Origin of the sequence: Pseudooceanicola sediminis, from assembly GCF_003575965.1 — a bacterium.
GTDB classification, from domain to species: domain Bacteria; phylum Pseudomonadota; class Alphaproteobacteria; order Rhodobacterales; family Rhodobacteraceae; genus Pseudooceanicola; species Pseudooceanicola sediminis.
The window spans coordinates 115,343-162,985 of sequence record NZ_QWJJ01000011.1 but is presented as its reverse complement, the minus strand read 5'-3'; the positions used below and the strand labels follow the sequence as shown (position 1 = coordinate 162,985).

General features: G+C 64.9%; 48 protein-coding genes (1 of these 48 running past the window's edge). 16 read left to right on the top strand and 32 right to left on the bottom strand.

Annotated elements, in window-relative coordinates:
• Nucleotides 1-84: 84 nt before the first annotated feature.
• From DL237_RS13715 to DL237_RS13645, 15 genes are all read right to left on the bottom strand, one after another.
• Nucleotides 85-768, bottom strand: a complete 684-nt coding sequence (locus tag DL237_RS13715) for an SDR family NAD(P)-dependent oxidoreductase (protein WP_119399639.1) — start codon at nt 766-768, stop codon at nt 85-87.
• 235 nt (nt 769-1,003) lie between these two features.
• Nucleotides 1,004-1,264: an amidophosphoribosyltransferase gene (locus DL237_RS13710; protein ID WP_119399638.1), complete on the bottom strand. Its 261-nt coding sequence runs from the start codon at nt 1,262-1,264 to the stop codon at nt 1,004-1,006.
• Nucleotides 1,265-1,479: 215 nt separating this feature from the next.
• Nucleotides 1,480-2,046: a DUF2199 domain-containing protein gene (locus DL237_RS13705; RefSeq protein ID WP_158585644.1), complete on the bottom strand. Its 567-nt coding sequence runs from the start codon at nt 2,044-2,046 to the stop codon at nt 1,480-1,482.
• A 145-nt stretch (nt 2,047-2,191) separates the two neighbouring features.
• Nucleotides 2,192-3,664 carry an amidophosphoribosyltransferase gene (gene purF, locus DL237_RS13700; RefSeq protein ID WP_119399652.1) on the bottom strand — a complete coding sequence of 491 codons (1,473 nt, stop codon included), beginning with the start codon at nt 3,662-3,664 and terminating at the stop codon, nt 2,192-2,194.
• Between the two features lie 368 nt (nt 3,665-4,032).
• Nucleotides 4,033-4,602: a CvpA family protein gene (locus tag DL237_RS13695; protein ID WP_119399636.1), complete on the bottom strand. Its 570-nt coding sequence runs from the start codon at nt 4,600-4,602 to the stop codon at nt 4,033-4,035.
• A gap of 30 nt (nt 4,603-4,632) precedes the next feature.
• Nucleotides 4,633-6,000, bottom strand: a complete 1,368-nt coding sequence (gene radA / locus DL237_RS13690; protein WP_119399635.1) for a DNA repair protein RadA — start codon at nt 5,998-6,000, stop codon at nt 4,633-4,635.
• Nucleotides 6,001-6,092: 92 nt separating this feature from the next.
• On the bottom strand, nt 6,093-6,527 hold the full coding sequence (locus DL237_RS13685; RefSeq protein ID WP_119399634.1) for a paraquat-inducible protein A: 435 nt from the start codon (nt 6,525-6,527) through the stop codon (nt 6,093-6,095).
• Nucleotides 6,527-7,273 carry an ABC transporter ATP-binding protein gene (locus tag DL237_RS13680; RefSeq protein ID WP_119399633.1) on the bottom strand — a complete coding sequence of 249 codons (747 nt, stop codon included), beginning with the start codon at nt 7,271-7,273 and terminating at the stop codon, nt 6,527-6,529. The genes DL237_RS13685 and DL237_RS13680 overlap by 1 nt, the downstream gene beginning before the upstream one ends.
• Entirely contained in the window at nt 7,270-8,055 is a 786-nt protein-coding gene (locus DL237_RS13675) for an MlaE family ABC transporter permease (protein ID WP_119399632.1), read from the bottom strand. The genes DL237_RS13680 and DL237_RS13675 overlap by 4 nt, the downstream gene beginning before the upstream one ends.
• A complete protein-coding gene (alr, locus tag DL237_RS13670; RefSeq protein ID WP_119399631.1) occupies nt 8,056-9,099 on the bottom strand; it encodes an alanine racemase in 1,044 nt (347 codons plus the stop codon).
• 208 nt (nt 9,100-9,307) lie between these two features.
• Nucleotides 9,308-10,141 (bottom strand): DUF1194 domain-containing protein, encoded by an 834-nt coding sequence (locus DL237_RS13665; RefSeq protein WP_119399630.1) that lies wholly within the window; start codon nt 10,139-10,141, stop codon nt 9,308-9,310.
• Nucleotides 10,142-10,588: 447 nt separating this feature from the next.
• Complete coding sequence (locus tag DL237_RS13660) at nt 10,589-12,073, bottom strand: replicative DNA helicase (RefSeq protein ID WP_119399629.1); 1,485 nt, start codon at nt 12,071-12,073, stop codon at nt 10,589-10,591.
• Nucleotides 12,074-12,586: 513 nt separating this feature from the next.
• Nucleotides 12,587-13,264, bottom strand: a complete 678-nt coding sequence (locus DL237_RS13655) for an orotate phosphoribosyltransferase (RefSeq protein WP_119399628.1) — start codon at nt 13,262-13,264, stop codon at nt 12,587-12,589.
• A gap of 127 nt (nt 13,265-13,391) precedes the next feature.
• Entirely contained in the window at nt 13,392-14,429 is a 1,038-nt protein-coding gene (pyrC, locus tag DL237_RS13650) for a dihydroorotase (RefSeq protein ID WP_119399627.1), read from the bottom strand.
• A 105-nt stretch (nt 14,430-14,534) separates the two neighbouring features.
• On the bottom strand, nt 14,535-15,629 hold the full coding sequence (locus tag DL237_RS13645; RefSeq protein WP_119399626.1) for a glycosyltransferase family 2 protein: 1,095 nt from the start codon (nt 15,627-15,629) through the stop codon (nt 14,535-14,537).
• A 201-nt stretch (nt 15,630-15,830) separates the two neighbouring features.
• On the opposite strand from DL237_RS13645, the gene DL237_RS13640 reads away from it, so the two are divergent.
• The 6 genes from DL237_RS13640 to DL237_RS13615 all read left to right on the top strand — a co-directional run bounded on the left by DL237_RS13640 (nt 15,831) and on the right by DL237_RS13615 (nt 22,875).
• Entirely contained in the window at nt 15,831-16,739 is a 909-nt protein-coding gene (locus DL237_RS13640) for an AAA family ATPase (protein WP_119399625.1), read from the top strand.
• A 67-nt stretch (nt 16,740-16,806) separates the two neighbouring features.
• Nucleotides 16,807-18,093 carry a vWA domain-containing protein gene (locus DL237_RS13635; protein WP_119399651.1) on the top strand — a complete coding sequence of 429 codons (1,287 nt, stop codon included), beginning with the start codon at nt 16,807-16,809 and terminating at the stop codon, nt 18,091-18,093.
• A gap of 113 nt (nt 18,094-18,206) precedes the next feature.
• Nucleotides 18,207-20,117 carry an OmpA family protein gene (locus tag DL237_RS13630; protein WP_119399624.1) on the top strand — a complete coding sequence of 637 codons (1,911 nt, stop codon included), beginning with the start codon at nt 18,207-18,209 and terminating at the stop codon, nt 20,115-20,117.
• 221 nt (nt 20,118-20,338) lie between these two features.
• The gene (locus tag DL237_RS13625; protein ID WP_119399623.1) at nt 20,339-21,307 is read left to right on the top strand and encodes an XdhC family protein; all 969 of its coding nucleotides are present in this window, start codon (nt 20,339-20,341) and stop codon (nt 21,305-21,307) included.
• Nucleotides 21,304-22,314, top strand: coding sequence for a molybdopterin-binding protein (locus DL237_RS13620; protein WP_119399622.1), 1,011 nt, complete (start codon nt 21,304-21,306; stop codon nt 22,312-22,314). Before DL237_RS13625 ends, DL237_RS13620 begins: the two co-directional genes overlap by 4 nt.
• 96 nt (nt 22,315-22,410) lie before the next feature.
• The gene (locus DL237_RS13615; protein WP_119399621.1) at nt 22,411-22,875 is read left to right on the top strand and encodes a (2Fe-2S)-binding protein; all 465 of its coding nucleotides are present in this window, start codon (nt 22,411-22,413) and stop codon (nt 22,873-22,875) included.
• A 55-nt stretch (nt 22,876-22,930) separates the two neighbouring features.
• Here DL237_RS13615 and DL237_RS13610 read toward each other — a convergent pair whose 3' ends face one another.
• The 8 genes from DL237_RS13610 to DL237_RS13575 all read right to left on the bottom strand — a co-directional run bounded on the left by DL237_RS13610 (nt 22,931) and on the right by DL237_RS13575 (nt 29,434).
• Nucleotides 22,931-23,458 carry an acyltransferase gene (locus DL237_RS13610; RefSeq protein ID WP_158585643.1) on the bottom strand — a complete coding sequence of 176 codons (528 nt, stop codon included), beginning with the start codon at nt 23,456-23,458 and terminating at the stop codon, nt 22,931-22,933.
• A gap of 253 nt (nt 23,459-23,711) precedes the next feature.
• Entirely contained in the window at nt 23,712-24,257 is a 546-nt protein-coding gene (infC, locus tag DL237_RS13605) for a translation initiation factor IF-3 (protein ID WP_119399619.1), read from the bottom strand.
• Nucleotides 24,258-24,411: 154 nt separating this feature from the next.
• Nucleotides 24,412-25,257, bottom strand: coding sequence for a ferredoxin--NADP reductase (locus DL237_RS13600; RefSeq protein ID WP_119399618.1), 846 nt, complete (start codon nt 25,255-25,257; stop codon nt 24,412-24,414).
• 70 nt (nt 25,258-25,327) lie between these two features.
• Complete coding sequence (locus DL237_RS13595; protein ID WP_119399617.1) at nt 25,328-25,714, bottom strand: DUF934 domain-containing protein; 387 nt, start codon at nt 25,712-25,714, stop codon at nt 25,328-25,330.
• Nucleotides 25,711-26,475, bottom strand: coding sequence for a phosphoadenylyl-sulfate reductase (locus DL237_RS13590; protein WP_119399616.1), 765 nt, complete (start codon nt 26,473-26,475; stop codon nt 25,711-25,713). Before DL237_RS13590 ends, DL237_RS13595 begins: the two co-directional genes overlap by 4 nt.
• Complete coding sequence (locus tag DL237_RS13585; protein ID WP_119399615.1) at nt 26,465-28,138, bottom strand: nitrite/sulfite reductase; 1,674 nt, start codon at nt 28,136-28,138, stop codon at nt 26,465-26,467. The genes DL237_RS13590 and DL237_RS13585 overlap by 11 nt, the downstream gene beginning before the upstream one ends.
• Before the next feature lies 1 nt (nt 28,139).
• Nucleotides 28,140-28,439, bottom strand: coding sequence for a DUF2849 domain-containing protein (locus DL237_RS13580; RefSeq protein ID WP_119399614.1), 300 nt, complete (start codon nt 28,437-28,439; stop codon nt 28,140-28,142).
• Entirely contained in the window at nt 28,439-29,434 is a 996-nt protein-coding gene (locus DL237_RS13575; RefSeq protein WP_119399613.1) for an NAD(P)-dependent oxidoreductase, read from the bottom strand. The genes DL237_RS13580 and DL237_RS13575 overlap by 1 nt, the downstream gene beginning before the upstream one ends.
• Before the next feature lie 147 nt (nt 29,435-29,581).
• Between DL237_RS13575 and DL237_RS13570 the strand changes: the two genes are divergently transcribed.
• From DL237_RS13570 to DL237_RS13560, 3 genes are all read left to right on the top strand, one after another.
• Nucleotides 29,582-30,043 (top strand): Lrp/AsnC family transcriptional regulator, encoded by a 462-nt coding sequence (locus DL237_RS13570; RefSeq protein WP_119399612.1) that lies wholly within the window; start codon nt 29,582-29,584, stop codon nt 30,041-30,043.
• Between the two features lie 257 nt (nt 30,044-30,300).
• Nucleotides 30,301-30,765, top strand: a complete 465-nt coding sequence (locus tag DL237_RS13565; protein ID WP_119399611.1) for a hypothetical protein — start codon at nt 30,301-30,303, stop codon at nt 30,763-30,765.
• Nucleotides 30,766-30,816: 51 nt separating this feature from the next.
• A complete protein-coding gene (locus tag DL237_RS13560; RefSeq protein ID WP_119399610.1) occupies nt 30,817-31,512 on the top strand; it encodes a L,D-transpeptidase in 696 nt (231 codons plus the stop codon).
• 169 nt (nt 31,513-31,681) lie between these two features.
• Here DL237_RS13560 and DL237_RS13555 read toward each other — a convergent pair whose 3' ends face one another.
• The gene (locus DL237_RS13555; RefSeq protein WP_119399609.1) at nt 31,682-32,863 is read right to left on the bottom strand and encodes a cytochrome P450; all 1,182 of its coding nucleotides are present in this window, start codon (nt 32,861-32,863) and stop codon (nt 31,682-31,684) included.
• An 81-nt stretch (nt 32,864-32,944) separates the two neighbouring features.
• Between DL237_RS13555 and DL237_RS13550 the strand changes: the two genes are divergently transcribed.
• Both DL237_RS13550 and DL237_RS13545 read left to right on the top strand, forming a co-directional pair.
• A complete protein-coding gene (locus DL237_RS13550; protein ID WP_119399608.1) occupies nt 32,945-34,744 on the top strand; it encodes a sensor histidine kinase in 1,800 nt (599 codons plus the stop codon).
• Between the two features lie 292 nt (nt 34,745-35,036).
• Nucleotides 35,037-36,266 carry a sigma-54-dependent transcriptional regulator gene (locus DL237_RS13545; protein WP_119399607.1) on the top strand — a complete coding sequence of 410 codons (1,230 nt, stop codon included), beginning with the start codon at nt 35,037-35,039 and terminating at the stop codon, nt 36,264-36,266.
• 124 nt (nt 36,267-36,390) lie between these two features.
• Here the strand turns inward: DL237_RS13545 and DL237_RS13540 are convergent, their stop codons facing one another.
• The gene (locus tag DL237_RS13540; RefSeq protein ID WP_119399606.1) at nt 36,391-36,915 is read right to left on the bottom strand and encodes a hypothetical protein; all 525 of its coding nucleotides are present in this window, start codon (nt 36,913-36,915) and stop codon (nt 36,391-36,393) included.
• Between the two features lie 362 nt (nt 36,916-37,277).
• Between DL237_RS13540 and DL237_RS13535 the strand changes: the two genes are divergently transcribed.
• The 3 genes from DL237_RS13535 (at nt 37,278) to DL237_RS13525 (ending at nt 40,700) form a co-directional block, all read left to right on the top strand.
• The gene (locus tag DL237_RS13535) at nt 37,278-38,279 is read left to right on the top strand and encodes a DctP family TRAP transporter solute-binding subunit (protein WP_119399605.1); all 1,002 of its coding nucleotides are present in this window, start codon (nt 37,278-37,280) and stop codon (nt 38,277-38,279) included.
• A 345-nt stretch (nt 38,280-38,624) separates the two neighbouring features.
• Nucleotides 38,625-39,290, top strand: coding sequence for a TRAP transporter small permease (locus tag DL237_RS13530; RefSeq protein ID WP_119399604.1), 666 nt, complete (start codon nt 38,625-38,627; stop codon nt 39,288-39,290).
• A 3-nt stretch (nt 39,291-39,293) separates the two neighbouring features.
• Nucleotides 39,294-40,700: a TRAP transporter large permease gene (locus DL237_RS13525; protein WP_119399603.1), complete on the top strand. Its 1,407-nt coding sequence runs from the start codon at nt 39,294-39,296 to the stop codon at nt 40,698-40,700.
• A 231-nt stretch (nt 40,701-40,931) separates the two neighbouring features.
• On the opposite strand, the gene tpiA is transcribed toward DL237_RS13525, so the two are convergent.
• From tpiA to tgt, 7 genes are all read right to left on the bottom strand, one after another.
• Nucleotides 40,932-41,681 carry a triose-phosphate isomerase gene (gene tpiA, locus DL237_RS13520; protein WP_119399602.1) on the bottom strand — a complete coding sequence of 250 codons (750 nt, stop codon included), beginning with the start codon at nt 41,679-41,681 and terminating at the stop codon, nt 40,932-40,934.
• A 173-nt stretch (nt 41,682-41,854) separates the two neighbouring features.
• Nucleotides 41,855-42,229, bottom strand: a complete 375-nt coding sequence (locus tag DL237_RS13515) for a TfoX/Sxy family protein (protein ID WP_119399601.1) — start codon at nt 42,227-42,229, stop codon at nt 41,855-41,857.
• Between the two features lie 22 nt (nt 42,230-42,251).
• Nucleotides 42,252-42,602, bottom strand: coding sequence for a HesB/IscA family protein (locus DL237_RS13510; RefSeq protein ID WP_119399600.1), 351 nt, complete (start codon nt 42,600-42,602; stop codon nt 42,252-42,254).
• 24 nt (nt 42,603-42,626) lie between these two features.
• A complete protein-coding gene (locus tag DL237_RS13505) occupies nt 42,627-43,364 on the bottom strand; it encodes a DUF3307 domain-containing protein (protein WP_119399599.1) in 738 nt (245 codons plus the stop codon).
• Nucleotides 43,361-43,972, bottom strand: a complete 612-nt coding sequence (locus tag DL237_RS13500; protein ID WP_119399598.1) for a MarR family transcriptional regulator — start codon at nt 43,970-43,972, stop codon at nt 43,361-43,363. The genes DL237_RS13505 and DL237_RS13500 overlap by 4 nt, the downstream gene beginning before the upstream one ends.
• Before the next feature lie 175 nt (nt 43,973-44,147).
• Nucleotides 44,148-44,510 (bottom strand): SUF system Fe-S cluster assembly protein, encoded by a 363-nt coding sequence (locus DL237_RS13495; RefSeq protein WP_119399597.1) that lies wholly within the window; start codon nt 44,508-44,510, stop codon nt 44,148-44,150.
• Between the two features lie 109 nt (nt 44,511-44,619).
• A complete protein-coding gene (gene tgt, locus DL237_RS13490; RefSeq protein ID WP_119399596.1) occupies nt 44,620-45,750 on the bottom strand; it encodes a tRNA guanosine(34) transglycosylase Tgt in 1,131 nt (376 codons plus the stop codon).
• A gap of 274 nt (nt 45,751-46,024) precedes the next feature.
• On the opposite strand from tgt, the gene DL237_RS13485 reads away from it, so the two are divergent.
• Both DL237_RS13485 and lon read left to right on the top strand, forming a co-directional pair.
• Nucleotides 46,025-47,104, top strand: a complete 1,080-nt coding sequence (locus tag DL237_RS13485; RefSeq protein WP_199672089.1) for an NAD-dependent epimerase/dehydratase family protein — start codon at nt 46,025-46,027, stop codon at nt 47,102-47,104.
• A 288-nt stretch (nt 47,105-47,392) separates the two neighbouring features.
• Nucleotides 47,393-47,643 carry the 5' end (the start) of an endopeptidase La gene (lon, locus tag DL237_RS13480; RefSeq protein ID WP_119399594.1) on the top strand. Its footprint extends 2,161 nt past the window's final position, so only the first 251 of its 2,412 coding nucleotides appear in the window; the start codon lies at nt 47,393-47,395; its stop codon lies beyond the right edge, outside the window.

Here is a 47,643-nt window from a genome sequence, read left to right as displayed (position 1 = left end):
GGGGCTGAGCGGCGGCTCCGCCACCCCCGGGCAGCGGCACGCGAGCGGGCGCGCGCCGCTGGTCGGCGGCACGTCGGCGGCCAGTCAGGTGGCGGGGGTCAGGACCGTCGCCAGCAGGCGCGCGGCCTCGTCAGGGCAGGGGGTGAGGGCGGCGCGGTCTTCGCCGGGATAGAAGCGGGCGCGCACGGCCGTCGGCATCGGGCGGGGCGTCAGGATCTGCACGCGTGGCCCCGTGCGCACCGTTTCCGCCGCCCAGGAGCGGGCCATGGCGATCTGTGCGGCCTTGGTCGCGCCGTAGGAGGCAAAGAACTTGGCCCCCGGCGCGGCAGGGTCATCAAAGAACAACGCGGTGCCGGTCCGGCCCAGCAGCGGCGCGACATAGGGTACGAGGTGACCCATGGCGGTGACGTTGGTCTCAAGCGACTTTGACCAGTCCTTGGCGTCGACATGGCTGGCCGGGGTCAGCGGCGCGGTATGCACGGCGGTATGTGCCCAGAGGGCGATGCCACCCCAGCGATCGTAGATCGACCGGCAAAGTTGCGCCATCGCGTCGGGTTTGGTGACATCCATCGGCGCCAGCGTGGCCGAGCCGCCCGCCGCCTGGATGCGGTCGTCCAGCTCTTCGAGTGCGCCGACGGTCCGGGCCACGGCCACGACGTGATGGCTGTGCGACAGGGCATAGGCAAGCGCCGCGCCAAGGCCGCGCGAGGCCCCGGTGACAAGGGCCACGGGACGGTCTGCGGCGGGGGTCTGGATCTGATCGGTCATGCGGGGGGTCTTGCGTGTTTTCATCGCGCGGGTCAAGCGATCTGAGAGGCTGAGAGGCTGAGAGGCTGAGAGGCTGAGAGGCTGAGAGGCTGAGAGGCTGAGAGGCTGAGAGGCTGAGAGGCTGAGAGGCTGAGAGGCTGAGAGGCTGAGAGGCTGAGAGGCTGAGAGGCTGAGAGGCTGAGAGGCTGAGAGGCTGAGAGGCTGAGACGCTGAGACGCTGGGCTGTCCGGGGCGATCAGGAGCCGGGGATGGTCAGCGTCTGGACCGTGCCGCCGCTGGCAAGCTGGAGCTGGCCGTTGCCGATGGCCAGCACGCGGGTAAAGCCGAGGCCGAGGCGATCACCGGCACTGACCTTGCGGATCCGCCCCGACCCCATGCGCAGCAAGGCCTGGGGGCCGCGCGGACCGACAATGGTGCCGAGAAGCGCGACCTCGGCCAGATCGAGCTGGTCTGCCTGGGTGGCGTTGTTGGCGACGACGCGGGGAATATTGGCCATGGGGCATGTCCTGTCATTGTGCAGTTTGCGCCGTGACATGACAGTGAGCCGCAAGGGCGGAAAGGGGCGCGGCGACGCGATGCCGCCAGTGGCACGGCCTTGCCGAGACCACGGTGCGGCACCGGCAAGGCATCGCCGGACAGAGGGTCGGGCACCCGGTCAGGCGCCGTGTCAGGTAGGCGCAGGGTCAGGCGCCCGGTCAGGCAGGGACAGGGTCAGCCGTTTGCCAGGTGCGGGCGGATGTCATCGCCCGCCGCCGCGTAGAGGTCGAGCAGGGCGTCAAACGAGATCCCTTCGGCCTGCGCTGCGGCCAGCGGGTCGGTCTGGGCCTGTGCGACGGGGCGTTCGCCGGGGCCGCCGGGCACCAGCCGGCAGGCGATATCTTCGTCCTCGAACCCCGGCAGCAGGTTGGCAATCAGCCCTTCGCAGCCTGCAAAGGGCGGGGCGTCCTGATCCAGGCTGTCGAGATAGGCGTAGAAATCGGACGGTGCGACCTGCACCCAGGGGGCGAAAAAGAACACCTCGTCGCTGCCGCGCACGGGGATCGGCAGCACCGCGTGGAGATAGCGGTTTTCGCCAAGGCGGCAGAGTTCGGCCGACAGGCGATCCTCGCCCGCGTCAAGCACCGGCGCGCCGCCGTCGAGGCGCGGGCCGAAGGGCCAGGCGTCGGGGGCGTCGTAGCCCAGGTCGAACACACCCGAGAACTGGCGCCCGTCGATCTGGCTGGTGAAGTCGGGGTCGTTGAAGCGGCGCCACCGGGCATCGAGCGAGAGGAGGTTCATGGATCGGACCTTTGGCATTTGGCCCCACCGTCATGACGCAAGCGGAACGGGGCAGGGCACGTGAAAAGGACGCCGCCATCGGAATGGCCGCGTCCTGGGATCATCTAGGGCGCGGGGCGGCGTCGTGCCACCCCCCGGCTGTGCCTTATTCGGCCGCTGTCTTGAGCTCGAACCCCTTGGCGATCATGTCGGAGGGTTCGACCGGGTATTCGCCACTGAAACAGGCGTCGCAGTATTGCGGGCAGCTGTTCTTGCGCCCGTCAGGTTCGCCCGCGGCACGGTAGAGCCCGTCGAGCGAGACAAAGCGCAGCGAATCGACGTTGAGGTGCTGGCGCATCTCTTCCTCGGACATGGTGGCGGCCAGCAGCTTTTCACGCTGCGGGGTATCGACGCCATAGAAGCAGGGCCACGCGGTCGGCGGAGAGGCGATGCGAAAGTGCACCTCGGCGGCGCCGGCATCCAGGATCATCTCCTTGATCTTGCGCGAGGTGGTGCCGCGCACGACCGAGTCGTCGACCAGAATGACCCGCTTGCCCTTGATCAGCGCGCGGTTGACGTTGAGTTTCAGACGCACGCCCATGTTGCGGATCTGCTCGGTCGGTTCGATGAAGGTGCGGCCCATGTACTGGTTGCGGATGATCCCCATGGCGTAGGGAATGCCGCTTTCCTGGGAAAAGCCGATGGCCGCCGGGGTGCCGCTGTCGGGCACGGGGCAGACCAGGTCGGCCTCGACCGGGGCTTCGCGGGCCAGCTCGACACCGATGCGGCGGCGCGTCTCGTATACGGACTGGCCGCCGATGATGCTGTCGGGCCGCGAAAAGTAGACATGTTCGAAGATGCAGAACTTGGAGGGCTGCGGGCGGAAGGGGTGGCGCGATTCGACGCCCTTGTCGGCGGAAATCACGACCATTTCGCCCGGCTCGATCTCGCGCACGAACTCGGCGCCGATGATGTCGAGCGCGCAGGTTTCCGAGCTGAGGACCCAGCCGTCACCGACCTTGCCCAGCACCAGCGGGCGCACGCCCAGCGGGTCGCGCACACCGATCAGCTTGGTTCGGGTCATGGCGACGACGGAAAACGCGCCCTCGACCCGGCGCAGGGCATCCTCCATCCGTTCGGGGATGCCCTTTTGCAGCGAGCGCGCCATCAGGTGAATGATGCATTCGCTGTCAGAGGAGCTTTGAAAGATCGACCCGCGTTCGATCAGTTCACGCCGCAGGGCAAGGGCGTTGGTGATGTTGCCGTTGTGGGCAATCGCAGCGCCGCCCATGGAAAATTCGCCAAAGAACGGTTGGACATCGCGGATCACGGCGGCCTTGGAGCCGGCTGTGGAATAGCGCACATGGCCGATGGCAAGCGGGCCGGGCAGCGTTTCCATCACGTCCGCAGAGGTGAAGTTGTCGCGCACGTAGCCGAAGCTGCGGATCGAGTTGAAGCCGAATTCGGGGTGATGACAGACGATGCCACCGGCCTCCTGGCCGCGATGCTGAAGCGCATGCAGGCCCAGGGCCACGAAGTTCGACGCGTCGGACACGCCGATCACGCCGAAAATCCCGCATTCCTCTTTCAGTTTATCGTCATCGAAGGGATGCGCGTAGAACCTTGGGGCATCTGCCAGGGATTTGACGGCGCATTGCGGCTGGTGCCGATGCGCCTGGGCAGAAATCTGAGGCTGGGTAGTGTCTTTGGGTGTGGGCAAGGGAGATGCTCCGAATCCGGTCACGTCCGTTGGGCCCCTCTTACGCGGCTTGAACCGGAGTGTCACGAAAGGATCATGACTCTGCGCCGCGCATTTCGGGAACGTGAACTTTGCGCCGCGTGCCGCTGTCGCACGCCCGCTAATGCGGCAGATGGGGCGGGATGGGGGATGGGTTGGCCCCCAAGGGGATCGCGGGGGCGGGGATCGCGGGGGCGGGCATCGGGGGGATGCCCTGCGCAGCTGCGCCCGGGCGTCACGCTGATACCGCCCCCTTGGGCGCTGGTCGGTTACTGTGCCGCGTCGGGCGCGACGCAGAAGCTGGTCAGTTCTTCGTATTGCGTGGTGATCCAGCCGAGGGCGCGCGCGGGGTCTTCGTCTTCGATCTTGCCGGTCAGCTTGGCAAAGACGACGGCAGACCGCGAGTTGTCGACCATCGGCACGTCCTGCGACGTCAGCACGGTTTCATAGACAAAGAACGCCAGCGCGACGAGGAAGATGCCGCGCGCGATGCCGAAGAGGAACCCCGCAGCCTGGTCGATGCCACCGATGACCGAGCGTTGCACAACGGAGGAAAACAGCGGCGTGAACAGCGACGCGATGGCCAGCACAACGGCAAACAGCACACCGAAGGCGGTGATGATCGAGAGTTCGCAGCTGTCGGAGATGAAATCGCCGATCACCGGGATTTCCTTGACCAGAGGCTGGATCTGCGGCGCAAAGATAAAGGCCAGGACGGCGGCGAGGATCCAGCCGATGATGGCCAGCCCTTCGCGTACGAAGCCCCGCGAATAGGCCAGCAGCGCCGACAGCAGGATGACCACGGCCACGATGCCGTCGATAAGTGTAAAACCGTCCATTAAAGTCCGTATCCCGTTTGAAGCGGCGCCTTACCCGGCGCCGAAAATCTCGCCCACGAAGCTGGTCAGATCCGCCATGCGGGTCAGTTTCAGCCCCTCGCTACTCCCCGGCTTGCCACCTTCCGGGGCGATCGCCGATGAAAAACCAAGTTTCTGTGCTTCTTTCAACCTGTTTTCCGTCTGCCCGACGGGACGTAGCGCCCCAGACAGGGAAATCTCTCCGAAAACAACGGTATCTGCCGGCAAAGCCACATCTTCGCGCGCCGAAAGCAGTGCTGCGGCCACCGCCAGATCGGCGGCAGGTTCGCTGATCTTCATGCCGCCGGCGACGTTGAGGTAGACGTCCATCCCCGCAAAGGGGATGCCGCAACGCGATTCCAGCACGGCAAGGATCATCGCCAGGCGGCTGCCATCCCAACCGACAACCGAGCGGCGCGCCTGGCTGTGCGGGGTGGGGGCGACCAGCGCCTGCACCTCGACCAGAACGGGGCGGGTGCCCTCGATCCCGGCAAAGACGACCGAGCCGGGAGAGGGGGTGCCGCGTTCGGACAGAAACAACGCCGAGGGGTTGGCAACCTGCGCCAGCCCGCCGCCGGTCATTTCGAAGACGCCGATTTCATCCGCCGGGCCAAAGCGGTTTTTCACCGCGCGCAGGATGCGGAACTGGTGGCCACGCTCGCCCTCGAAATAGAGCACGGTGTCGACCATGTGTTCGACGACGCGGGGGCCGGCGATCTGGCCTTCCTTGGTGACATGGCCAACCAGCACGACGGATGCACCGCGCGTCTTGGCGAAGGTCGTCAGTTCGTGACAGGCGGCGCGCACCTGGCTGACCGAGCCGGGGGCGCTGTCGACGGTATCGCTCCACATCGTCTGGATCGAGTCGATGATCACGAGGTCGGGGCGCTGTTCATCCAGTGTGGTCAGGATGTTGCGCAGCGAGGTGTCGGCGCCCAGCTTGACGCTGGCATCCTGAAGGCCGAGGCGGGCGGCGCGCATGCGCACCTGCGCCGAGGCTTCCTCGCCCGAGATATAGAAGGTCTTGAGGCCCTTGCCCGCGAAAGCGGCGGCCGCCTGCAACAGCAGGGTGGATTTGCCGATGCCGGGATCGCCGCCGACAAGGATGGCCGAGGCGGGCACGAGGCCACCGCCCAACACGCGGTCCAGTTCATCCATTCCGGACGCGGTGCGCGGCGGCGGGGTTTCGGCATCCGACAGATCCGACAGGGCGACGCGTTTGCCGCGGAGCGCGCCGAGGCTATTGCCCTTTGGCCCGGCCGACAGGGGCACGTCTTCGCTGATCGAATTCCATGCGCCGCAGGCTTCGCAGCGCCCCGACCACTTGGAGGTGATCGCGCCGCATTCGTTGCAGGAAAATGTCGTGACGGGTTTTGCCATGAGGGGGCTTGTGCCCGAGCCGCGCGGGGGGGTCAAAAGCATTCTGTACGCAAACGGGCGAAAGAACGCCGGTGAGGTGCGAAAACGCCGGGTCAGGCGCGTTTGGCGAGGGCCGAGATGGCGAGGGAGGCCAGCACGCAACCGGTGAACAGGTAAAGCCCCCAGGCCGTTTCTACGCGCCCGACGCCGATGCCCTTGGACAGCACGATATAGAGCGCGATCAGAAAGACATCCGCCATGGCGAGGCGACCCAGCCCGCCGGTCAGGCGGAGCCAGCGCGGGTGGGCGCGGCGCGACAGGACAGCCGCAAGGGTCAGGGTCTTGGCGACAGGCGCGATCAGGGCGAACAGCGCCACGATCCCGGCAAGCACAGGGTCGCTGTGCCAGAGCGCGGCGATGCCGGACAGGACCGAGATTTCGGACAGTCCGAACAGCGGCAGCACCCCGGCGCGCGCCAGCGGCGCCGCCCAGGACAGCGGGAACAGGATCAGCAGGGCGAGGTTGGCGAAGACCAGCGCGCGGCGCATCAGCGCACGGATTCGATGGGTCCGTCGGCGCGACCGTTGATGAACTGGTCGAGGTAGGGATCGCCGGAGGTGTCCATCTGTGCGACGGGGCCGGTCCACTGGATGACGCCACCGTGCAGCATCGCGATATTGTCGGCAATGGCGCGCACCGAGGACATGTCGTGCGTGATGGTCATCGCGGTCGCGCCCATTTCCACGACGATTTCGCGGATCAGGTCGTTGATGACACCGGCCATGATCGGATCGAGGCCGGTGGTGGGTTCGTCGAAAAAGATGATCTCGGGATCCGCGGCGATGGCGCGGGCCAGGCCGACGCGCTTTTGCATGCCGCCCGAAAGTTCGGCCGGAAGGCGGTCTGCGACATCGGGTTTCAGGCCGACGCGGCGCAGTTTCTCGATCGCGATCTCGCGCGCCTCGGCGCGGGGGCGTTTCAGGCTGCCACGCATCAGGCGGAAGGCGACGTTTTGCCAGACTGGCAGGCTGTCGAACAGCGCCGCACCCTGGAACAGCATCCCGAAGCGGGCGAGAAAGGCATCGCGGTCGCCCTTGGTGGCATCCGTGCCATCGACCAGGATTTTGCCCGCGTCGGGTGTCACCAGCCCCAGAACGCATTTCAGCAGCACCGATTTACCGGTGCCCGATCCGCCGATGATCACCATCGACGTGCCCTTTGGCACCTCGAGGTCGACACCGCGCAGAACGGGGTTGCTGCCAAAGGTTTTCGTGACCTGTTCAAGGCGTATCATAGCGAGAAGAACACCCCCGTGAGCAGGAAGTTGCAGGCCAGGATCAGGATCGAGGCGGCCTCGACCGACGATTTCGTCGCGGCACCGACGCCCTGTGCGCCGCGCCCGGAGTTGATGCCGAAATAGCACCCCATCAAGGCGGCGATCACGCCGAAGGCCGCGCCTTTGACCAGCGACGAGATGACGTCGAGCGGTTCGAGGAAGTTCACGGTGTTCTGGATGTAGGCGGCGGGGTTGAAGCCCAGCGAATAGGTCGACACGAGATAGCCGCCCATCACGCCGATGATGTCGCCGATGCCGACCAGCACGGGCACCGTGACCAGTGCTGCCAGGACACGCGGCACCGTGAGGTATTTCATCGGGTGGGTCGACAGGGTGATCAGGGCATCGATCTGCTCGGTCACCTTCATCGTGGCGATTTCCGCAGCGATGGAGGACGTGACGCGCGCGGCGATCATCAGACCGACCATGACAGGCCCCAGTTCGCGCACGATACCGATGGCGACGATCTGCGGCACGACGGATTCGACATCGAAACGCGATCCGCCCGCATAGATCTGCAAAGCCAGCGCGCCCCCGGTGAAGATCGACGTCAGCCCGACCACCGGCAGCGACAGCCAGCCGATGTTGAGCAGGGCGAGGATGAATTCACGGCCATAAAAGGGCGGGCGCAGCAGATGCGATACGGTCTGCGCAAAGAAGATCACGACCCGGCCGAACACGGCCAGGACCCCCAGAACGGCGCGCCCGATATGGGCGAGGAGGCGCAGGATGAGGGCCATCTACTCGGCATAGCTCCGCAGGTAGCGACCGCCGAGCGACGTCAGGATTTCGTAGCCGATGGTGCCGGCGTTGTCGGCCAGCACATCGACGGTCTGAACCTCGTTCAGCAGGCTGAGATACTCGGGCGTTTCCTCCGCGAGGTCGCTGATGTCGACGGTGATCAGGTCCATCGAAATGCGCCCGACGACGGGGCAGGCGACGTTGCCGGCATAGAGCATGGTGTTCGGACCCATGACGCGGTGGATGCCGTCGGCATAGCCTGCGGCCACCGTCGCGATCAGGCTGGGGCGCTGTGCCGTCCAGGTGTTGCCGTAGCCGACGGTTTCACCCACCCCGACGTCGCGGGTCTGGATGATCGGCAGGTCCAGGTGGGCCACCGCCGTTGCCTCCTGGAACGGGAAACCGCCATAGAGGCCGATGCCGGGGCGCGTCACATCGCAGTGATACTGCGGCCCCAGCAGGATGCCGCCCGTGGCGGAGAGAGAGCAGGGCACGCCAAGGCCCTGGGTCATTTCCCGAAACATTTCAAGCTGATGCGCATTCATCGGGTGATCGGGTTCGTCGGCGCAGGCCAGGTGCGACATGATCAGGGTCGGGTTCTGGGCCAGGGCGATATCGCGCAGGGCATCCCATTCGCCCGGCTCCATGCCGAGGCGGTTCATACCGGAATCGAGCTGAACACCGAAGGCATGGCCGGGCAATGCCTCGACGTGGCGCAAGAGCTGGTCGATGGAGTTCAGCATCGGCGTCAGCCCGGCCTGGGCGATCAGATCGGTGTCGCCATTCATGTGCCCGGAAAAGACGTTGATTTCGGGCCCGGGGCCGAGCGCGCGGCGCAGGGCCGCACCTTCTTCGGCGACGGCGACGAAAAAACGGCGTGCCCCGGCCGCGGCAAGCGCCCGGCCGACGCGTTCCACCCCCAGGCCATAGCCGTTTGCCTTGACCACCGCACCCGTTTCCACGGTTGCGGCAGAGGCGGAATCCAACGTGCGCCAATTGGAAGTCAGCGCGTCGAGGTCGATGGTCAGGCGTGCGGTGCTCATGGCCGCTTTTTGCTGGGCCGCGCGCGGCTGTGCAAGGGGAATATCCAGGGCGGGCCGGTATTGGCGCGGTGTCCCGCTGACGGCGGCGGGTAAATGCGCCGGGCCGGAGCAACCAGAGAGCGGCTGGTGCGACAGTAAATCGGGGGACGAGACGTATCAGGCGAGGTGTATGGAGATGTCGTGCGGACCGGGTCCGTCGGCGCGGGCCCTACGGTTCCCAGTTCTGGCGAAAACGGTCCCAGGTCTTTTCCCCGGCCATGCAATCATAGGTGCCGGGGGCGGTTCCGGCGACCGGAACGATCATTTCGGCGTGCTGGATACGCGGCACTGCCGAGGCGATCTCCATCAGGATCTTCTGACGCACCGCGCTGGCAAATTCATCCCAGCTGTGCACCGCGACCACAAAGGCGCCATGGCCGCCGATCACGCAATCGCGATAATAGGCGTCCAGGTCATTGACCGTCCATTGAGAGCCGACGCCTTCGTCGGTCATCAGGGGCAGCCCGTTGATGACGATGCCCTGCGCCAGGACGCGATCACGCGATGGCACCACCGGCGCACCGGAATTGTTCGGACCGTCGCCAGAGACGTCGATCACGCGTCGCAATCCCTGATATTGATTGTTTTCAATCAGTTCCGCGGCATAGTCGAGCGCGGATGAGATCGAGGTACGCTGCATTCCGAAGGGTTGCGTGTTCATCAGGATGGCCGAGACGGCCTCGGCCTCGGGCAGGGTGCCGATGGTGGTCCAGTCCAGCACGATGCGGTGGCTGCCCGGCCCGGCCCATTCGACATAGGTGACCGCGATCCGCCCCAGAAAGCCCTGGGCGATCACGTCCATGACCGCGTCGCTGGTCAGCGCGGCTGCATAGCCGTGGCGCTGGATGTCCAGTTCGTGCGTGGTCATCGAGCGGGACACGTCCACCATGAGCGCCAGTTCGACATCGACCTCGATCAGGGTGGGGTCGTAACTGAAATCTATGCCTTCGGCCCATACGCGGGCTGGCAAAAGGGCGAGGAGGAGGAGAATTACATACCGCATGTCAGCAAGTGTCCCGTTATGTCAGCAAGTGTCCTGTTGGTTGCACGAGTCTGTCCAGACTATTCGCTGCGTTGCAGCGAACATGTGCGGTCAGCACCCTCTGATGTGCCTAAAGAATTAGCCGTTTTGCGTTAACGGCAGATTTCCAGACCTCAGAAAACTTCATTTTCTGAACAAAGGGTGGAGAGGCGCTACGAGCGGGTGCTTAACTTTTTGGCAGGAAGTTATGCTGCGGGTGCACTGTGGCGCCGCGCGTCATGACTCGTGCCCGCGCCCTACGGCGTGACGCGGCGGGATATCCGCGCGCGCTGGCGGGCCCCTCCGGCGCAGGCAACGGCAGGACAGGCCGCGCATGATACCTTGCGCGACCAGACGGGTTTCGCCAGTCAGATCATGGGGTTGGCATCAGCAAACCGGGAAGGCCCGGCAATTGCCCGGGCAGGGCGATCAGTATTCGCCGGCATCCTGTTGCCAGGGTTTGGCAAGGTTGCCAAAGCGGGTAAAGCGCCCCTCGAAGGACAGCTCGATCGAGCCGATGGGGCCGTGCCGCTGCTTGCCGATGATCACTTCGGCCTTGCCATGCAGACGTTCCATCCGCTGCTGCCAGGCCGCGATTTCGTCCAGACGGTCATCCGACGGCTTTTCACGTTCGACATAATATTCCTCGCGGAACACGAACATCACCACGTCGGCATCCTGTTCGATCGAGCCCGATTCCCTGAGGTCTGAAAGCTGGGGTCGCTTGTCTTCACGGTTTTCAACGCCGCGCGACAGCTGCGACAGCGCAATGACGGGGATGTTCAGCTCTTTCGCGATGGCCTTCAGGCCCATCGAGATCTCGCCAATCTCCTGCACACGGTTGTCTGCCGTCCCGCGCACGAGTTGCAGGTAGTCGACGATCAGCAGGTCCAGCCCGTGGGTGCGCTTCAGACGGCGGGCGCGGGCCGACAGCTGCGCGATCGGAATGGCCGCGGTGTCGTCGATATAGAGCGGGCAGGATTCCAGGTCCTTGGCGGCCTGCACGAAGCGGCGGAACTCCTCCTCGGTCATGTCGCCGCGCCGGATCTGTTCGGAGGGCACCTCTGCCGCCTCGGACAGGATACGCGCTGCAAGTTGCTCGGCGCTCATCTCCAGCGAATAAAACCCGACAACGCCGCCCTCGATGGCCCCCTGGGTGCCATCGGGCAGGGTGCCGCGCTTGTAGGCCTTGGCAATGTTGAAGGCGAGGTTGGTCGCCAGCGAGGTCTTGCCCATCGATGGGCGGCCGGCAAGGATCAGAAGGTCGGATTTGTGCAAACCGCCCAGCTTTCGGTCCATGTCGATCAACCCGGTCGAAATCCCGGCCAGGCCACCCTCGCGCATGTAGGCGGCATTGGCGACCTGAACGGCGTCGGTCACGGCCTTGAGGAAAGAGACGAAGCCGCTTTCGGCCTGGCCCTGCTCGGACAGCTTGTAGAGCTTTTGTTCCGCCTGGACGATCTGTTCGCGGGGGTCGTTGTCGACATCCACCTTGGTCGCGGCGGCCGAGATATCCTGTCCCAGTCGGATCAGTTCACGCCGCACGGCCAGATCATAGATCATCTGCGCGTAGTCGCGCACCGCGAACGACGAAACCGCGGCCCCGGCCAGCTTGGCCAGGTAGGATGGCCCGCCCAGTTCCTTCAGTCCTTCGTCATCGGACAGAAACGCCTTGAGCGTGACAGGCGAGGCGAGGTTGTTCTTGGCGATCCGGGCCGCGGCAATCTCAAAGATCCGGGCATGGACCGGGTCATAGAAATGCCGCGCGCCGATGACCTGGGCAATGCGGTCATAGACGTCATTGTTGGTCAGGATGGCGCCGAGCAGCTGCTGCTCGGCCTCAACGGAATGGGGCATGGTATCGGGCATCTCGACACTTGCGCCCGTCGGATTGAATGCCGTGATCTCGTTCATTGGTATCCCCTGTTTCCCCGCCTGTCCCGTCGCCGGTCAGCGCCTCGCGTCAAAGTGCGCCGTCCTGGGCCTGGCCCGATATTTCCCGGCAGACCGGATGGGCTGCCCGCGCCGCGATCTGTCCCGAGTTTGCCTGTTTCGCGCTCGCATGTCCTGCGCTTGCCTGACCCGTATTTTCCGCCCGAGCTTTCCAGACCGGAGTTCTGCCAACCTGACTTTTCGCGCCTCGTGTTTTCGAGGTGCTTAGCGAACCTGGCCACCCACAGGCAAATTGTATAATCCTGTGGATAAGCGGTGCATGATCACTTTTACCAGATGATGTGCAAAATTGCGACATAAACGCAAGACCTGTGCCATCTCATGACGGGAAACGCGTTTTGCGCGGATCCCGCCCGGCAAGGTGCCGCTTGTTTGGCCAATCACCGCTGCCATTGCCCCGCGCTGCCCGTCGGACGCCAGGTGTCGGAGGTCAGGCGTTGGAGCCCAGCCGCGACGGCAGAGGGGGAATCGCGTCTACGCCTTGCGGGCATCCTGCCAGGCACGAGGGGCCTTCAAGAACGCCTCGACCTCATCAAGCGTCGAGGTGCTGAAATCGGCGCGTGTGCGCGCCTCCTCCAGCACGTCCCACCAGGTGCAAAGATGATGCAGAGTTACCCCATGCTCGGCCAGCTTTTCCTCGGTGCCATCGAAAATACCGTAAAAGAAAATCACGGCCGTGTGCGCGCAACTGGCGCCGGTTTCCCGGATCGCATCGACGAAAGACAGCTTGGATCCGCCATCTGTCGTCAGATCCTCGACCAGCAGCACCCTCTGGCCCTCGCTCATCGCGCCTTCGATCCTGGCATTGCGACCATAGCCCTTTGGCTTCTTGCGTACATAGGTCATCGGCAGGGCCATGCGTTCGGCAACGAGCGCGGCGAACGGAATGCCCGCCGTTTCGCCCCCCGCAATATTGTCGAAGGCCTCGAGCCCGGCATTGCGCATCACCGTGCAGGTCATGAAATCCATCAGGGTGGAACGGATGCGCGGAAATGAAATCAGTTTGCGGCAGTCGATGTAGGTCGGCGAGGGCAGGCCGGACGCGAGGGTGAAGGGCTCCTCCGCGTTGAAGTGCACGGCCTGGATGTCGAGCAACATGCTGGCCGTCAGCCGGGCTATTTGCTCTTTCGAGGGGTAGGAGCTTGGGATCATGATCGCATCCTCTGAAAATGTTCAATGTTTCCCTGTTTCAAGTATCCCCGCCGGAGGCTTGGGGCTTCCGATGGAAGCCCCAAAAAGGTCATGCCTCCGGCGGGGATATTTTTGACAGGGAAACCAATTAGTCCGCTACATGCCAGGCGGGCGTGAAACCGGGATCGAAGATGGTGACGGGGCCATCGCCGCTCTCGATCTTGGTCGGGACGTCGCGCGCGCCACGAGCGAGTGTGAGGGTATCGGCATTGACCGGCAGGCGGTAGAAATTTGCCCCGTTCAGCGAGGTGAATGCCTCGAGCTTGTCGAGGGCGTTTTCCTGTTCGAAGACATGTGCGAGGATCGGCATCGTGTTGGTGGCGGTAAAGCAGCCGGCGCAGCCGCAGGCGCATTCCTTGGCCGGATCGACGTGCGGCGCACTGTCGGTTCCCAGGAAGAAGCGCGGATCGCCCGAGGTCGCGGCCTGGCGCAGTGCCTTTTGGTGGGTGGCGCGTTTTGCGACGGGAAGGCAGTAGTAGTGCGGCTTGATCCCGCCCACCAGGATATGATTTCGATTGATGACGAGGTGGTGCGTCGTGATCGTCGCTCCCAGTCCTGCGGGGGCTGAGCGGACATAATCGGCCGCTTGCGACGTGGTGATGTGTTCCATGATGACCCGCAGCTCCGGCAGGTCGCGTCGCAGCGGGTCGAGAACCTTGTCGATGAAGACGGCTTCGCGGTCGAAGATGTCGACCTCTGCATCCGTGACTTCGCCGTGGGTGCACAGGGGCAATCCGATCCGTGCCATCTGTTCGAGGACCGGACGGACCTTGTTGAAGTCGCGCACGCCCGAGGCCGAGTTCGTCGTTGCCCCGGCCGGGTAGAGCTTGACCGCCCTGATCAGCCCTGCAGCATGGGCCGCCGCGACGTCGGCCGGGTCGGTTTCCTCGGTCAGGTAGAGTGTCATCAGGGGCTGGAAATCCATTCCCTCGGGCAGGGCGGCCAGGATGCGGTCGCGGTAGGCGGCGGCCTGCGCCCCTGTCACCACCGGCGGTACCAGGTTCGGCATGATGATGGCCCGGGCGAAGTGACGCGCGGTTTCGGGCAGGACGGCCTCCAGCATGGCGCCATCGCGCAGGTGCAGGTGCCAGTCGTCGGGGCGGTGGATCGTGAGGCTATCGGTCATGATTGCCGATTAACCCAAGCGCCTTGAAAGTGCCAGAGGGTTACTGGGCGGAATGCGCATCCGTCCAGGTCATTCGCCTGTTGCGGGGTTCGAAGGCGCATTCGACTAGCCATTCGACTGGGCGTCCGCCTGTGAAACTGCCTGTGAAACCGCCTGTGCATCCAGTGCGAAGCGGATGATGCGGCGCGCGGCGGCTTGGGGCATCGGCTGGGACGGCGGCGTGAGCAGGAGCCGCCCGAACAGCGATCGGTGGTCGTCGTGCTGCATGAGCGTCTGGAACCGCTGGTGCCGCCAGGAGACCGCGGCGGCGTGCAATGCCGCCAGCGTGCCATCGCCGCGCAGGTCATCGAGATGCCTGTGCAGCGTCTGAGCGATCTGGAGGATCGAGCGGTCCTCGTCGATATTGAAGTTCCGCTCGACCCAGTAATCCATCGCCATGGGGTCCGCGGTGTGGTTCACGCGGCCACGGTCGGCCTTGAGCACGAAACTTTCCATCGCGCCAAGCGGGTAATGGTTGAGCTGCACCAGGGCGTAGTTGAGCTGGCCATAATTGGAAAAGATGCGTGAGGTGCGGAAGGCGGCGCCGAGCGCACGCCCCTGACCGTCGAACCAGCGCGCCTGCCCGAGTGCCTCGGGGAGCGGGGCGCGGGGCCGGTGGATGCCCAGCTTGCGATAGGTGCCGTCATTGCGGAACAAGGTCTTGAACATGGCGGCGCGCCACGGCCAGGTCAGCAATTCCGGGGCGGCGCGCACGAAGGTTTCGGTCACGGGCCGATCGACATATTCAACCACGCCGTCGTTGCCGAACAGGCGCCAGGTCAGCGTGATGGCGGTCGCGTCGGGCAGGGCCGACAGCAGGGCCGGCAGCGTGCGATCCCCGGCGTGGATGTTGACGAATTCGTCGATGTCGAGGCACAGGATCCAATCCGCCTGCCTGACGATTTCGAGTGTTTCGGCGCGTTTCAGGGCGGTGAACTGGATCCCGCGCTTGTCGTAGGGCCCATCATTGCGCAGGTGGGTAAGGACCCCGAGCGCCTGCAACCGGTCCAGCATCGCATCCGTGCCGTCCTGGCAATTGTTGGAAAACACCAGGAAGTCGGTAAATCCGACGGCGCGGTGGTGGGCCAGCCATTCCAGCAGGAATGCGCCTTCGTTCCGGATCGTGAGAACGGCGAGAAATCGTGTCTTGCCGTCCTGCATGAGAGGGGTCCTGTTGTGTCTGGCCATGTGGACCTTCGCAAGTTGCACGGGCTGCGTCAATCTCGGGTAAACATTGGCTCCGGAACTGTGGCGCCGCAGGGACGAGGGGGCGCGCAGCTGGGATAAGGGGTGGCGACCTTGGTCGCCCTTGACCGTGGGGACGCAGAATGCAGGCTGGTTCAACCGTGCACGGAGACACATATGACCTATCCCGCCTCGATCGACGAAACCCGGCGTCTGCTGGGTACGCAGGATTACATTTGCGGGCGCCCCTTGGCGACGGTGGTTTTCCTGGCGCTGAAGCTGGGCCGGCCGCTGTTTCTGGAGGGCGAGCCGGGGACCGGCAAGACCGAGGTGGCAAAGTCGATTGCCGCGGCTTTGGGGCGTCGCTTGATCCGGTTGCAATGTTACGAGGGGCTGGACGCAAGCTCGGCCGTTTACGAATGGAACTTTCCGGCGCAGATGGTGGCCATCCGCACGGCGGAAGCGGCGGGAGGGGCCGAGCGGGGCGCATTGCAGGAGGAGTTGTTCGGGCCGCGCTATCTGACCGAGCGTCCGCTGTTGCAGGCGATGCGCGCGCATGACGGGGGAGCGCCCGTTCTGCTGATAGACGAACTGGATCGGACGGATGAGCCGTTCGAGGCGTTCCTGCTGGAGGCATTGTCGGACTTTCAGGTGACCATTCCCGAATTGGGTACGATCAAGGCCGCCGAGCCGCCGATTGTCATCGTGACGTCGAACCGCACCCGAGAGGTGCACGACGCGCTGAAGCGGCGCTGTCTGTATCACTGGGTCGATTATCCCGATTTCGACCGCGAGATCGAGATACTGACAGCGCGGGCGCCAGAGGCCAGTCAGGCGTTGAGTCGCGAGATCGTGTCCTTTGTCCAGAGGTTGCGCACGGAGGATCTGTTCAAGAAACCCGGCGTCGCCGAAACGATAGACTGGGCAAAATGCCTGCTGGCGCTGGATGTGATCACCCTGAGCCCGGAGGCGATTTCCGATACGCTGGGGGCGATCCTGAAATACCAGGATGACATTGCGCGCATTCAGGGCAGCGAGGCGAAACGGTTGCTGGAGGACGTCCGCAAGACGCTGGCGCCGGTGTGAGATTGCCGGAGGGGCGACGGCGGATCGCGCGCGGGATCCGGGCACCGCGCACGGGGCGATGGCAGGCATGACGGAGCGGGGGGACCACGCGACGGCGCAGGGTCTGGGCGTGCTGGATTTGCCCGAGCATCCGCGCCTGGTCAGCAACATCACCCATTTCGCGCGTGCATTGCGCAAGGCGGGTCTGCCGATCGGGCCGGGGCGGGTCATCGAGGCGGTCCGTGCTGTCGAGGCGGTCGGGTTCAGCGAAAAACGCGACTTTTACTGGACGTTGCACGCGTGCCTCGTGTCTCGGCGCGAACATTCGCAGGTGTTTTCGCAGGTCTTTCGCCTGTTCTGGCGCGATCCCCGTTATATGGAACACATGATGGCCCTGCTGCTGCCCGCGGTGCGGGGGGCACAGCAGGAACGCGCCGCCGAGGCCGCGCAAAAGCGGGCAGCCGAGGCGTTGCTGGATGGTGCGAATGTGCAGGTTACCCCGCCGGGGAACGCCCCTGACGACGCGGAGATCGAGATCGACGCGACGCGGACGCAATCGTCCGACGAACGTCTGCGCACGCTGGATTTCGAGCAGATGTCGACGGATGAAATTGCCCGGGCAAAACGGATGCTTGCCCGGCTGAACCTGCCGGTCAAGCCGCTGCCGTCGCGGCGCTTCATGCAAGGTCGTGCGGGATCGCGGGTCGATTTTCGCCGAACCCTGCGCCAGTCGATGCGGCAGGGCGGCGACCTGAACCGGCTGGTGCTGAAGCAGGCGCGGCCCCGGTGGCCGAACCTTGTGGTGCTGTGCGATATCTCAGGCTCGATGAGCCAATACAGCCGGATGATCCTGCACTTTCTGCACGCGATCAGCACCCAACAGGGGGCGGGCTGGGCCAGGGTTCATGCGTTTACCTTTGGCACGCGCCTGACGAACATCACCCGGCACCTTGGTCACAGGGATGTCGATGCCGCGCTGGCCGCCGCCGGTGCCGAGGCGCAGGATTGGGAAGGGGGGACGCGCATAGGGCAGTGCCTGCGCAGCTTCAATCGCGCCTGGTCGCGCCGGATCATGGGGCAGGGGGCCATCGTGCTGCTGATCACCGACGGGCTGGAGCGAGATGATCCTGCGGCCCTGGGGCGTGAATGCGAACGTCTTCACCTGTCGGCCCGGCGGGTGATCTGGCTTAATCCGCTGCTGCGATGGGATGGCTTCGCCCCGCGGGCACGGGGCATCGCGGCAATCCTGCCGCATGTCGACAGTTTCCGCGCGGGCCATTCGATTCAATCGCTGGAGGACTTGGGTGAGGCACTTTCTCGTCGTGACGATGTGGGCGAAAAAGAACGTATGATCAGATTGTTAGTACAGGGTTAGGCGCTTTTCTGCTGGCATATGCACAAAGCAGAATTGAACCATTTGCGCCGACGGCGTGTTTCCTTTCCGAGTGGCCGTCCGTGTGACGGTGGTAAAGGAAGGGAACGATTACCATGACCCTGTTGACGAATAGCACCCTGCTGAAGAAAACGACGCTGAAGAGCACGACCGCCCTGGCGGTCAGCATCGCATTGGCCCTGCCGTCCGCGACGATGGCGCAGACCGCGCAGGTCGAAACCAACGCCGATGGCAGTGTTCAGCAAACCGAAGGCGATACCCTTGCGGATGAGCTGAAGAAAAAGCTTCAGGAGGCGCAGGATCTCGTGACCGGCGAGGATGCGCCAGCGGAAGCTGAGGCCACCGCCACGCCGACGCCGCCCGAAGCTGACGCCGAAGCAGACCCGGCAGCAGACCCGGCAGCGGATGCGACCGCCGCACAGGAAGCAGCGCCGGAGGCCGATCCCCCCGCCGATCCCGTGACGACGACAGCCGAGGCACCTGCGGCCGAGGCACCCGCACCCGAAGCTGATACCACCGCGACGGCAGAGGCAGAGGCGCCAAAGCCCGAGGCGGATCAACCCGCAGCAGAGGCGACGGCAGACGCCGCCGTTGAACCTGATGCCGCTGAACCTGATGCAGCAGCCGAAAAGCCGCTGTCCGAAGCGGAGTTGCAGGAGCAGCTGAAAGCCGCGGAAGAGGCGGCACCATCGGCCGAGGCGATTGCACCGCAACCGAATGAGGCAGACGCCCCGCAAGCGGCAGAGGCTGCACCGGCCCCTACGGCCGAGGCTGAACCGACCGCGACGGCAACTGCCGAAGCACCCGCAGCCGAGCCGGCACCCGCACCGACGGGCGAGGCAACGGCCACGGCTGAAACGCCCGAGCAGAAAGCCGAGCGCGAGGCCGCAGCACAGGAAAGCCGCCAGCAGGAGCGCGCACCGGCAGCCGCCGCCGCTGCGGATGCCGAAGCCGCCGACGTGCAGACCGAGACCGTGACGGAGGATACCGCACGCTCGTCGGACGAAGAGTTCCAGACCAGCGTGAACGAACAGGCCGCCGCGCAGCCGCAGGCGGACCCGGCCCAGAAAACCGCCGAACAGCAGGCGGCCGAGCAAAAGGCCAAGGACGATCGCGACCGCAAGAACGATATCTTTGAAGGGATCGCGAAGGCAGCCCTGGTGGGCCTCGGGGCCTATGCGGTCGGGTCGATCATGAACAATGGCGACAAGGTCGTGACCAACTCGGGTGACCGGGTGGTGGTCGAGCGCAACGGCGAATACGTGGTGCTGAAGGACGATGACGCCCTGCTGCGTCAGCCCGGCAGCGATGTGCAGACCGAGACCTTCAACGATGGTTCGACCCGTACGACGGTGACGCGCGACGACGGTTCGCGCGTCGTGACCATTCGTGCCGCCGATGGCACCGTGCTGCGTCGGACCCGCGAATTGCAGAATGGCCAGCAGGTCGTGCTGTTCGATGACACGCAATCCTTTGATCGCGTTCAGGTGGCTGATCTGCCCAAGCAACGCCAGCAGGTCGTCGAGTATCAGGATAGCGACACCCGCGCGCTGGAACAGGCGCTGGCCGAGCAATCGGACTATGGTCGCCGCTTTTCGCTGAGCCAGGTGCGCGACATTCGTGCCGTGCGGGCGCTGGTGCCCGAGATCTCGGTTGATCAGATCAACTTTGAAACCGGCAGTGCCGTGATCCGTCCGCAGGAGGCGCGTGAGCTTGCGTCGCTTGGCCAGGCGATGAGCGACATGATTGCGGAGAACCCCTCCGAGGTGTTCCTGGTCGAGGGGCATACGGATGCGGTTGGTCAAGCGAGCTATAACCTTGCCCTGTCGGATCGCCGCGCGGAAAGCCTCGCCCTGGCGCTGAGCGAATACTTTGACGTTCCGCCCGAAAACATGGTGGTGCAGGGGTATGGCGAAAGCGACCTGAAGGTGCAGACAACGGCGTCGGCCCGTGAAAACCGCCGGGCCTCGGTGCGCCGCATCACCCCGCTGTTGCAAGGGTCCTGATCCGCGACACACCTGATGTTCAGGTCTGATCCAAGGGCCGCCCCGTTGCCGGGGCGGCCCTTTCTGCATCCCTTGCCACCCGAGGGGAGGCGAGGTTGGAAGGGCTGTTCGCAGAGCCGCAAGGTCGCACTGGCCCCCCTCCGCCCGTGCCACCCGACCTTGCGCCATATTGCAGGCCGTCCTGCCTGCACCTAGGTTGCAGTCAAACACAGGAGCAGGCCATGGACCTCTTTGACGATATTCCCGAACGGGCCTTGCAGTGGCATCGCGCCGGTAAACGGGCTGCGCTGGCAACGGTCGTGCAGACCTGGGGCAGCGCGCCACGGCGCACCGGCAGCCAATTGGCGATCAGCGGCGAGGGCGAGATCGCGGGGTCTGTTTCCGGTGGGTGCGTCGAAGGCGCCGTGGTGATGGAGGCGCTGGAGGCGCTGGAAGACGGGTCGCCGCGCCTGCTGGAATATGGTGTTTCGGACGGGGATGCCTTTGCCGTCGGCCTCGCCTGTGGGGGGACAATCCGCATTCTGGTCGAACCGGTGGGGGCCGCCTTGCCTGAGGCGATGCTGGCCAATCTGGTCGAGGCCCGCGCCGCCCGCCGTGCCGTGGCCTATATCGTCAACCCCGACACGGGCGCGCGGTCGCTGGCATTCGACGGGCATGAGGACCGCTTTCGCATGGATCGCTCAGGGTTCGAGGAGGACGGGGTGACCTTCGTCACCATCCACAACCCGCCCTTGCGCCTGATCGTGATCGGCGCGGTTCATATCGCGCAGGCGCTGGTGCCGATGGCGCGGATCGCGGGATATGACCCGGTGCTGATCGACCCACGGGAAAGCTTCGGCTCGGCCGCGCGGTTCCCGGGAGAGACGATCCTGAACGACTGGCCGGACGAGGCGGTGCGGACCTTTGGCTTGGATGGGCGCACCGCGCTGGTGCTGCTGACGCATGACCCCAAGCTGGATGACCCGGCGCTGATCGAGGCGCTGCGTGCCGACGTGTTCTATATCGGTGCACTGGGATCTACGCGCACCCATGCCAAGCGCCGCGACCGCATGATCGAGGCCGGATTTTCCGACAGTGATGTTGCGCGCATTCACGGCCCGATCGGGTTGAACATCGGGGCGGCCAGCCCGGCCGAGATCGCGGTGTCGATCATTGCCGAGATGACGCAGGTCCTGAGGACCGGCGCATGAGGTTTGGCCCGGTGCCGCTGCATCAGGCCGAGGGCGCGGTTCTGGCCCATTCGCTGAGCTTGCCGGACGGACGGCTGCGCAAGGGCATCGTGCTGGGGCATGCGGAACTCAGACGGTTGCGGGCTGCGGGGCTTGACGAGGTGACTGCCGCCCGGCTGGAGGCGGGCGACGTGATGGAAGACGTGGCGGCGGCCCGGCTGGCCTCGGCCATGGTGCCCGATCCCGTGGGGGCGGGGCTGCGCGTGGCCCCGGCCAGCACGGGGCGCGTGAACATCTTTGCCGACACCCTGGGGGTGGCCGAGATCCGGGCGGACAGGATCAACGCGATCAATGCGCTGCATCCGATGATCACGGTGGCGACGGTGCCCGAATGGCAGCGTATGGCGCTGCGTGGCATGGTGGCGACCGTCAAGATCATTGCCTATGCCGTGCCCGGAGCCGCGTTGGAGCAGGCCTGCGCGTCGATCGGACCGGCGGGGTGTCTGGCCATGCGCCCGACACGGCGGGGGCGGGTCGCCCTGATCCAGACCCTTGTGGGCAAGACCGACGGTGCCAAGGGGCGCAAGGCCGTCGAAACACGCCTTGTCCGTCTGGGGGCCGCGCTGACGGCCGAGGCCGAGGTGCGCCACGACCAGGCCGCGCTGGCAGAGGCATTGGAAGGTGTGCTGGGCGGTGGCGCTGTGGATGCCGTGCTGATCCTGACCGGCTCCGCGACCTCCGATCCCGATGACATCGCCCCGGCGGCCGTGCGCCAGGTCGGGGGGCAGATCATGCGCTTTGGCATGCCGGTCGACCCGGGAAACCTGCTGTTCCTGGGGGATGTCGCAGGGGTGCCGGTGATCGGCCTGCCGGGATGCGCCCGCTCGCCCGCGCTGAATGGTGCCGATTGGGTGTTGGAGCGGACGTTGTGCGATGTGCCCGTCAGCGCAAACGACATCGCCGGCATGGGCGTGGGCGGCCTGTTGATGGAGATTCCGACGCGCCCGCAGCCGCGCGACCCGACCTAGGCGATTGAACCCTGCGCCGGGATGATCTGGCCCCTTTTCCCCGGCGGCAGAGCGTGATTAACTGCGGCCAAGCAACCAGAACGCAGAGGACGCGAGATGCCGAACATCAGCCTGAAAGTGAACGGTAAAGAGGTGTCCGGAGAGGTCGAAGGCCGCACCCTTCTGGTGGAATTCCTGCGCGAAGATCTGGGCATGACCGGCACCCATGTCGGCTGCGATACCAGCCAGTGCGGCGCCTGCACGGTGCATGTGGATGGTCAGCAGGTAAAGAGCTGTACCATGTTCGCGGTCGAGGCCGAGGGCGCGGAGGTGCGCACGATCGAGGGCATGGCCGCTGCGGACGGGACGTTGTCGGCGCTGCAACAGGCCTTTCAGGATGAACACGGATTGCAATGTGGTTTTTGCACGCCGGGCATGGTGATGTCGCTGGATACACTGCTGGCCGCGAACGCCAAACCCACGGAAGCCGAAATTCGCGAGCATCTGAAGGGCAATATCTGTCGCTGCACCGGGTATCATAACATCGTCAAGGCAGCATTGGCGGCGTCTGGCCAGGCGTGACGGCGGGCGCGCGAGGCCGGGATCGCGCAGGGCCCTCCCTGGCGCGGCGGATCGGCTAGTGACGCCTGAAGCTGTCCGAGGCCCGGATACTGCGGATAGCCTTCGCGGGGGCCCCCGCCATCAGCATCTTTTCGGGCACGTCGGCGGTAACGATCGATCCGCTGGCGATGACCGAGTGGTCCCCGATGGTGACCCCGGGCAGAACCATCACGCTGCGTCCCAGCCAGACATTGCGACCGATCTCGATCTGCGCGACCCGGACCGGCGCGCCTTCGTCGACCTGATGATAGTCAGTGTCGAGGATCACGCACATCTCGCCAAATTTACAGTCCGGTCCGATGCGAACCTGCGCCGCGGAACTGATGGCGACGCCATTGTTGATCAATGTGCGCGCGCCTATGACGATATTGCCGCCCGGCAGTGCGGAGATGCGCGCGCGCTGATGGGTACATCGGAACTGTACACCATTTTCCATCGTTATCGCGCCACCACGACATTTGATCGTCGGTTGCTTCGCAGTGACCAACACGCCGTCTGGCAATGTTATCTTCTGGCCACGCAGCCGTCTGACGGCCATGCGCATGGCAAATAGACCCGAGCGTAGTTTTTGCGAAATGCGACTCATCCTGGGACCTGGGACCTGGGACCTGGGGCAAGGTGATGCGTGATCCGAAATTGGGGTCATCGTCATGTCGGTAGCGAGTCGCGATGACCGGCAGAGGCGTGTCATGCGAAACATTCTGGACCGCCCCGCCGCTATTGCACGAAAAACGCCCCCCGAAATCGGAGGGCGCTACATTTCATAACAATAAGTGTAAACTGGGAGAGTTGTGCGATCAGCGCGAAACGGGGCCGATCATCATGACCATCTGGCGGCCTTCCATCTTCGGCATGTTCTCGACCTTGCCGATTTCCTTGGTGTCTTCCGCGACGCGTTCCAGCAGTTCGCGGCCAAGGTTCTGGTGCGCCATTTCGCGGCCACGGAAGCGCAGGGTCACTTTTACCTTGTCGCCGTTTTCGAGAAACTTGACCACGTTGCGCATCTTGACTTCGTAATCGTGCACGTCGGTGTTGGGGCGGAACTTGACCTCCTTCACCTCGATGATCTTCTGCTTCTTGCGCGCTTCGGATTCGCGTTTCTGCTGTTCGTACTTGAACTTGCCGAAATCCATGATCTTGCAGACGGGCGGTGCCGCGTTCGGAGAGATCTCGACAAGGTCGAGACCGGCCTCTTCGGCCAGCGCCATCGCGCGGGCGGGCGTCACAACACCAACGTTTTCACCTTCCGCGCCGATCAGGCGGACTTCGGGGCAGCGGATGCGGTCATTTACGCGCGGGCCAGTTTCACGAGTCGGCGGCGCATTGTGGGGTCTGCGGGCTATGGTTTTCTTCCTTTGATCGTTATCGAATTTGAGCCGGGAAAGTAGCTATGGCCAGCCATGTTTTCAAGCGCCAAATCGCCGTCTTCCGATGGTTAACAACAAAAGGGCGGCGCAGGTTCCGCGCCGCCCCCCAAGAGATGCCGGTTTGACGGGCCTAGTCGACGAAGGCCTTTTCGACCACGTATTGCTGCGGATCGGAATTTGCGCCCTCTTTCAGGCCGTAGCTTTCCATCAGTTCCTTGATCTCGATGTTGAAGGCGAGGTTGCCGCAAACCATGGCCCGATCCGTTTCCGGGTGCATGGGTTCGATGCCGAGATCGCTGAAAACTTCGCCCGACCGCATCAGGTCGGTGATACGGCCCATCTTGGGGCTCTCTTCGCGGGTCGTGGTGGGATAATAGCGCAGCTTGGCAAGGTTTTCCGCGCCGATCAGTTCGATCAGCAGCTCGTCTTCCTTGATGGATTTGATCAGCTGAGCGCCATATTCCAGCTCGCCCACTTCGCGGCAGGTATGGGTGATGATGATTTCTTCGTAATCCTCGTAGGTCTGCGGGTCGCGCAGCAGGGAGGCGAAGGGCGCAAATCCGGTGCCGGTGGAGAAGAACCACAACCGTTTGCCGGGCAACAGCGCGTCATGCACCAGCGTGCCGACAGGTTTCGGGCGCAGGATGATCTCGTCCCCGACCTGGATATTTTGCAAACGAGAGGTTAACGGCCCGTCCTGTACCTTGATGGAATAGAATTCCAGTTCCTCGTCCCAGGAGGGGGAGGCGATGGAATAGGCGCGCAGGATCGGCTTTTGACGGCCGGTCTTTTCATCGACGGGGCCCATCAGGCCGATCATCACGAATTCACCGGACCGAAAGCGCAGGCTGGCCGGGCGCGTCACGCGGAACGAAAACAGGCGGTCGGTCCAGTGTTTGACGAAGGTCACTTTCTGGGCGTCCGGCAGGGTCGGCGTCTTGGGGGCGGCTTGAACTGTCACGGCGGTCTCGGTCATTTGTGCACAAAGGGTTTTCACCCCACCTCTATCTTTTTCATCCGGGCTTGGGAAGAGTGGCAGGCCTGTTTCAGGCCCTGCGTAGACGCGACTGATAGTCGTTCTGCCGCCAATCTGAGCGAAATTTCCATTGATCCTCGGGTTGGCGGGCGGCCAGGTCATCGCTGATCTCGACATCGTCGAATCCACAGCGGCGTGCCATCGCGTATTGATCCGCGATGACGTGGCCGGTGGCGCGCAGCTTGCCGGTATAGCCGTGGTCGCGCAGAACGCGGGCGATGGTAAATCCACGCCCGTCGGCAGAGCTGGGGAATTCCACGCGCACAAGTTTCGGCGCGGCCGACAGATCCACCGTGTGCGGGTTGGTGTCGGAGGCGAGCGTCAGGACATCCTGCGCGCCAAGGTCGGCTGCCCAATCGGTGGTGGCAAAGCCTGCATCGGTGACGATAACGCTCATGCGTTTCCTCCATTTCTAACGATCTTGCCATCCACGACGTGAATGCCGCATTCGGTCTTGTTCTCTCCGCGCCAGCGTCCGGCGCGGGGGTCTTCGCCCGGTGCGACGGGCGAGGTGCAGGGCGCACAGCCGATGGAGGGATAGCCGCGCGCGACAAGCGGGTGCTTGGGCAGGCGGTTTTCCTCCATGTAGTTGCGCACGTCCTCGGGGTGCCAATGTGCCAGCGGGTTGACCTTGATCCGGTCGATGCCGTCGGCTTCGAAGAATTGCAGCGCCGCGCGGGTCGAGCTTTGGAACCGCTTGCGCCCGGTGATCCAGCCATCGAACTGGCTGAGGGCCTTTTGCAGCGGCCGGGTCTTGCGCAGGTCACAGCAGGAATCGGTATCGAACTGGTGCAGGGTGCCGTCGGGGTCTTCCTTGGCCAGGTCCATTTCCGCCGCCTTGATGATGCGCAGATCCTTCAGGCCCAGGCGTTCCGACAGCTCCTGCTGATAGACCAGCGTTTCGGGGAACAGCATTTCCGTGTCGATGAACAGGACCGGCACCGACCGGTCGATGACCGAGACAAGGTGGAGCAGGGCCACGGATTCCGCGCCGAAGGAACTGACGAGGGTCAGTTCCCCCGCGTCGGGGTCTTTCAGCGCGGCCTCGAGCACGGAGGTGGCGCCGTGATGGCGGTATCGGTCATTCAGCAACTGCACCTTGGCCGCCAGCTCGGGGGCGGGGGCCGCGCTGAAATCCATGGCGGCTTCAGGCGGCATTTGCTTTACCTTCGGCTTTGTCGGGGTACAGGGCGGCCTTGAACGGGTCCGCGCCGAGCCTGCGGTAGGCCTCGAGGAACGTTTCCTGCGCATCCGTGCGGTGTTCCAGGTAGGCCCGGATGATCCGCTCGATCGCGTCGGTGATTTCCTCGTACGAGAAACCGGGGCCGGTGCGCTGGCCGATCGTCGCCTCTTCGGTGCCATCGCCGCCCAGGGTGATCTGGTAGTTTTCCACCCCCGCGCGGTCGAGGCCGAGAATGCCGATATGCCCGACGTGGTGGTGACCGCAGGCATTGATGCAGCCCGAGATCTTGATCTTGAGCGGGCCGATGTCATGCTCCATCTTCAGCGCGTCGAACCGCTGGGCGATTTCCTGGGCGACGGGGATCGAGCGGGCCGTGGCCAGGGCGCAGTAGTCCATGCCCGGGCAGGCGATGATATCCGAGATCAGGCCGATATTTGCGGTCGCCAGACCCAGCGTTTTCAGCGCCGCGTGCAATGCGGGCAGGTCGGATTTGTGGACATGCGGCAGGATCACGTTCTGTTCGTGGCTGATGCGGATGTCGTCGTGGCTGTACTGTTCGCCCAGGTCGGCGATCAGGCGCATCTGCTCGGCTGTCGCGTCGCCCGGCGTTTCGCCGTGCTTCTTCAGCGAGATCGAGACGATGGCGTAGCCTTCGACCTTGTGCGCGGCCAGGTTGGTATCGGCCCAGGCGCGGAACACCGGATCGGCCTTGTAGGCGGCGTCGAAGTCGTCGGTGGGGGCGTTGCGGAAGGCGGGGGCGGCAAACTGCGCCCGGATCGACGACAGCATTTCCTGATCGACGCCCTCGAACTGGGGCTTGAGCTCGGCAAAGCGGGCCTCGGTCAGTTCCTTGTAGGTGTCGATGCCGTTCTCGTGCACCGTGATCTTGATGCGCGCCTTGTACTTGTTATCCCGGCGGCCAAGGATGTTGTAGGTGCTGACGATGGCCTCGGCATAGGGCAGCAGGTCTTCTTCGGGCAGGAAGTCGCGAATGACCTTGCCGATCATCGGCGTCCGGCCAAGGCCACCGCCGACAAGGATGCGATAGCCGCGCTTGCCGTCTTGTTCGACCAGTTGCACGCCGATGTCATGGGCGCGGATCACGGCGCGGTCGGCCTCGGAGCCGATGACGGCGAACTTGAACTTGCGCGGCAGGAACTGGAATTCCGGGTGATCTGTCGACCATTGGCGCAGCAGCTCGGCCACGGGGCGAGGATCGTCCACCTCATCCGCGGCGGCCCCGGCGAAATGGTCGGCGGTCACGTTGCGAATGGTGTTGCCGCTGGTCTGGATGGCGTGCATCTCCACTTCGCCCAGGGCGTCGAGGATATCGGGCACGTCGCGCAGTTTCGGCCAGTTGTACTGGATGTTCTGGCGGGTGGTGAAGTGACCGTAGCCCTTGTCCCACTTTTCCGCGATCATGGCGAGCTGGCGCATCTGCGCGCTGCGCAAGGTGCCATAGGGAATGGCGACGCGCAGCATGTAGGCGTGCAGTTGCAGGTAGAGGCCGTTCATCAGGCGCAGCGGCTTGAATTCATCCTCGGTCAGCGAGCCGTCGATGCGGCGTTCGACCTGGGCGCGGAACTGGGCGTTGCGTTCCGCGAGGAATGCGGTGTCGAATTCTGAATACTTGTACATCTTACAGCTCCGCTTGCTTGCCGTGGAAGTAGTTCGAGGGGCCGGTGCGGCGGAACTCTTCGCGAAAGTGGGTGGGCTTGGGGCCTTCGGGGGTGGGGTCGACGTCTGCCAGGTAGGCACCGACGATCTGATCCTGCTGGCGGGACGCGTCGATCAGGCGCAGGTCGGCGTCAGCCTCGTCTGTCAGGACCTCGGCTTGGGTCAGTTCGCGGGTCCAGGTGTTGTCGGTGGTGAAATAGACCACGTCACCTTCGAGCAGGGCATTGGCCGTGACGACCTTGGGAGTGAAAGGGCGGGGCATCAGGCTGTTTCCTTCCATTGGGCCACTTGCGGCGTGGCTATGCCGGGAATGAGGTCGAGCGGCAACCCGGTACGGCGGCAGGCCGTCACGAGATGCCGGGGAAGTGGGCTGGCGGCGACATAAACGACATGCGCGCCATTGTCTGCCTCAAGCGCAAGCAATTGGTGAAGCGGGGGCACGTCGGTGGGGCGGGCCAGCGCAATGATGCGGGCTTCGCGTCGGGCCAGTTCCAGGACGGGCGCGGAAATCGCGGCGTCATGCACCACCACATCGGCGTCGTGCAGGGCCTTGCGGGCCTTGAGCGTCATCAGGTCCGGGTCATCGCTGCCGGTGAAGGTCAGGGTGATGTGACCGGGGGCAGCCGCAGCGGACTGATGCCGGGACAGAAGGGATTGCAGCGCTTTTTCATAGTCTTGACCGGCGTTCTGCGCGGCCGGACCGGCACGGTCGAACCAGTCGGCCCAGAAGGTGCGGCGCACGCGGCCCCAGGGCAGAGCCTCGGCTGCGGGGCGAAATTTCTGCGCGGCGCGCACGAGGTCGGCGATGGCTGCGGGCAGGCGTTCCTCAAGATCGCGCTTGATGGAACGGGCCAGCATGGGCGCGGCGCCTTCCGTACCGATGGCGATGGTCAAGGGGGCACGGTCGACCATGGCAGGGGTGATGAAGGCGGAGCCTTCGAGGTTGTCGACGATGTTGAACAGCACGCCGGCCTGTTCAGCCAGCTGGGCCGTTTGTTCATCGATTTCAGCGTCTTCGTCGGCACCATAGACCAGCGTTGCGCCGGATACGTCGGCGGCGGTGACAGCGCCCTCGACGAGGGTCAGCAGGCCATCGCGCGCAAAGCCTGATATCTCGGGCAGGGGAGAGGTGGTATGCACCGTGATGCGGGCGCGTGTCTTGAGCAGCAGACGCAATTTCGCGAGCGCCGCATCACCGCCGCCAGAGACCACGACGCGGGCGCGGTCCATGTCGAGAAAGATCGGGAAATGTCGCATGTGCTAAGGATTCTTCCGCATCGTTGACTTACCCCCAAGATAGGAAATATTCCTGTTCCTATGCCATGGGGGCGGGGAAATAAGGAATTCTGTTTCAGCCAACGCCACCTTGCCGATATCCGTTCCACCACAATGGGGAAAGAGCGAATGAGTGTCCGCCTTGACGAGACTGACCGGAAAATCCTTTTGCAATTGCAACAGGACGCCGCCCAATCGCTGGATGATATCGCGCGCAAGGTGGGCTCGTCCAAGACGCCCGTCTGGAACCGTATCCGCAAGATGAAGGAGGCCGGGATCATCGGCGCGCAGGTGGCCCTGCTGGACGCGGAAAGCCTTGGTTTCGATGCCTGTTTCTTTGTCCTGATCCGCACCAGCGAGCATGAGGCCGACTGGCAGAAGGCGTTCCTGAAGGCGCTGCACGACCGCCCAGAGGTGCAGGAAGCGCATCGGCTGGCGGGGGATATCGACTATATCCTGAAGGTTCGGGTCAAGAATGCGCGTGCCTATGACGTGTTCTACCAGGCGCTGATTTCCGAGGTGAAGGTGCACAACGTGACCGCGCTGCTGTCGATGGAGCAGATCAAGTCGACCACGGCGCTGCCGCTTTAGGGGCCGTGGCGCGTACCGACATCGGTATCGCGGGGCGTATCCCTGCTAAGTCCTTGAAAACGCCAGATTGGCACGTCGGTATTTGAACGGTATCCGAGCGGTGTCTGAACGGTGCAGCCGCGGCGGGGACGAGCGGTGCCGATATGGGCGAAATGCAGCCTTGCGGGTGTGCATCCGCTGCCATTTTCACGCGGATGTGAGGCAGGGCCCCCGGGGGAAGGCTCGACTTTTCCGGCGCCATGCGGGTAATGCGAGGCATGTTGCTTGCCCGGATGACCCTGTCCCTGCTGCTGATGGCCCTCATCTTGCCGTGGGGCGCCTATGTGAATGCCGCATCCCTGCGCAACGGCGCCGTCGAGGTTGAGGTCGTCAAGGCATTGCAGGCCGAGAGGCTGGCGCTGGGCGGCGGGAACGTCGGCCATGGGGGACGGGCGGGCATGGATGTCGCTGCAAGCGGCCGGATCGCACACCCCGAACCGATGACCCGACCCAGCGTGACGGGCGCGCGTGTCAGCGATGCGCCCTCTGCCGTGCTGACAAGCTGGTTGCGGTGTCGCAAGGCGCATCTGCCGGGGTCGGTCTGCGGGCCGCATGTCGTGCTGCCGGGCGCGGTGAAGGTGCCGCCGCCCGACAGCGGAGGCCGGGCCGCGACCCTGCGATTGCTGCTGGATGCGCTGCAACTGGCACTGCCGCCTCCGAAATCTCCGCCACGTTCGGCCTGAACTGCCCGCGATCCATCGCCTCTGCGTTCAGACCGAAAAAGGAAGTTAACAATGTTGAACCGCCGTCATTTTGTCGCCCTGGGTGGCATGGGCCTGCTGGCCGCCTGCACAACGGCCCCGGAGCCGGAGGTGAGCATGGCCGTGCCAGCCGTGCCGCCGCCGCCCGTGCCCGATTTCTATGCCGCCGTCACCGACGAACCCTATCCGATCCCCGCGATCGAGCGTGGCACCCTGGACCCGCGCCTCTGGCGGCAGGAGGTCGACAACCCCTGGCCCGACAAGGCCTATGGGACCATCATCATCGATCCCGACGCGGCGCTGCTGTATTTCAGCGAAAAGGATGGCCGGGCCACGCGGTATGGCGTGGCGGTGGGTGCGACCGGGTTTTCCTGGTCGGGCACGGCCCGGTTGCAGTTTCGCCGGAAATGGCCGCGCTGGAACGTGCCGGCCGAGACGATCGCCCGCAAACCCGAGCTGGAGCCGTATTCGGTGGCCAACGGCGGCATGGATCCGGGACCGGAGAACCCCATGGGGTCGCGGGCGCTGTACCTGTTCGAGAATGGGGTCGACACGCTGTACCGCATCCATGGCGGCGCTGACGCGCTGCACCTGGGCAAGGCCGTGTCATCGGGGTGCATCCGCATGTTGGATCAGGACGTGATCCATCTGTACGAGGTCGCCGTGCATGGATGTGACGTGATCGTCCTGCCGTCGCTGACGGGGCCGCAGACGAACGCGCTGTATTGAGGCTGGCCGTGTGAGGGATACCCGTGTCCTGGGCAGGCGTGCTTGCTGAGGCAGCTTGCCGGAGACGCCTGCCTGCGGGACATGCCTGCGGGTTTGAATGACCCGTTCGAAAGAAATGCCCCGCCCCTGACCAGGGCGGGGCATTCGCGCTTTGGCGGTCCGTGCTTGCTCAGGTCGTGACCATCAGGCTGTGAAGGCCGTGGAAATGGTAGAGGTCGGCGTATTCCGGCGTGCCGACCAGTTTCAGATCGGGGCAGCGCTGGAACAGGATCGGCAGGGTATGGCGCAGTTCCAGCCGGGCGAGCGGTGCGCCGATGCAGAAATGTGCACCTGCCCCGAACGAGGTATTGGTCTTGATCGGACGGGAAGGATCGAAGACCTCGGGGGTGTCCCAGACCTTGGGGTCGCGGTTGGCCGCGCCCAGCATCAGCGCAACCTGATCGCCGCGGTGGAAGGTGCGGCCCAGCACCTCGGCCGTCTCCAGCGCGTAGCGGGTGAAGATGTGCAGCGGAGGATCGTGGCGCAGCACTTCCTCGACCGTGGCGTCGACGGTTTCGGGGGTCAGCCAGCGCGGGGCGTCGCCGTGGTTCAGCAGGCCGACGACGCCGTTGCCGATGGTGTGCACCGTCGCCTCGTGCCCCGCGTTCAGCAGGACGATGCAGGTGCCGATGAGTTCGTCCATGCTGAGCTTTTCACCGGCTTCCTCGGCGGCGAGCAGTTCGGTGATCAGATCATCGGCGGGATTTTTGCGTTTCTCTTCGGCATAGGCGCGGATGTAGTCGGCGAAATCCCTGGCGGCGCGGGCGGCGGCGTCTTCGATCTGGCGGTCGCGGCGGGCCTGGTACATGGCGACCATGGTGTTTGACCATTCCAGCAGCTGGGGGGCCATCGCCTCGGGCACGCCGAGCAGGCGGCAGATGATGATCACCGGCACCTGCGCGGCATAGGCCGGGATCAGGTCGAAAGGGCCGGTCGGGAAGGCGTCGATCAGGGTATTGGAAATCTCGATGATGTCGGGTTCAAGGCGGGCGATCCGGCGCGAGGTAAAGGCGCGCAGGGTCAGGGCGCGCATCCGCATGTGGGGGGCGCCATCAAGGGACAGCATCGAGTATTTCTCGACCTGATGGAAATCCTCGATATGGGGGGCGACGGGGGTTTTCAACTCCTCCGGGCAATCGCGGCCGAAGCGGCGGTCGCGCAGCAGGGCGTTCACCGTGTCATAGTCGAAGACGGCGGGCATCTGGTATTCGTCCCAGTCGTGCATCGGCCCCGAGGCCCGCTGACGGGCGTAGAAGTCGTAGGGGTTCTGGACGAAGGCGGGATCGGTGGGGGATTGGGAAATTCTGCTCATCGGCTCTTGTTACGCCGGGCGCTGGCCAAGGCAAGCCCCCGACCGCTATGAAGGGGCGGGAACGCGGATGAGGGAGCGTGGATGTATCGCCGGGTGCTTGTTGTCGTGCTGTTGTTGGGGTCGGTCGGGCTGGTGTCGGCGCTGGTGTTCCAGTCGGCCTATCGGCAGTCGCTGGGCGCGCTGGCGCAGCGGGGCGAGGCGGATCTGTCGCTGGCCGCCGACCGGCTGACCGGGCAATTGCAGCGCTATCAGGATCTGGCGGTGTTGATGTCGGACCATCCGGTGCTGCGCGGGCTGAGCGCGGGCACCGGCGATGTGATGGGGGCGCAGGCGCTGCTGCTGGCCAGTGCCGACCGGACCGGGGTGCTGAACATGGCCTACCTGGACGCCGCGGGGCGGGTTCTGTCCGAGGCCAAGCCGGCCGCAGTGCCCGGCACCGCCTATATCGCAGAGGCGCTGGAGCGGGCGCGGGACGGGGCGCTGGGCGCCGGGCACGGGGTGGATCCGGGGCAGGGCGTTCGCGTCTATGTCTTTGCTGCGCCGACATTTTCGGACGGCGGTGGGGTGATCGGCATCCTGCTGGTGACGGTGAACATCGACCTGCTGGAGCAGGAGTGGCGGGGCGATCGACCTGCGGTTCTGTTCACCGATGCCGCTGAGGTGGTCTTTATCTCGAATCGGTCGGAACTGCTGGGATGGCGGCGCCTGCCGGAGGGCGCCGGGCTGGCGCCACCGGGGGCGAGCGGCAGCACGGTCAGTGCGCGGCGGGTGGCGGGGCTGGAGCTGTGGCGGATCGACTGGTCGCCCTATCTGCCGCGCCGCGCCCTGCATCTGGAGCGGGATCTGCCCCAGGTCGGAATGCGGGCAGAGGCGCTGGTTGATGCCGCGCCGGTCCGTCGGCTGGCAGGATTGCAGGCGACCGTCGTGGCGCTGGTGCTGATGGTGCTGGGCACCGCACTGATCGCGGCGCTGGAGCGGCGGCGCAGCCTGTCGGAGGCCAATGCCCGGCTGGAGAGCCGTGTCGCGGCGCGCACCGCCGAGTTGTCGGGCGCCAACGCGCGGTTGCGCCGCGAGGTGACAGAGCGGCAGGAGGCCGAGGCCGCCCTGAAGCGCGCGCAGGACGAGTTGGTCCAGGCCAGCAAGCTGAGCGCATTGGGGCAGATGTCGGCGGGGCTGAGCCATGAGCTGAACCAGCCGCTGATGGCGATCCGGCAATTCGCGGAAAACGGCGCGGTCTTTCTGGCGCGGGACAAGGCCGACCGGGCGGCGGCAAACCTGCACCGCATCGCCGACCTGGCCGGGCGCATGGGGCGGATCATCCGCAACCTGCGCGCCTTTGCCCGGCAGGAGAGCGAGCCTGTGCGCCGCATCGACCTGGTGGCAGTGATCGAAACCGCGGTCGAGATGACCGAGGCGCGCATTGCCAAGGATGGTGTACGCCTGCACTGGCATGCCCCCGATGCGCCGGTCTGGGCCATGGGCGGCGAGGTGCGGCTGGGGCAGGTGCTGGTGAACTTGATCACCAACGCCGTCGATGCGATGGCGGCCGCGCCGGTCAAGGAGCTGACGATCACCCTGACTGACGCGGGCCAGGGCCCATCTGCACCCGGCGTGGCGGGGCAGGAGGCCGCAGCGGCCACCCTCACACGCCCCGAAATCCGCGTGCGCGACACCGGGCCGGGTATTGCCGCGCCGGAAAAGATATTCGACCCGTTCTATTCCACCAAGGAGGTCGGCGCGTCGGAGGGGATGGGGCTGGGCCTGTCGATTTCCTACGGGTTGGTCCAGAGCTTTGGTGGCGCTATCCGTGGCCAGAGCCACCCGGAGGGCGGCGCGGAATTCACCGTTCAGCTGGCGGCGGCAGAGCCGGCAGAGGCGTGAGCGTATCCTGCGGCGTCCCGTCGGGCTGAGGAGGGCGAGGCGCTTTGGCTCGGGCCATGCAGCGCGAGGGCGCTTTGGCTCGGGCGGTATCACTCGGGGGGGCCTCCCCCCTCTCGCCATTCGAGGATCGTGGGGGTATCTTTCACGTGACAGGTGCGCAGCGCGCAAAGGGGCCGCGCCGGGGGGGCGCGCAAAGGGGCCGCGCCGGGGGGCGCGCAAAGTAGCTGTGCCGGGCGCGGCGAGGAAAGGGGCCGCGCCGGGCGCGGCGCGGCGAGGAAAGGGTAACAGGCGCATGACGCGAACGGTCTTGCTGGTGGATGACGATGCGGCGGTGCGCGAGGCGCTGGCCCAGACGCTGGAGCTGGCGGATCTGGAGCCACGCATCGCGGCCTCGTTCATCGAGGCCAAGGATCATATCGCCGCCGATTTCGACGGGATCGTCCTGTCGGACATCCGTATGCCGGGGCGCGACGGGTTCTTTCTGCTGGACCATGCTCTCAAGATCGACGGGGAATTGCCGGTGATCCTTCTGACCGGCGAGGGGGATATCCCGATGGCGGTGGCGGCGATGGATCGCGGGGCCTTCGGGTTCCTGGAAAAACCCTGCGCGTCGTCCGAACTGCTGCCGGTGGTGGAGCGGGCGCTGCGCACCCGCGCGCTGGTGCTGGAAAACCGACGCCTGAAGGCGCAGCTGGAAACCGGCGACCCTGCGGCGCGAATGATCTTTGGCCGCTCTGAGCAATCGCAGGCGCTGCGGCGACGGATCCGGCAGGTTGCGGCGACGGGCGCAGATGTGCTGGTGACGGGCGCGCCGGGTGCGGGCATATCGAAGGTGGCCGAGGTGATCCACCTGTCGTCGCGCACCGCGCAGCGCCCCTTTGTCAAACGCGCGGCGGCGGGCATGGATACCGCGGCGCTGGATGTCGCGTTCCAGGAGGCGGCGGGGGGATCGCTGTACCTGAACGAGATCGGCCAGCTGAGCGTCGAGGGACAGTTCGCCCTGTCCGAGCGGCTGGAGAGCAGCAGCGGCACACGGCTGATCGCCGGGGCGACCGCCGAGCTGGAACAGGCCGTTGCGGCCGGTCAGTTCAGTGCCGACCTGTTCTATCGGTTGGGGGTGATGCGCGTGCACACCCCGGCGCTGAAGGAGCGCCCCGAGGATATTCCGGTGATGTTTCGCCAATACGTGGCCCAGGCAGCGGAGCAGGCTGGCCTTGCCGCACCCGAAATCACCCCGGAGGTGATTGCCGGCTTGATGGCGCGTGACTGGCCCGGCAATGCGCGGGCGCTGATGAGCGAAGCCATGCGGTTTGTCCTCGGCGCCGATGAGGCGGGCGAGGAGGGGGCCAGCGATCTGGGGCTGGTCGAACAGATGGCGCGGATCGAAAAGAGCCTGCTGGCCGCTGCGCTGCGCCGTCACGAGGGACGCGCCGCCGTCGTGGCCGATGCGCTGAAGCTGCCGCGCAAGACGTTGTACGACAAGCTGGCGAAATACGCGCTGAAGCCTGACGATTTTCGCTAGGGTCGAGGTGGGACGGGCCTTGGCAGCCGCCGGGGCGGCGACGACAGGAGCGACCGGGACGGGAGAGGTGCGGGCAGGACAAGTGCGGGCAGGGGAAACCGGCCCGGCACCAGTGGCGCGGACGTCATGCGCCGCGATTGCCGATCATGGTTCTGCCGTCCGGTGTGACGATATAGCAGCTGCTGCGGGCCAGCGGTGCCAGCGTCGGGGCGGTGAAGGTCGCGGTCAGCGGGGTGCCGACGGGGCAGGCCGGCAGGTCGACCGCGCGAAAGCCCTTGTCGGCCATGCATTGGGCATAGACACGGGCGCGCAACCCCGCATTGGCATCACTGGTATAGGTCTGACCGCCCATGATCTGCCCGCCGGTGGTGTTGCAGATGGTCTGCGTGCCGTAGCGGTTGCACTGGGTCTGGGTGGGGGTGACGTAGGTGGGCGTGGTTTGCACCAGCAGTTGCTGGGGCACGCGCTGTGCGGCGCTGACCTGGCAATCGGTGATGGCGCGTTGCGTCTGCGCCCCGCTGGCCCCGGCGCGGTAGGGGTAATTGCGCATCACCTCGCCCGATGTGTACCGTTCGTAGGGTGTTTGCGGTGCGCAGCCGGCCAGCGCGACAAGCAGCAGTACGGATGCGGTTTTTCGGAAATGCGCCATGTTGACCCCCCTTGGTCCTTCTTGAGGGGATCATAGGGGAAACTTTGCAGGCGAACAGGGTGTACAGGCGCGACGGTCAATGTCGGATCCTGTGCGCGGCGGGCTGGCAACAGGCGATTCCGGGCATGTTGTGCGGATTTCCGCACATTTCCTGCAAAGGGTGTGCGGAATTTCGCACGTTTTTCGCATGACGGCTATGCGTTTTCTGCATGTCTTTCGGCTAAGTTTATGAAATCAATGAAGTATCCACAAAATTTTTCGGGGTGTTCAGTTTCGCTTGAGCGCAGCGGCGCCAATGCGGATTTTTATCGCCAGACAGGGGGGCCCCCTGCCTTCGATAGTCAATCCGGGAGGAGAACGAGATGAAATTCCTGACCACAGCCGCCACCGCGCTGGCCCTGGCCGTCACCTCGCAAGCGGCGTTTGCCGCCTGTGACGACGGCGAGATCGTGATCAAGTTCAGCCATGTCACCAATACCGACAAGCACCCCAAGGGGATTGCCGCATCGCTGCTGGAACAGCGCGTCAACGACGAGATGGACGGCGTTGCCTGCATGGAGGTGTTCCCGAACTCGACCCTGTACGATGACGACAAGGTGCTTGAGGCGATGTTGCAGGGCGATGTCCAGCTGGCCGCGCCGTCGCTGTCGAAATTCGAGACCTTCACCAAGCAGTTCCGCATCTATGACCTTCCCTTCATGTTCAAGAACATGGAAGCGGTCGATGCGTTCCAATCCTCGGACGCGGGTCAGAAGATGATGTCGTCGATGGAAAAACGCGGACTGGCGGGGTTGGCGTTCTGGCACAACGGCCTCAAGCAGTTCTCGGCCAACAAGCCGCTGATCATGCCCGAGGATGCCAAGGGCCTGAAATTCCGCGTCCAGCCCAGCGACGTGCTGGTCGCGCAGATGGAAGCACTGGATGCAAGCCCGCAGAAAATGGCGTTTTCCGAGGTCTACGGCGCGCTGCAACAGGGCGTGGTCGACGGGCAGGAAAACACCTGGTCGAACGTGCTGGGCCAGAAATACTATGAGGTCCAGGACGGCATCACCGAAACCAACCACGGTGTTCTGGACTACCTTGTCGTGGCGTCGGTCGACTGGCTGGACAGCCTTGAGCCCGAGGTGCGCGACCAGTTCCTGACGATCCTCGACGAGGTTTCGGTCGAGCGGAACGCGGCCATCAACGAGGTCGACATGGAAGCGCGTCAGGGTGTTCTGGATGCCGGTGGCGTGATCCGCGAGCTGACGCCCGAGCAGCGTGAAGCCTGGGTGACGGTGATGAAACCTGTCTGGGAAGAGTTCACCGCCGACGTCGGCCAGGAGAACATCGACGCGGCACAGGCGATCAACGCCGGTCTGTAAGGCCGCGCCGCAACCGGGGAAGGGCGCGGAGGATCTTCGCGCCCTTTTCCGCACCCGGCCTGCGGACCCGCAGCGCCATACGGCCCGAGCGGGAAGCAGGCCAGAGTGGGTCGCAGGCAGGGAACAGCCAGGACCGGGAACAGGCAGGTAGCAGGCAGTGCCGGGAGCAGCGGACGCCGACGTGTCCAAAGTGACCGAGGCTGTGGTGACCGAGGCTGTGGTGACCAGGTGCAGGTTGACCGGTGTGCAGGTTGACCGGGGTGCGGTGACGGGATCGCCCGTCACGGGGGCACAGTCGCAGGACGATACGAAACAATCCTATAACGCCAGGGAAAGGGGACGGGTATGCAAGCTGCGCCCGAAGGGTCGTTCACCGACCGGATCGAGGAGACCCTCATCGCGGTCATTCTGGGCGTCATGACGCTGGTCACGTTTGCCAACGTCATCGCCCGGTACGTTTTCAATTCCAATATCCTCTGGGCGCTGGAGGGGACGGTGTTCCTGTTCGGGTGGATGGTTCTGTTGGGCGCATCCTACGCGGTCAAGAAGAACGCCCATCTGGGGGTCGATGCGGTGATCGAGATCCTGCCCGCCCCGGCGCGCCGGGTGCTGGCGCTGATCTCGGTCGTGGTGTGCATTGCGTTCACCTTTCTGCTGCTGAAGGGCGCCTGGGATTACTGGGCCAACTTTGCCAACCTGCCGCAGACGACGGGCCGCTGGTTTCCCACCGGGTTCGAGGAAACGTTCCGCCCCAAGGGATGGTACGAGGTCAACGACATCCCGTTCCCCGAGTGGCTGGGTTTCGTGCGCGACGTGTTCAACGACGGTGACGAATACGAGAAGCTGCCGCGTTTTATCCCCTATGCCGTGCTGCCGTTGTCGATGACGCTGATCCTGCTGCGGTTCTGTCAGGCGGCCTGGGCTGTCTGGTGCGGACGTCAGGACCGGATCGTCGCCAGTCACGAAGTCGAAGACGAGATCGCGGACGTGCGCCGCAAAGAGGAGGCATAAGTCATGGCCGTTGCAATTCTGTTCGGGCTGGTCATCGGCTTCATGCTGATCGGGGTGCCGATTGCCGTGTCGCTGGGGATGTCGTCGGTGATGTTCCTGCTGTGGTACAGCGACACCTCGCTGGCGGCCGTGGCGCAGACGCTGATGCAGGCCTTTGTCGGGCATTACACGCTGCTGGCGATCCCGTTCTTCATCCTGGCGTCGTCGTTCATGTCGACGGGGGGCGTGGCCAAGCGGATCATCCGGTTTTCCATCGCCTGTGTCGGCCATATGCGCGGCGGGCTGGCGATTGCCGGGGTGTTCGCCTGCATGATCTTTGCCGCCCTGTCAGGGTCGTCGCCCGCCACCGTGGTTGCCATCGGGTCCATCGTGATCGGGGCGATGACGCAGGCGGGCTATACCAAGGACTTCGCCGCCGGTGTCATCTGCAACGCCGGGACGCTGGGCATTCTGATCCCGCCATCCATCGTGATGGTGGTCTATGCCACGGCGGTCGATGTCTCGGTCGGGCGGATGTTTCTGGCGGGGGTCATTCCGGGGATCCTGGCCGGTGTCATGCTGATGACCGCGATCTACATCATGGCGCGCGTCAAGGGGATGCCGAAGGGCGAATGGCTGGGCTGGGGCGAGGTCTGGGCATCGTTCCGCGACGCCTTCTGGGGCCTGATGCTGATTGTCATCATCATGGTGGGGATCTACGGCATTCCCGGTGTGACGGGCGCGATCTTTACGCCGACGGAAGCGGCGGCCGTTGCCTCTGTCTATGCCTTCATCGCGGCGGTGTTCATCTATCGTGACATGGGGCCGCTGAAGGCGACCGGCACGGGGCCTGAGGCGGGGCGCAACCAGAGCCTGCTGAGAAAGCCGCAGGCGCTGGTCACGGCCTGGTTTCATCGCGACACGCAGAAGACGCTGTTCGAGGCGGGCAAGCTGACCATCACGCTGATGTTCGTCATCGCCAATGCGCTGATCCTCAAGCATGTGCTGACCGATGAGCAGGTGCCGCAGCATGTCGCCAATGCGATGCTGTCGGCGGGCTTTGGCCCCGTGATGTTCCTGGTCGTGGTCAACGTGATCCTGCTGATCGGCGGTCAGTTCATGGAGCCTTCGGGGCTGCTGGTGATCGTGGCGCCGCTGGTGTTTCCCATCGCCATCGAACTGGGCATCGATCCGATCCACCTTGGCATCATCATGGTGGTGAACATGGAGATCGGGATGATCACGCCGCCGGTGGGTCTGAACCTGTTCGTCACCTCGGGCGTGGCGGGGATGCCGATGATGCGGGTGGTCCGCGCGGCGCTGCCCTTTCTCGGCGTGCTGTTCATCTTCCTGATCCTGGTGACCTATGTGCCGTGGATTTCGACCGTCCTGCCGAATGCGGTGATGGGGCCGGAGATCGTGACCAGGTGAGGGGTTGATCGAGAGGAACGGTTTTTTTGTTAACGAGTGTTGCGGCGCCTCTCTGACTGGAGAGGCGCCGTTTTCGGGTGCGGCGATCGCCCGTTGGGCGATGCCTCCGGCGGGGATATTTGGAACAGGGAAACGGGGCAGGGACATGCGGGCGCGACCCGGGGCGCGCTGAGGGTCGGGGGCGCGCTGTTGTGCGGGGCGCGCGCTGATGAGGAGGAGTGGCGCGGGCGGTCAGGCGCGTTCAAGGGCCGCGATGATGGGGGAGAAGTCTTCGGCCTTGAGGCTTGCACCGCCGACGAGTGCGCCGTCGACGTTGGAAATCGCGAAGATCTCGGCCGCATTGGCGGGTTTGACCGAGCCGCCGTAGAGCAGGCGGACGGATTTGCCGACGCCGTAGCCGAAGCGCTGTTCGAGCCGGGCGCGCATGAAGTCGTGCACCTCTCCGATCTGGTCGGGGGTGGGGGTCATGCCGGAGCCGATGGCCCAGACGGGTTCGTAGGCGACGACGAGGTTTTCGCCGGTCGAACTGTCGGGGATCGAGAGCGAAAGCTGCGCGCCGATGATGTCGAGGGTATTGGTCGCCTGACGCTGGAACAGGCTTTCACCGACGCAGATCACGGTTTGCAGGTTGGCCGCCTGGGCGGCCTGGGCGAGGAGGCGGACATCCTCTGAGCGTTCATCATGGTCCTGGCGGCGTTCGGAGTGGCCGAGGATCACTGCTGTGGCGCCGGCGTCGCGCAGCATCTGCGCGGAGATGTCGCCGGTGTGAGCCCCGGAAACGGCGTCGTGGCAGGTCTGGCCGCCGACGCGGATGGCGCTGTTGCCGCAGGTGGTGGCGGCGGCGCAGAGCAGAGTGGCCGGGGGGCAGACCAGCAGGTCGCATTTCGCCGTGGGGTGGGCCCGGGCGAGTTTGTCCAGTTCGGCCAGAGAGGATCTGAGGCCATTCATCTTCCAGTTGCCCGCTGCCATTTTCCTGCGCATTCCGCTCCCTTTCGATGACGTTCCTGTGGGGGCATTTTTACTGCCCCCGCGATTGGGTCAAGCGATTGGTAGCGCACACATGGTGCTCTTTTCGCTTGTGTTTTCGCGCGACGGTGCCGGGGCGGCCCAAACGGCGGCGGGCCGTGGACCGGAGGATGACAGGCGCGGGCAGGCTATTTTCGTCGGCGCGCCTTTGTGCGGCGCTTTTCCGCGGCGGCGGCGCGGGCCGCGGGCAGCGAAAGGCGTGCCCAGATCAGCGCTTCGTCCGGGTCGTCGAGGGCGGCGTCGGGCAGGGTCATCAGCGAGGTGACCTGCCGGGCGCCGGTTTTGCGGGTGTAGGTGAAAGGGGTGGCGCCGGCGGCGAGATAGGCGGCCTGGCAGGCGGCGTCGGTCTTCATGTAGATTGTCTGTGACGCCGTGATCATGGCAAACATCGCGTCCTCTTCTGCGTAGACCGCGATGCCGGAGAACATGCGCCCCGTGCGCAGCGGTCCGAGGCCCGAAAAGAGGTCGCGGACATGGTCGATGAAGTCCGGATCGACTGCCATCTGCCGCGACCTCCGTTCCGCCTTACATATCTGCGAACTTGATGGATTCGCCGCAGCCGCAGGCTTCGGTCACGTTGGGGTTGTTGAAGCGGAAGCCGGATTCGAGCAGCGTCGTTTCGTAGTCGATCTCGGTTCCGAACAGGAACATCTGCGCCATCGGGGCGATCATGACGCGGGCGCCTTGCTGTTCGACGACCTCGTCCATGGGATCGACCGCGTCGACGTAGTCCATGGTATATTCCATGCCCGCGCAGCCACCCTTCTTGACGCCGATGCGCAGGCCCTGATGGCCTTCGCGGGTCATCAGCTTGATGATCTGCGCCGCGGCGCGATCTGTGATGGTCACGGCTTGCTTGCCAGGAATGCTGAACATGCGGGGTCTCCTTTGCGCCTGAACTTAAGACTTCGGAAGCGAAATGCCAAGATGTGGCAGTGCGGAGAACAGGGCCAGCGTCGCATAGGCGGCGAGAAGCGCCCAGGCGAAGGAGGCGAGGGTGCCGATGATGACATATTCGCCGGTGCGATGGTCGGTCTTGGCGGTATCGAAGCGCAGGACCGATTTGGCCGCGATCAGAAAACCGATGGCCTGCGGCTGGTCGGTGAGCACGAAGAGGAAGATCAGCCCGCGTTCCAGCAGGCCGATGAGGAACCCGCCATCGGTCAGCCCCTTGGGCAGCGCCGTATCGCCCCAGCGGCCCATCAGCAGGCCGACGGCAAAGCCGCCTGCGCGGGTCGCGAGGATCAGGCCGGCGGCGAGGGCCATGAGGGCGGGCAGCCAGTGTGTGGCTGGGGCCCAGAGGCCGGAGGCGAAGAGGTCGGGCCAGAGGGCGGCCGTGGCGGCCAGCGTCGCGAGATGGGCGGCCTGATCCAGCAGGAAGGGCGCAAGGCGGTCTTGTGGCAGGATGCTCTTGATCAGGTCGATGACCAGGTGGGCGCCGGCAAGGGCCAGCAGGGGGAGGACGGCGGCGGCGCTGGTGGGGGCAATGGCCAGCGTGGCGGTGGCGGCGACGATCAGGATATGCAGCGCCAGCGGGCCCGGCGCGCGGTCGGCCTTGGCCCGGGCCATTGCGCTGCTTTGCAGCACGAAATCAGCCATCACATGGGCGAGGAGCAGGGCGGTGAACGTGGTGATCATGGCTGTTCCAGACGGCTGAGGGCGGCGGCGAGGGCGGGATAGGCGGCACCGCTCAGCGCCTGTTGGATGGCCTGGCGTGTGATGCCGTTGCGCGCGGCCACATCGCTCTGGATCGGGGGGGCGGGGGCCAGCATGGGCAGGATGGCGCGGGCCTGTGCCGGGGTCCAGCCCTGGCTGATCTGACCGGCAAGGATCAGCGTGGCAGAGAGGGCGCCGCCCCCGGCGTGATCCAGCGCGTTGTCGGAGAGGCGATCGAGCAGGTGCCCGGCGCCGACGAAGGCGGGGCCGCTGGCGCGGTTGAGGTCGCCGTTTTCGGGCAGGGCGGCCGGGCCTGTCGCTATGGCGATGCGCGTTTCGTAGGCCTTGCCCTGCTGGCGCAGACCGGCGCGCAGGGCGAGGGCTTCGCGGATGCCGGGCGCGGTGCCGGGCAGGCAGATCTGCCAACCGTCGCCGCGGTTGCGGGTGAAGTGGACCGGTGTGGCGTGCCAGGTCTCGATCAGGGTCGCGGCGGCGCGCAGGGCGTCGAGGGCCAGGTCGAGGTCGTCAGTGGTCAGGTCGGTCGAGGCGACGAGGTCGCCCGCGAGGACGGTGACGGTCTGGTCAGGCATGTGACCCCCCTAGGAAAAGCTGTCTTGTAAAGTAAAAACGCTTTCATTGGAGAAAAGCAAGTTTAAACGCTTGTCGAGGGTCGAGGGTCGAGGGTCGAGGGTCGAGGGTCGAGGGTCGAGGCGAACCCGAAGAAGGTAGAAAGGCTTGCATCCAAGAGATGCAAGCCTTTTTGCTTTACATGAACCCGAGTTCCAGACGCGCTTCGTCGCTCATCATGTCCATGCCCCAGGGCGGTTCCCAGGTCAGCTGGACATCGACGGTCTTGACGCCGTCAAGGGGTTCGACGGCCTCGGCCACCCAACCGGGCATGTCGCCTGCAACAGGGCAGCCGGGGGCGGTCAGCGTCATCAGGATCTTGACGTCGTTCTCTTCGGAAATATCGACGGTGTAGATCAGGCCGAGGTCATAGATATTCACCGGAATCTCGGGGTCGTACACCGTGCGGCAGGCCTCGGTCACCTTGTCGTAGAGCGGATGATCGGTGGCCGAAGGCGCGATCAGCGGAGTGCCTTCGAGGGGTTCGGGGCTATCGGTCATGGCGTGTTATCCTTTTCCTGAGCAATTATATAGGAAAACCCGAAGGCAAGGTCCAGATGCGAGGTGAAGACGGCATGCATTTCGGTGCTGTCGGCCGGCGATCGGGGCGTCAGAGCCGTTCGATGTCGCCCTCGGCCCGCAGGGCGTGGAAGACGGTGACGAAATCGTCAAAGCGCGCGGCGGCGATGGCCTCACGCATCCCCTGCATAAGGTCCTGATAGTAATGCAGGTTGTGCCAGGTCAACAGCATCCCCGAAATCATTTCCTGCGAGCGGAAGACGTGGTGCAGGTAGGCCCGCGAATAATTGCGGCAGGCCGGGCAGGTGCAGTCTTCGTCGAGCGGGCGGGGATCATCGGCGTGGCGGGCGTTCTTGATGTTGACGACACCGTGGCGCGTGAAGACCTGACCGGTGCGCCCCGAGCGTGAGGGCAGCACGCAATCCATCATGTCGATGCCGCGCGCGACCGCGCCGACGATATCGTCGGGTTTGCCGACGCCCATCAGGTAACGCGGCTTGTCGGTGGGCAGCATGTCGGGGGCGTAGTCGAGCACACCGAACATCGCCTCCTGACCTTCGCCCACGGCCAAACCGCCGACGGCGTAGCCATCGAAGCCGATCCTGGTCAGCGCCTCGGCGGATTCACCACGCAGGTCCTGGTTGACGCCGCCCTGCTGAATGCCGAACAGGGCATGGCCGGGGCGGTCGCCAAAGGCATCGCGCGACCGCTGCGCCCACCGCATGGACATCCGCATCGAGGCAGCGACGACGCTGTCCTCGGCCGGAAGGGCGGGGCATTCGTCAAAGCACATCACGATGTCGGAGCCGAGCAGTTTCTGGATTTCCATGCTGCGCTCGGGGCTGATCATGTGCTTGGAGCCGTCGACATGCGATGAAAAGGTCACGCCCTCTTCGGTCAGCTTGCGCAGGCTGGCCAGCGACATCACCTGAAACCCACCCGAGTCGGTCAGGATCGGTTTGTCCCAGTTCATGAAGCTGTGCAGCCCGCCGAGGCGGTCGATGCGTTCCGCCGTGGGGCGCAGCATCAGGTGGTAGGTGTTGCCCAGCAGGATATCGGCACCGGTCGCGGCGACGCTTTCGGGCATCATCGCCTTGACGGTGGCGGCGGTGCCCACCGGCATGAAGGCCGGGGTGCGGATCTGGCCGCGCGGCGTGTCGATAGTGCCGGTGCGGGCGCGGCCATCCGTGGCGGCGAGGGTAAAGGAAAATGGTGTGCTCATGGCCGCGCGATTTAGCGGCTTTGCGGGACGAAAGCCAGACGCTTTGACATGCAGCGCGGCACGGGGAGAGACACGGGGAGAGACACGGGGCAGCCTGCGGGGAGGAGCGGCAAGGACAAGGGCGCCGGCAAGGGCCATCGGACTGGACACGCACAAGGATCAGGGCGGATGTGCCGGGGCGCCGTTGACGCGGCGCGCCGCCCGATTACCTGTAAAAGACACCGCCGGGCCAGCCCCCTTGCGGTGCAGGCGCACCCTGTCGGGGAGGCACATGATGACCCACATACCCTTTGATAAACTGCCCATCGATACCTCCGCACCGGTTCTGGTGACCGGGGCAACTGGCTATGTCGCGGGCTGGATCGTGAAGCGCCTGCTGGAGCGCGGCGTGACGGTACATGCAGCGGTACGGGATCCGTCCAATCGTGAAAAGCTGGCGCATTTGCACGCCATGGCAGCGGCGACGCCGGGTGATCTGGTGATCTTTCGTGCGGACCTGCTGGAGGAAGGCTCCTACGGCGCTGCGATGGCGGGCTGCGGGGTGGTGTTTCATACCGCCTCGCCCTTTGTCAGTGTCGTCGAGGATCCGCAGCGAGACCTGGTCGATCCGGCGGTCAAGGGCACCCGCAACGTATTGGCCAGCGCGACGGCGACCTATTCGGTTACCCGCGTCGTGCTGACCAGTTCCTGCGCGGCGATCATCGGAGATGCGGCCGACATGGCGGGTGCGGTGGCAGACGAGGACACCTGGAACAGCACCTCTTCGCTGGAACATCAGCCCTATTCTTATTCCAAGACCGCGGCCGAACGTGCCGCATGGGAGGCGAGCCGACGGCAGGCGCGCTGGCGTTTGGTGGTGATCAACCCCAGCCTTGTGATCGGGCCGGGGACGGCGGATCGGCAGACCTCGGAAAGCTTTTCCATCTTGCGACAGATGGGGGCGGGGGCCTTTAAATCCGGCGTTCCGCCGATGGAAATCGGCATGGTCGATGTGCGGGACGTGGCCGAGGCGCATGTGCGCGCCGCTTTTTTACCCGCAGCAGAGGGGCGTCATATCATCAGTGCCGAGAGCCTGACATTGCTGCGCGTGGCGCAAATCCTGTGCGCATCTTATGGCAATCGGCTGCCTGTGACTGCGCGTGAGATGCCCAAGTGGGTGGTCTGGCTGATCGGGCCGCTGGTTAGCAGCACGATCACCCGACGCATGGTCACACGCAGCATGGGACATCGCTGGCAAGTCGACAACGGCAAGTCGCGACACGCGCTTGGCATGGGGTACCGCCCGCTGGAGCCGGGCGTGGAGGAGATGTTTCAGCAGATGGTGGACACCGGACAGGTCGCACTGTTGCCATAACGTCGGGGCAGGGCGCATTTGCACGATGTCGTGACACGACGGGGGCGCGCGAGGCGTGTCACCCCCGCCTTTCGGGGCCATGGTGACCCGAAAAAGGGAGAATATAGCGGGATATTTACGCTGAAACCGCTACATATCGTGCTTGCCCGTCAGGTGATCGGCGGGCAAAGTGATAAAAATGCAGTTGAACTGTGGGAGTCGTGATCCCAATTAGGACACTGTGAAACGGAGAAGGCTGCGTTGCCGCTGAGCGGGGCCTGACCTTCTGCCCAATACTAAGGATAGAGCATGCAAGAGCCTCTGAACCCATCCTACCCGGTGTTGCCGCTGCGCGATATCGTGGTGTTCCCGCACATGATCGTTCCCCTGTTCGTCGGGCGTGAAAAATCCGTCCGCGCGCTGGAAGAGGTCATGGCCGACAACAAGCAGATCCTGCTGGCCAGCCAGATCGACCCGGCCGAGGACGACCCCGAGCCCGAGGGTATCCACAGCGCCGGAGTTCTGGCGAATGTGCTGCAACTGCTGAAACTGCCCGATGG

Bases quoted from the DNA above. Each gene is read 5' to 3' on its own strand.
- DL237_RS13715 (WP_119399639.1), bottom strand. From the start codon at position 768: ATGACCGATCAGATCCAGACCCCCGCCGCAGACCGTCCCGTGGCCCTT.
- DL237_RS13710 (WP_119399638.1), bottom strand. From the start codon at position 1,264: ATGGCCAATATTCCCCGCGTCGTCGCCAACAACGCCACCCAGGCAGAC.
- DL237_RS13705 (WP_158585644.1), bottom strand. From the start codon at position 2,046: ATGAACCTCCTCTCGCTCGATGCCCGGTGGCGCCGCTTCAACGACCCC.
- DL237_RS13695 (WP_119399636.1), bottom strand. From the start codon at position 4,602: ATGGACGGTTTTACACTTATCGACGGCATCGTGGCCGTGGTCATCCTG.
- radA (WP_119399635.1), bottom strand. From the start codon at position 6,000: ATGGCAAAACCCGTCACGACATTTTCCTGCAACGAATGCGGCGCGATC.
- DL237_RS13685 (WP_119399634.1), bottom strand. From the start codon at position 6,527: ATGCGCCGCGCGCTGGTCTTCGCCAACCTCGCCCTGCTGATCCTGTTC.
- DL237_RS13680 (WP_119399633.1), bottom strand. From the start codon at position 7,273: ATGATACGCCTTGAACAGGTCACGAAAACCTTTGGCAGCAACCCCGTT.
- DL237_RS13675 (WP_119399632.1), bottom strand. From the start codon at position 8,055: ATGGCCCTCATCCTGCGCCTCCTCGCCCATATCGGGCGCGCCGTTCTG.
- alr (WP_119399631.1), bottom strand. From the start codon at position 9,099: ATGAGCACCGCACGCCTGACCATCGACCTCGACGCGCTGACTTCCAAT.
- DL237_RS13665 (WP_119399630.1), bottom strand. From the start codon at position 10,141: ATGCGGTATGTAATTCTCCTCCTCCTCGCCCTTTTGCCAGCCCGCGTA.
- DL237_RS13660 (WP_119399629.1), bottom strand. From the start codon at position 12,073: ATGAACGAGATCACGGCATTCAATCCGACGGGCGCAAGTGTCGAGATG.
- DL237_RS13655 (WP_119399628.1), bottom strand. From the start codon at position 13,264: ATGATCCCAAGCTCCTACCCCTCGAAAGAGCAAATAGCCCGGCTGACG.
- pyrC (WP_119399627.1), bottom strand. From the start codon at position 14,429: ATGACCGATAGCCTCACGATCCACCGCCCCGACGACTGGCACCTGCAC.
- DL237_RS13645 (WP_119399626.1), bottom strand. From the start codon at position 15,629: ATGCAGGACGGCAAGACACGATTTCTCGCCGTTCTCACGATCCGGAAC.
- DL237_RS13640 (WP_119399625.1), top strand. From the start codon at position 15,831: ATGACCTATCCCGCCTCGATCGACGAAACCCGGCGTCTGCTGGGTACG.
- DL237_RS13635 (WP_119399651.1), top strand. From the start codon at position 16,807: ATGACGGAGCGGGGGGACCACGCGACGGCGCAGGGTCTGGGCGTGCTG.
- DL237_RS13630 (WP_119399624.1), top strand. From the start codon at position 18,207: ATGACCCTGTTGACGAATAGCACCCTGCTGAAGAAAACGACGCTGAAG.
- DL237_RS13625 (WP_119399623.1), top strand. From the start codon at position 20,339: ATGGACCTCTTTGACGATATTCCCGAACGGGCCTTGCAGTGGCATCGC.
- DL237_RS13620 (WP_119399622.1), top strand. From the start codon at position 21,304: ATGAGGTTTGGCCCGGTGCCGCTGCATCAGGCCGAGGGCGCGGTTCTG.
- DL237_RS13615 (WP_119399621.1), top strand. From the start codon at position 22,411: ATGCCGAACATCAGCCTGAAAGTGAACGGTAAAGAGGTGTCCGGAGAG.
- DL237_RS13610 (WP_158585643.1), bottom strand. From the start codon at position 23,458: ATGCGCATGGCCGTCAGACGGCTGCGTGGCCAGAAGATAACATTGCCA.
- DL237_RS13600 (WP_119399618.1), bottom strand. From the start codon at position 25,257: ATGACCGAGACCGCCGTGACAGTTCAAGCCGCCCCCAAGACGCCGACC.
- DL237_RS13595 (WP_119399617.1), bottom strand. From the start codon at position 25,714: ATGAGCGTTATCGTCACCGATGCAGGCTTTGCCACCACCGATTGGGCA.
- DL237_RS13590 (WP_119399616.1), bottom strand. From the start codon at position 26,475: ATGCCGCCTGAAGCCGCCATGGATTTCAGCGCGGCCCCCGCCCCCGAG.
- DL237_RS13585 (WP_119399615.1), bottom strand. From the start codon at position 28,138: ATGTACAAGTATTCAGAATTCGACACCGCATTCCTCGCGGAACGCAAC.
- DL237_RS13580 (WP_119399614.1), bottom strand. From the start codon at position 28,439: ATGCCCCGCCCTTTCACTCCCAAGGTCGTCACGGCCAATGCCCTGCTC.
- DL237_RS13575 (WP_119399613.1), bottom strand. From the start codon at position 29,434: ATGCGACATTTCCCGATCTTTCTCGACATGGACCGCGCCCGCGTCGTG.
- DL237_RS13570 (WP_119399612.1), top strand. From the start codon at position 29,582: ATGAGTGTCCGCCTTGACGAGACTGACCGGAAAATCCTTTTGCAATTG.
- DL237_RS13565 (WP_119399611.1), top strand. From the start codon at position 30,301: ATGTTGCTTGCCCGGATGACCCTGTCCCTGCTGCTGATGGCCCTCATC.
- DL237_RS13560 (WP_119399610.1), top strand. From the start codon at position 30,817: ATGTTGAACCGCCGTCATTTTGTCGCCCTGGGTGGCATGGGCCTGCTG.
- DL237_RS13555 (WP_119399609.1), bottom strand. From the start codon at position 32,863: ATGAGCAGAATTTCCCAATCCCCCACCGATCCCGCCTTCGTCCAGAAC.
- DL237_RS13550 (WP_119399608.1), top strand. From the start codon at position 32,945: ATGTATCGCCGGGTGCTTGTTGTCGTGCTGTTGTTGGGGTCGGTCGGG.
- DL237_RS13545 (WP_119399607.1), top strand. From the start codon at position 35,037: ATGACGCGAACGGTCTTGCTGGTGGATGACGATGCGGCGGTGCGCGAG.
- DL237_RS13540 (WP_119399606.1), bottom strand. From the start codon at position 36,915: ATGGCGCATTTCCGAAAAACCGCATCCGTACTGCTGCTTGTCGCGCTG.
- DL237_RS13535 (WP_119399605.1), top strand. From the start codon at position 37,278: ATGAAATTCCTGACCACAGCCGCCACCGCGCTGGCCCTGGCCGTCACC.
- DL237_RS13530 (WP_119399604.1), top strand. From the start codon at position 38,625: ATGCAAGCTGCGCCCGAAGGGTCGTTCACCGACCGGATCGAGGAGACC.
- DL237_RS13525 (WP_119399603.1), top strand. From the start codon at position 39,294: ATGGCCGTTGCAATTCTGTTCGGGCTGGTCATCGGCTTCATGCTGATC.
- tpiA (WP_119399602.1), bottom strand. From the start codon at position 41,681: ATGCGCAGGAAAATGGCAGCGGGCAACTGGAAGATGAATGGCCTCAGA.
- DL237_RS13515 (WP_119399601.1), bottom strand. From the start codon at position 42,229: ATGGCAGTCGATCCGGACTTCATCGACCATGTCCGCGACCTCTTTTCG.
- DL237_RS13510 (WP_119399600.1), bottom strand. From the start codon at position 42,602: ATGTTCAGCATTCCTGGCAAGCAAGCCGTGACCATCACAGATCGCGCC.
- DL237_RS13505 (WP_119399599.1), bottom strand. From the start codon at position 43,364: ATGATCACCACGTTCACCGCCCTGCTCCTCGCCCATGTGATGGCTGAT.
- DL237_RS13500 (WP_119399598.1), bottom strand. From the start codon at position 43,972: ATGCCTGACCAGACCGTCACCGTCCTCGCGGGCGACCTCGTCGCCTCG.
- DL237_RS13495 (WP_119399597.1), bottom strand. From the start codon at position 44,510: ATGACCGATAGCCCCGAACCCCTCGAAGGCACTCCGCTGATCGCGCCT.
- tgt (WP_119399596.1), bottom strand. From the start codon at position 45,750: ATGAGCACACCATTTTCCTTTACCCTCGCCGCCACGGATGGCCGCGCC.
- DL237_RS13485 (WP_199672089.1), top strand. From the start codon at position 46,025: ATGACCCACATACCCTTTGATAAACTGCCCATCGATACCTCCGCACCG.